We start from the raw sequence: 56,459 nt of genomic DNA, 5'->3' as shown, positions 1-56,459 counted from the left end.
CCGCGACTACTGGATCATCCAGTCCGGGGCGGAGACGATCGGCGGCCTGAGGGCCTGGACTTCCGCTGGGCCGGGAAGGCGGCGCTGCGTCAGTCGGCCTCGGTCAGTTTTGCGTAGGTCCATTGGAAGGTGGCCGGGCAGGGCTCGGCGTCCGTCCGCCGTGCCGTCAGGGTGATGACCTTCGCGCCGGGCGGCGGAGCTCCGGCGACCGGCTGGTCACGGTCTCCGGCCGGCAGCGTGTCCCCGGTCACCGGCCGGCCCTCTGCCTCGATCGACCAAGCGATGACCGCCGCGCAGTCGCGGGCCTGGTTGTCGACGAACGACGACGCGTGCAGCTCCATTGCGCCCGACAGTTCGGTGCGTTCGGGGTCGTCCAGGTTGAACCGTGTCGAGATCGCGCCGGCGGCGGGGATCTGCCACTTGAAGCCGGTTGGCGGGCAAGGACCGGTCTCCGCGGAGCACAGGGAGTAGCGCATCTCCTCCGGCCGGTCGCCGGAGCCGTAGCCCAGGCCCGCCGTCGGATCCTGGCTCACATGGCAATAGGCCAGGGTGCAGATGACCGAGACGAGCACCAGGACGGTTCCGAATCCGGGGCCCGCCGCCGATCGCGTGTAGTCGTCGTAGGCCGGCACAGCCTCAATGGTGACGGTCCGATCGAACGCGATCCATGGAAGGTAGATGGAAGTCCCGCCGGGGCGGATGCGGGCGCTACGGCCTCGAGGGGCGCCTGGCCGGCTGGGGTGGCGGGGCTTTGTGTTCGGCGTACCCGATCATGGGTTTGATTTGCGCCAGACCGAGACGTGCGACGGGCTGTCGGCGGTGAACTCCGCTCTGGTCCAGTCGGCCCAGCGTTCGGCGAGGGTCAGGCCGGCCAGCTCGGCCATCAGATCCAGCTCGGCGGGCCAGGCATAGCGGTGTTCGGAGTGGACGACGCTCGCCTTGCCCTCGGTGATGCGGTAGTGGTGGGAGGTCAGACGCTGGGTCAGCAGGTCGTAGGTGTCGAAACCGACCCGGTCGGCGGCGACCGTGAAGGGGACGGCGACCGCGCCGGGAGGGAGCAGGCGCAGGTCGGGGACCTGGAGCTCGATGACGAAATGACCGCCGGGGCGCAGGTGGCGGGCGGCGTTGCGGAAGCAGGCGACCTGGGCGCGCTGGGTTAGCAGGTTCGAGATGGTGTTGTAGACCAGGTAGACGAGGTCGAACTCGCCCTCGACGCGGTCGGTGGACATGTCGCCGGTGACGATCTCGAGTTGGTCGGCGCCGGGCTTTGCGCGCAGGACGTTGAGCATGGCCTCTGAGGTGTCGATGCCGGAGACGGCGACGCCGCGGGCGCTGAGCGGGAGTCCGATCCGGCCGGTGCCGATCGCGAACTCCAGGGCCCGCCCCTCGGTGGCCAGGGCGGCCAGGAAGTCGACGGCCGGGTCGACCGCGGCCGGGCTGAACATCTCGTCTTCGTCGTAACCGGCCGCGCGGTCCTCGCCCCAGAGCTGTGAAGTCACCGCGAGATCGTGGCACGGCGCGGCGACGGGCCGCGATGCATTAAGCGGCGACGGTGATGACGACCGGTTCGCTGACCTTGGTGCCGAGGCGGCCGCGCAGCTCGAACTGGCCGGGCGGCGGGGCCGGGCCGGCGGGCAGGGCGGCCTCGCACTTGCTGGTCTGGCGGCCGTTCCAGGTGACCGTGTATTCGTACTCGGCGCCGGGACGCATGGCGGTCGGGTTGCTGCTGCGGTCGGCGCTGCAGGTGTCCGACGACCAGTATTTGCGGGCGCCCTGGTCGAGATAGAGCTCCTGGGCGCCGGCGCCGAGGTCACGCGTGCAGGACCGGGTCGAGATGTTCTTTATCTTGAGCCGGATCACCACCGGCGCGCCGCGCTTGACCGTGGCCGAGGCCGGCAGCGGGGTCACCGAGACTTCCTGGTCGGCGCAGGTGCCGTCGGTCGGCGCGGTCACGTTCGCGTTGTTGCCGGTGCCGGTCCCGGTGCCGGTGCCGGTGCCGCCGGACGGGTTGGTGCCGGGGACCGGATTCGGATTCGTGTTCGCCGACGGGTCGACATCTTCCGGCGCCGGCAGGGACGGTCCGCCGGGCAGCGCGTCCGTGAAGGACGGCTCCTCCTCCGGCGTGGAACTCGACGGCGCGGGGGTCGCACCCTGGGACGCGCCGGTGCCCGTGGCGCCACGCTTGTTCTTGTCGTCGTCACCGCCGGTGCAGGAGACGAAGAACACGATGACGACGAGCAGCAGTGCTCCCAGCACCACGGCTCGGCGCCGCCAGTAAACGGCGGGAGGAAGGGGACCGACCGTCGATCGCATGATGGGGTCACCGTACGCCGACGCGAGAGGCGAACCAGCGCGACGCGCCGAGGTACGCGACAGCGCCTCGCTTATAGGTAGACCTTGCGCTGGTAGATGGCGTGCGCCCCGGCGACCCGATCGAGGAACAGCTTTCCGGCACAGTGATCGATCTCGTGTTGCAGCGCCCGCGCCTCGAAAGCGTCAGTCGTCAGGCGCACCTGTTCACCCGTGCCGGGGAGGACGGCCTCGACCACGATGCGGCCGGCGCGCTTCACGTCGCCGGTCAGATCCGGCACGGACATGCAGCCCTCCCGGCCCGGCCGCCAGCGGCTCGCCTCCACCACGCGGGCGTTGCAGAGCACGAACGTGCCGTGTGTGGTCGCGGTCTTCGGGTGCTGCGTGACGTCCACGACGAACACCTGCGCACCGACCCCGACCTGCGGCGCGGCCAGCCCCACGCAGCCCGGCGACACCTGCATGGTGGCCACCAGATCGGCCGCCAGCTGCACGATCGCGGGCTCGGCCGGGTCCACCTCGGCCCCGACGGCGCTGAGCACGGCGGCCGGCGCGGTCACCACCGGCAGCACCCGGCCCTCCACGCCGAGCATGTCGGGCTTCCAGTTGAGCGGATCGGTCACAGGATCTCCGACTCGGCGCGCCGCAGAGTGACGTCGACCCCCAGCTCGGAAGCGGCGACCCCGAGCTGCTGGGCCAGCTCGTCGGCGGCGTCCGGCGGCAGGTCCACCTCGGCGATGATCACATAGAGCGGCCCGGTCAGCCGGGTCGTCAGGTCGGTGATGTTGCCGCCGACCGCCGCGACCACCCGGGTCACCGCGGCCACGATGCCGAGCCGGTCGGCGCCGTGCACGCTGACCAGGTATGGCTCCCCGTTCGCGGCGGCGTCCGTCTCGGGCTGCACCGCGCGCACGGTGGACAGCAGCTTCCCGTCCGCGGTGAGCGGCTCGAGCGCCTTCTCCACGGCGTCGGCGGACGGACCGGTGCAGATCAGGGTCATCGCGAAGTGTCCGCGCAGCCGGGTCATGGTGGAGTCGGAGAGGTTGGCGCCGGCGCCGGCCAGCACTTCGGCGACGTCGGCCACGATCCCGGTGCGATCCGGGCCGATCACGGTGATGGCTAGCTCGTGCACACGCCTACAGTAGAGGGCCTGATGACCTTCGCCGACAACGCCATCGCCTGGTATGACGCTAATGCCCGAGATCTGCCGTGGCGGCAGCCGGAGACGACGCCGTGGGGCGTGCTGGTCAGCGAGGTGATGCTCCAGCAGACGCCGGTCGTACGCGTCGAGCCCGCCTGGCACGCCTGGATGAACCGCTGGCCCACGCCGTCCGCGCTGGCCCAGGACCCGCCGGCCGAGGCGATCCGGATGTGGGGCCGGCTGGGTTATCCGCGCCGGGCGATGCGCCTGCACGCGTGCGCGGTGGCGATGGTCGCGCGGCACGACGGCCAGGTCCCGTCCGACCTCGATGAGCTGCTCGCCCTGCCCGGCATCGGCACCTACACCGCGCGGGCGGTCGCCACCTTCGCCTTCGGGCAGCGTCACCCGGTCGTGGACACGAACGTCCGGCGGGTGGTGTCCCGGGTGATCGAGGGGTTGCCGGATGCCGGGCCGGCGACCACCGCCGCCGATCTCGTGGCAGTCGCGGATCTCCTGCCCGCGGAAACAAAGAGGGCCGCGCGGGCCAGCATCGCCTTCATGGAGCTCGGCGCCATCGTCTGCACGGCCCGCTCGCCCAAATGCCTGATCTGCCCGGTCGAGGAGAGCTGCCTGTGGCGCGCGAGCGGGGCGAAGCTCCCGGACGGCCCGAGCCGCAAACCGCAGCGCTACGCCGGCACCGACCGCCAGGTGCGCGGCCTGCTGCTCGAGGTGCTGCGGCACGCCACCGGCCCGGTCCCCCGCCAGCGCCTCGACGTGGTGTGGAGCGACGAGGTGCAGCGGGCCAGAGCACTGGCCGGGCTGGTCGAGGACGGCCTGGTCGAGCCGCGCGGCGAAGAGTTCGTGCTGGCCGGCGACAAGTAAAAGCGGCCCGGCGCGATAAACGCCGGGCCGCTCTGCAGAACTGCTTGCTTACTCCTCGGTCGTGGCGGCCGCGCCGAGGTCGGCGGGCACCGCGTCCGGGACGTTGGAGCCACGGTCGGCTCCGGTGAAGGTGAGCTTGGACTTCTCGATCAGCGCCGGGTCGCCCTCGCAGTCCACCACCACGATCTGGCCGGGGCGCAGCTCGTTGAAGAGGATCTGCTCGGACAGCGTGTCCTCCAGCTCGCGCTGGATCGTGCGGCGCAGCGGCCGGGCGCCCAGCACCGGGTCGAAGCCCTTGTTCGCCAAGTACTTCTTCGCGGTGTCGGTGAGCTCGAGACCCATGTCCTTGTTCTTGAGCTGGGTCTCGATGCGCGACACGAAGATGTCGACGATCTGCAGGATCTCGTCCTGGCGAAGCTGGTGGAAGACGATCGTGTCGTCGATGCGGTTGAGGAACTCGGGGCGGAAGTGGTTCTTCAGCTCGTCGTTGACCTTCTGCTTCATCCGCTCGTAGTTCGACTCCTCGGCCTCGGAGGCCTGGAAGCCCAGCGACACCGCCTTGGCCACGTCACGCGTGCCCAGGTTGGTGGTCAGGATGATCACCGTGTTCTTGAAGTCCACGATGCGACCCTGACCGTCGGTCAGCCGACCGTCCTCCAGGATCTGCAGCAGCGTGTTGAACACGTCCGGGTGGGCCTTCTCGATCTCGTCGAACAGCACCACCGAGAACGGCTTACGCCGCACCTTCTCGGTCAGCTGGCCACCCTCGTCGTAACCCACGTAACCGGGCGGGGCACCGACGAGCCGGGACACCGTGTAACGGTCGTGGAACTCGGACATGTCCAGCTGGATCAGCGCGTCCTCGGAGCCGAACAGGAACTCCGCGAGGGCCTTGGACAGCTCGGTCTTACCGACACCGGACGGGCCGGCGAAGATGAACGAGCCGGACGGCCGCTTCGGGTCCTTCAGGCCGGCCCGGGTGCGCCGGATCGCCTTGGACACCGCCTGGACCGCGTCCTCCTGGCCGATGACCCGCTTGTGCAGCTCATCCTCCATGCGGAGCAGCCGGGAGGTCTCCTCCTCGGTCAGCTTGTAGACCGGGATGCCGGTCCAGTTGCCCAGCACCTCGGCGATCTGCTCGTCGTCGACCTCGGACACCACGTCCAGGTCGCCGGCCTTCCACTCCTTTTCCCGCTGCGCCTTCTGGCCCAGCAGCTGCTTCTCCTTGTCGCGCAGCTGGGCAGCCCGCTCGAAGTCCTGCGCGTCGATCGCGGACTCCTTGTCGCGCCGCACCTGGGCGATGCGCTCGTCGAAGTCGCGGAGGTCCGGCGGCGCGGTCATCCGGCGGATGCGCATCCGGGCGCCGGCCTCGTCGATCAGGTCGATCGCCTTGTCCGGCAGGAAGCGGTCCGAGATGTATCGGTCGGCCAGCGTCGCCGCGGCCACCAGGGCGGCGTCGGTGATGCTGATCCGGTGGTGGGCCTCGTAACGGTCGCGCAGACCCTTGAGGATCTCGATGGTGTGGGCCAGCGACGGCTCACCCACCTGGATGGGCTGGAAGCGGCGCTCGAGCGCGGCGTCCTTCTCCAGGTGCTTGCGGTACTCGTCCAGGGTGGTCGCACCGATGGTCTGCAGCTCGCCTCGCGCCAGCATCGGCTTGAGGATCGAGGCGGCGTCGATCGCGCCCTCGGCGGCACCCGCACCCACCAGGGTGTGGATCTCGTCGATGAACAGGATGATGTCGCCGCGGGTGCGGATCTCCTTGAGCACCTTCTTGAGGCGCTCCTCGAAGTCACCGCGGTAACGCGAGCCGGCCACCAGCGCGCCCAGGTCGAGCGTGTAGAGCTGCTTGTCCTTGAGCGTCTCGGGCACCTCGCCCTTGACGATGGACTGCGACAGCCCCTCGACGACGGCGGTCTTGCCGACGCCGGGCTCGCCGATCAGCACCGGGTTGTTCTTGGTGCGGCGGGACAGCACCTGCATGACCCGCTCGATTTCCTTTTCCCGCCCGATGACCGGGTCGAGCTTGCCCTCGCGGGCGGCCTGGGTGAGGTTGCGCCCGAACTGGTCGAGGACCAGCGACGTGGACGGCGCGGCCTCGCCGGCAGCGGCGCCGGCCGCGGCCGGCTCCTTGCCCTGGTAGCCCGAGAGCAGCTGAATCACCTGCTGGCGGACCCGGTTGAGGTCGGCGCCGAGCTTGACCAGCACCTGGGCGGCGACGCCCTCGCCCTCACGGATCAGCCCGAGCAGGATGTGCTCCGTGCCGATGTAGTTGTGGCCCAGCTGAAGCGCCTCGCGCAGCGAAAGCTCCAGCACCTTCTTGGCGCGCGGCGTGAACGGGATGTGCCCGCTCGGCGCCTGCTGACCCTGGCCGATGATTTCCTCGACCTGCTGCCGGACCCCCTCGAGGGAGATGCCCAGGCTCTCCAGAGCCTTGGCGGCGACACCCTCGCCCTCGTGGATCAGGCCGAGCAGGATGTGCTCTGTCCCGATGTAGTTGTGGTTGAGCATCCGGGCCTCTTCTTGGGCCAGGACGACAACCCGTCGCGCTCGGTCGGTGAACCGCTCGAACATGCCCTCGTGCTCCTCACGTGCCGTGCGCCAATATGAACTGGCGGGGCCAGCGCACGGGCATCGGTGATGCCCGTGCTGTAACTCTATCGCCGCCGGACCGTCCTGCTGGGGCCTCACCGGCTCGTTCGGGACTCCTGGCGACGATGCTCTCCCCAACTTCGCACGCTCAACAGGTGTTCCCCCAGTCTGGGGAGTACGCGCACAGCGAAATCGGGACCCCCGTCCACAGCCTGTGGACAACGTTGTCCACTCCTGTGGATAACGGTACTCACCTGGACCGAAGGCCGCGCGAAAAGCACGAGGGTCCGGGACGCTCGCGCGCCACGGACCCTCATCGCTCGAGCCGGCCGGCTAGCGCCCCGGACCCTTCGCGTGGAACTCGTCGACGATCTCCTGCGGGATCCGGCCCCGGTCGGAGATGTCGTACCCGCTCTTCTTCGCCCACTCGCGAATCGCCTTGTTCTGCTCCCGGTCGGCAGTGGCGCCACCGCGGCCGCGAGCGGCCCGGCCGCCCACCACGACACCACCGCGCGCGACCTTTGCGCCGTGCGCGACATAAGGGGCGAACACGTCGCGCAATTTCGCGGCGTTCTTGTCGGACAGGTCGATCTCGTACTGAATGCCGTCGAGGGCGAACTTGACGGTCTCCTCGGCGTCACCACCGTCGAGGTCATCGACCAGCTTGTGAATGATCTGCTTGGCCACGCGCAGTTATCCTTCCGAGCACCAGGTTCGCACCGCGACTTTCTCGTGAACAATAACGCGCGGCGTGCGCCGGGCGTCAATGCAGGGTGGCGGATAACCTGATTTCTGCCCGGCCTTCCCTGCCCGGAGGCTTACCGGGAGTAGGCCGTTACTCCGGGCGGACCAACGGAAACAGGATCGTTTCCCGAATCCCCAGACCGGTGAGCGCCATCAACAGCCGGTCGATTCCCATTCCGATGCCGCCGGCCGGGGGCATTCCGTACTCCATGGCACGAAGGAAATCCTCGTCCATCGCCATCGCCTCGGCATCTCCGCCGGCCGCGAGCCGGGCCTGTGCCACCAGCCGGTCCCGCTGCACCACCGGGTCGACCAGTTCGGAATAGCCGGTGCCGAGCTCGAAGCCGAGCACGTACAGGTCCCACTTCTCGGCCAGGCCGGGCGTCTCGCGGTGCGCGCGGGTCAGCGGCGACGTCTGTTCCGGGTAGTCGCGGACGAACGTGGGCGCCCGCAGGGTGTGCTGAACGAGATGTTCGAACAGTTCCTCGGCGAGCTTCCCGGCGTTCCACTCGGGGTCCACCGAGAGGTCGACCTTTTCGGCATGCGCCTGCAGTTGCGCGAGATCCGTCTCGATGGTCACTTCCTCACCCAGCGCAGCGGACAGAGAACCGAACAACGTCACCGATGGCCACTCGCCACCGAGCTCCAGTTCCGTTCCGTCATAGTGCGTCACCACGGTCGATCCGGCGGTGGCGATCGCCGCTTCCTGCACCAACTCTCGGGTCAGCCGCTGCATCACGTTGTAGTCCGCATACGCTTCGTAGGCTTCGAGCATCGCGAACTCCGGGGAGTGGGAGCTGTCCATCCCTTCATTTCGGAAGTTTCGATTGATCTCGAAGACCCGGTCGATCCCGCCGACCACCGCGCGCTTCAAGAAAAGCTCCGGCGCGATCCGCAGATAGAGATCTATGTCGAGCGCGTTGCTGTGCGTCACAAATGGTCGGGCAGTGGCGCCGCCGTGCAGCAACTGCAACATCGGCGTCTCCACTTCGAGATAATTGCGCTGGAACAGCGACTCGCGGAGACTCCGCACCGTGGTGGCCCGGGTGCGAACCACGTCTCGCGCCTGCGGCCGGACGATCAGATCGACGTACCGCTGCCGCACCCGGGTCTCCTCGGAGAGCGGCTTGTGCGCGACCGGCAGCGGGCGCAGCGCCTTGGCGCTCATCACCCAGGAATCGGCCAGCACGGACAGCTCACCGCGCCGGCTGGTGATCACCTCGCCGCTGACCGACACCAGATCGCCCAGGTCGACGACCCGCTTCCACTCCTCCAGCGCCTCGGGGCCCACCCGGTCCAGCGAGAACATGGCCTGCAGCTCGGTGCCGTCGCCGTCGCGCAGGGTTGCGAAGCACAACTTGCCGCCGTTGCGGATGAAGATCACCCGGCCGGCCACCGCGACGTTGTCACCGCTGGCCGTGTCGATAGCCAGATCGGCATGCTTCGTGCGGACCTCGGCCAGCGTGGCGGTGCGCGGAACGGCCACCGGGTAGGGCGGAACGCCGTCGGCCAGCATCCGGTCGCGCTTGGCCCGGCGGATCCGCATCTGCTCGGGAAGATCCTCGGCCGGGTCGGGTGCGGGCACGCTCTGCTGAGTCACGTCACGACTTTCTGTGTGCGGAAGATGGTCCGAAAAGCCTAGACCGTGTCCTGTCGATCAAGCGGGTGCGAGGCGAGGTCCAGGTGTCGTCTGGGTGTGCGGCGCGGGCGCCCAGATACCGGGGTTGTATCTGGGTGTTCGTGACGTGCGGCCAGACGGCGGCTGGGCCACGCCGCAGCCCCTCTTGATCGACAGGACACGGTCTATAGGTTCCGCTCGTAGACCATCCGCAACCCGATCAGCGTGATCATCGGCTCGTAGGCCGTGATCGTGTGGCACTCCTCCTTGACCAGTCCGGCCAGGCCGCCGGTGGCGATCACCGCCCGCACCGGCCCGATCTCCTCGATCATCCGCTCGACGATCCGGTCCACCTGGCCGGCGAAGCCGAAGTACATGCCGGACTGCAGGCACTCCACGGTGTTCTTGCCGATCACCGACCGTGGCTGGGCCGGCTCGACCTTGCGCAGCTGGGCGGCCCGCGCGGCGAGCGCGTCGAAGGAGATCTCGATGCCCGGCGCGAACGCCCCGCCGAGGAACTCACCCTTGGCGCTGATCACGTCGAAGTTGGTGGTGGTGCCGAAGTCGACCACGATCGACGGTCCGCCATAGAGGGTGTGCGCGGCGAGCGTGTTGACCACCCGGTCGGCGCCGACCTCCTTGGGGTTGTCGATGGCGAGCTGCACGCCGGTCTTGACGCCCGGCTCGACCACCACGTTGGGCAGATCCCCGTAGTAACGCGCCAGCATGGTGCGCAGACTGCGCAGCGCGGCGGGCACGGTCGAGCAGGCCGCGACCCCGGTGATCTCCACCGCGTCCCCGGCGAGCAGTCCCCGGAACATCAGCCCCAGCTCGTCCGCCGTCGACCGCGCATCGGTCTTGACCCGCCAGTTGTGCACCAGCTTGTCCCCGTCGAAGGTGGCGAGGACGGTGTTCGTGTTCCCGATATCGATACAGAGCAGCACGGGACTTCCTTCAATCAAGGTCAAAACCGCTTGATGGTTACGCGCAATCCTCCGCCACAACCGCAGCAGCCCACCCCCGCCACCACACGCCGGCCAGGCGGTGGGTCACCCACCCCACCCACCTCCGGCCCGCAGGGTCATCGCGGTCGAAGGTCCATGGCGATGTCCAGGATCGGCGACGAGTGGGTCAGGCCACCCACCGAGAGGTAGTCGACGCCCGTCGCCGCATATGCCGCGACCGTCGCCAGCGTCAGGTTGCCGGTGGCCTCCAGCTCGGCTCGTCCGCCGACCGCTCGCACCACCTCGGTCAGCAGCTCGGGAGTCATGTTGTCGCAGAGCAGGAAGGTCGCGCCGGCCTTCACCGCCTCCTCCGCCTCGGCCAGCGTGGTGACCTCGACCTGCACCGGGACGTCCGGGAACGTCGCGCGCACCTTGTCGTGGGCCGCCGTGATGCTGCCCGCCGCCAGCTTGTGGTTGTCCTTGATCATCGCGACGTCGTAGAGGCCCATCCGCTTGTTCGTGCCACCGCCGGCCCGGACCGCGTATTTCTCCAGTGCGCGCAGGCCGGGGGTGGTCTTGCGGGTGTCCAGCACGGTCGCCTTGGTGCCGGCCAGCTCGTCCGCCCACCTGCGGGTGTGGGTGGCCACCCCGGACATCCGGCAGAGCAGGTTGAGGGCGGTGCGCTCGGCGGTCAGCAGGGCCCGGGTCGGGCCGGTCACCACCGCCAGCACGTCGCCGCGGACCACCCGGGCGCCCTCCTCGACCCGCTGGTCGAAGGTGGCCATGCCGCCCGAGGTGGCGGCGAACACCTCGGCCGCCACCGGCAGACCCGCCACCACACCGGGCGCGCGGGCCACCAGCTCGGCCGTGTCGACCTGGCCGCCCGCAATGGTGGCCTCGCTGGTCACGTCGCGCGGCGGATCGCCGAGATCCTCGGCCAGCGCGGTCCACACCACCCGCTCGACGTCACCCGGGTCGACACCCTCCAGCGCGGTCATGCCATCTCCTCGAAGGTCTGGGTCAGGTGGCCCTGGGGGTCGATCGCGTCGAGCAGGTGGCCGCGCCACTCGTCGGCTGCCGTCGGGTAGTCCTCGCGCCAATGGCAGCCCCGGGTCTCCAGGCGGGTGGCGGCGGAGAGGACCAGAGCCGAGGCCACGGTCAGCAGGTTCGTCGACTCCCAGGCCGCGTTGTGCGGGCGGGCGCGGTCCTCGCCCAGGCGGGACAGCTCCTTGGCGGTCGCGGCCAGCGAGTCGGCCGAGCGCAGCACCCCGGCGCCGCGGGTCATCGCGCGCTGCAGCTCGGGACGGATCTCCGGGGGCACCACCCAGGACGGCTCGGCCGCCGGGGGTCGAGGCTCGGACTGCTCGGGCAGGTCGCGGGCGATGTCGTCGGCGATCCGGCGGGCGAAGACCAGGCCCTCGAGCAGCGAGTTGCTGGCCAGCCGGTTGGCGCCGTGCACGCCGGTGCAGGCCACCTCGCCGCACGCGTAAAGCCCCGGGATCGAGGTGCGGCCGTGCAGGTCGGTGCGCACGCCGCCGGACGCGTAGTGCGCGGCCGGTGCGACCGGGATCAGCTCGGTGGCCGGGTCGATGCCGGCCGCCCGGGTGGACGCCACGATCGTCGGGAACCGGCCCTCGAGGAACTCCTTGCCCAGGTGGCGGGCGTCGAGATAGACGTGGTCGGCGCCGGTCTCGCGCAGCACCCGGTGGATGCCCTTGGCGACCACGTCACGCGGCGCGAGCTCGGCCAGCTCGTGCTGACCCACCATGAACCGCTTGCCGGTCTCGTCGACCAGATGGGCGCCCTCGCCGCGCAGCGCCTCGGAGATCAGCGGGCGCTGCACCGAGCTGAGGTCGGCGGTGACGAACGACGTGGGGTGGAACTGCACGAACTCGACGTCGGTGACCGTGGCGCCGGCCCGCAGCGCGAGCGCCACCCCGTCGCCGGTGGACACCGCCGGGTTGGTGGTGGACGCGAAGATCTGGCCCATGCCGCCGGTGGCCAGCACCACCGCGCGGGACAGGATGGCGCCGACGCCGTCCTCCGAGCCCTCGCCCAGCACGTGCAGGGTGAGCCCGCACGCCCGCCCGGTCGCGTCGCGCAGCAGGTCGAGGACCAGCGCGTGCTCGACCAGCTTGATCCACGGGTCGCGGTGCACCGCCTCGTGCAGGGCCCGCTGCACCTCGGCCCCGGTGGCGTCTCCGCCGGCGTGCACGATGCGGTCGGCTCGATGCCCGCCCTCACGGGTCAGCATCAGGGATCCGTCGGGATGCCGATCGAAGGCGGCGCCCAGGCGCATCAGTTCGCGTACCCGAGAAGGGCCCTCCTCGACCAGCACCCGGACCGCACGCGGGTCGCAGAGCCCGACCCCGGCGATCTCGGTGTCGAAGGCGTGCGCCTCGGGTGTGTCCAGCGGGTCGAGCACCGCCGCGATGCCGCCCTGCGCCCAGCGCGTGGAGCCGTCGTCGATGTTCACCTTGGTCACCACGGTGACGTGCAGGCCCTGCTCGCGCAGGTGGAGTGCGGCGGTCAGGCCGGCCACGCCGGAGCCGACCACCAGGACGTCGGTGGTCTCGGTCCAGCCGGGCGCCGGAGCGGCGAGACGGCGGGGCAGCACCGGGAGATCCGCGGGTTGCGACATGGCCTCAGTCAACCCCGCCGGTGCGACGGATTCGAGAGCAGGGCGGCGAAAGTGCGCACCGTTACTTGTACTGCACCGGTAGCGCCTTGGTCCCCTTACCCTTCAGCGAGCTGGTGAGCTCGGTGCCGTCCAGCCAGAGATAGCAGCGCACGCCGTGATCGCCGAGCGCCCACACGTCCTCGCCGCCGGGCAGCGACACCACGCCGGTGCGGAACTGCAGGTCGGCGTCGTCCGGCACGTCGACGTAGGTGGCGATCAACTTGCGGCAGCCGTCGTGGAAGGTGGCCCACTGCTTGTCGGTCTTCGGATAGGCCAGGTCACCGGCCGCCCACACCCCGACGAACTCGGCGTTGTGCTCGCCCGCGCAGCTCGCCGCGGGCATCGTGCTGATCGCGCCGGCGGTGTCCAGCTGGATCGCATAGCAGGAGAGCAGCAGCCCCTCGGCCGCGCTCTTCAGCCCGTCCCGGACCGACCCGAGCCGCATCACCAGCCCGCCGTCGTCCTCGATCGAGCTGATCTCCAGCACCTCGCACCGGAACCAGCGGGCGCCCCCGGTCCAGGCCTGCGGCGACGGGTGGGTGACCCCGATCCAGAACCGACCGGTACGCCAGGGAGCGCCCACGTATTCGGTGGTCCGCGCATCACACACCCGATAGGCGGCCCGAGCCGCGGCGGAGTCCTCGGACGGCGGCGTGGCGGCCTCGGCGGCGGGATCGGAGTATTTCCCGACGAACACCGTCTCGGTGCGGTGCTTGAGCTCGCAGTCCACTTCCTCATAGGCGTCGCGGGCGCCGACGGCGGAGAAGTTGGCGAGGTGGCAGGTGTCGGCGAGCGGCGTGAATCCGGTCGGCGCACCGATGGCGGCCCACTGGTCGGTGAGGTCGCCGTCGCCGCCGCCGGGATTGCCGCAGCCGGCCACCCCGAGCGCGAGACAGAGCGCGGCCGCCCCCACGACCCGACGCCACATAACCCGAAGGCCCCCAAACCGACCAAGTCCGACTAGTCGATCATAAGGGACCGGCCGCAGCGGCTACCTAGCTTTCCAAGACCAGCGGAACGTTGTCGATCAGGCGGGTCGCGCCGACCCGGGCGGCCACCAGCAGGCGGGCGGGACCGTTGACCGGCGGCGGCCCGAGGAGCGGGTCGGTCAGGGCCAGGTAGTCGAGCGCCACGCCCGTACCGCTGGAAAGGACCTGGTGGGCGGCCGAGAGTGCGCTCTCGGCAGTGGCCTGAGCCGCACCTGCATGGAGGGCTCGGGACAGCGTCAGCGCGGCCGTGCGCTCGTCGTCGGAGAGATAGCGATTGCGGCTCGATCGGGCCAGGCCGTCCGGCTCCCGGACCGTCGGCACGCCGCGCACCTCGACCGGGATGTCCAGGTCACGCACCATCCGCCGGACCAGCGCGAGCTGCTGGAAGTCCTTCTCGCCGAAGAACGTCACGTGCGCGCGGGTGAGCTGCAACAGCTTGCAGACGACGGTGAGCACGCCGGTGAAATGCCCGGGCCGGCTGGCGCCCTCATAGATCGCGCCCAGCTCACCCGCATCCACCCGGACCGCCGGCAGGCCATCGGGATACATCTCGTCGACGCTCGGCGCGAACACGACATCGACCTGCTCAGCGGCACAAATCTCAAGATCTTTTTCGAGGGTACGCGGGTACCGCCCGAAATCCTCCTGCGGGCCGAACTGCAGCGGGTTGACGAAGATCGTCACGATCAGCCGATCGGCGTGCGCCCGGGCGGCCCGCATCAGCTCCCGGTGCCCGTCGTGCAGGGCCCCCATGGTCATCACCACCGCCACGGTCCCGGGCATCGCCTTCCGAGCCGAGTCCAGCCCCGCCTTGGACGTCACCAGCTCACTCATCGCACCCTCCCGGGCCGTCATCGGATGGCGCTCTGGAGTTGAGCGAGGACGTCCAGGAGCTCGGTGGCGTCCTGGGGACGCAGCCGGCCCGACGCGATCGCACGGTCCGCCGTGCGGCGGGCCAGCGCCAGATAGGCCGGCGCCGACTCGGGTGGCAGCCGGTCCAGGTGCTTGCGGACCGTGCCGGCGTCCCCGCGGGAGACCGGGCCGGTCAGGGCCGCGTCGCCCAGGCGCAGCGCGTTGTCCAGGGCCGCCGTCAGCAGCGGCCGCAGCACCGCCTCCGGACGCGCCACCCCGGCCGCGCGCAGCAGCCCGGCCGCCTCGTTGACCAGGGTGACCAGGTGGTTTGCGCCGTGCGCGAGCGCCGCGTGATAGAGCGGGCGGGCGTCCTCGGCGATCCACTCCGGGATGCCCTGCAGGTCGGCCACCAGGCGGGTGGCGAACCGCTTGTCGTCCGCGGTGATTCCCCAGGCGATGCCCGGCAGCCGGTGCAGATCGTCGGGCTCGCCGGTGAAGGTCATCGCCGGGTGCAGCGCGATGCCCTTGACGTCGCCGAGGACGGCCAGGCCGTGTGCGCCGGAGGTGTGCGCGACGATCCTGGTCTCGGCGAGCGCGCCGGTGCCGGCCAGACCGGCGACCACGCCGCGCAGGGCGTCGTCCGGGACGGCCAGCAGCAGGAGGTCCGCGGCGGCCCGGGCCACCTCGTCGGCGGGCAGGATCGCGGCGTGTGGCAGCAGGCGTGCAGCCCGCGCCCGGGAAGCCGCGGAGACGGCGGCGGCCGCCACCACGCGATGGCCGGCGGCCGCCAGCGCGGCACCCAGCACCGCGCCCACGCGACCCGCGCCGACCACCCCGATGACCAGGGGTTTCGCATTCATCTGAACAGATCCAGTCCTCTTGCAGGGGTACCGGTCGCGCCCAGTATGCGCCCGTTTCACCGGCCCGAAACAAGGACTGTGAACAACTCCACGGCTAGCCTGGCGCGGTGGACGGATGGCGCACCGCGATGGAGAAGGCGCTCTACGGGCCGGGCGGCTTCTTCGTCCGCGACGAGCCCGGGCCGGCCGGGCACTTCCGCACCAGCGTGCACGCGTCACCGCTGTTCGTGGGGGCGCTGGCGCGGTTGCTGCTCGACCTGGACGAGACGCTGGGCCGGCCGGAGACCTTCGACGTGGTCGACGTCGGCGCCGGGCGGGGCGAGTTGCTCACCGCGCTGACCGGTCTGGGCGAGCGCTTTCGCCTGATCGGCGTCGAACGCGCGCCGCGGCCGGCCGGGCTCGACGCGCGGATCCACTGGCGGCGGGGCATTCCGGAGGGGATCGTCGGCGCCCTGCTGGCCACCGAATGGCTGGACAACGTGCCGCTGGACGTCGCCGACGCCGAGACGCTGCGCAAACTTCTGGTCGACCCGGTGACCGGCGAGGAGCGGCCTGGGCCGCCGCTGGACGCGGCCGATCGGATGTGGGCCGCGCGCTGGTGGCCGGCGACCGGCGGGCGGATCGAGATCGGGCGCAGCCGGGACGAAGCCTGGGCCGATGCGGTGAGCCGGGTCCGGCGCGGGGTGGCGCTCGCTATCGATTACGGGCACACCCGGGAGAACCGGCCGGCCTTCGGGACGCTCACCGGCTTCCGGGACGGGCGGCAGGTCGCGCCGATCCCGGACCGGTCCTGCGATGTCACGGCGCACGTCGCGATGGACTCGGTGGCGGTCGCGGGCGGTGGCTCGTACCGGATGAGCACCCAGCGGGAGGCGCTGAAAGCGCTGGGGATCGACGGCGCCCGGCCGTCGCTGGAAACGGCCCGGACCGATCCGGCCGGCTATCTGCGCGGGTTGAGCACCGCAGGCGCCGCCGCCGAGCTGCTCGACCCGGACGGCCTCGGCGGGCACTGGTGGCTGCTGCACACGATCGGGCTGGGCCCGCGTGGCACGATGCTCGGGTGAGCGATCTGCGGGAAGTGACCGTCGGCACCGGCGCGGGCCTCGACACGGCCGACATGGTGCTGAACATCGGGCCGCAGCATCCCTCGACGCACGGCGTGCTCCGCCTCAAGATCACGCTGGACGGTGAGCGGGTGATCGCGTGCGAGCCGATCGTCGGCTACATGCATCGCGGCGCGGAAAAGCTCTTCGAGGTGCGCGACTACCGGCAGATCATCGTGCTCGCCAACCGGCACGACTGGCTGTCCGCGTTCGCCAACGAACTGGGCGTGGCGCTGGCCGTCGAGCGGCTGATGGGCATCGAGGTGCCCGAGCGCGCGGTCTGGCTGCGGATGGCGCTGGCCGAGCTCAACCGGGTGCTCAACCACCTGATGTTCCTCGGCTCCTACCCGCTGGAGATCGGCGCGATCACGCCGATGTTCTATGCGTTCCGCGAGCGCGAGACGATCCAGGCCGTCATGGAGGAGGTCTCCGGCGGGCGCATCCACTACATGTTCAACCGCGTCGGCGGGCTCAAGGAGGAGGTCCCGGCCGGCTGGACACGTCGCGCCCGGGAAGCGATCGGCCAGGTCCGCCGCCGCATGCCCGACCTGGACAACCTGATTCGAAAGAACGACATCTTTCTTTCCCGTACGGTCGGAGTCGGCGTCCTGACCGCCGAGCAGGCGGCGGGCTACGGCGCCTCCGGACCGGTCGCGCGGGCCAGCGGCCTGGACATCGACCTGCGCCGCGACGAGCCCTATCTGGCATATGACCAGCTCGACGTGCCCGTGGTGACGAAGACGGCCGGCGACTGCCACGCCCGCTTCGAGGTGCTGCTGGACCAGGTGTACGTGTCCCTCGACCTGGCCGACAAGTGTCTGGACAAACTGGACACGATCGGCGGGCCGGTGAACGTGCGCCTGCCCAAGGTGGTCAAGGCGCCCGAGGGCCACACCTACGCGTGGACCGAGAGCCCGCTCGGCATCAACGGCTACTACCTGGTGTCGCGCGGCGAGAAGACCCCGTGGCGACTCAAGCTGCGCACCGCGTCCTATGCGAACGTGCAGGCCCTGGCCACGCTGATCCCGGGCTGCCTGGTGCCCGACCTGATCGCCGTCCTGGGCTCGATGTTCTTCGTGGTCGGAGACATCGACAAGTAACGGCCGCGCCTACCGGCCGCCGGTGTCCTCGCGGCCACGCCAGTCCCGGCCGTAGCGCTCGTCGGCCTCCGCCCAGCCGGGATATCCGGCCGCGGGCTCGCCCAGGCCGGCCTCCCAGTAGTGGCTGTTGCCCAGGTCCTCGTCCTGGCCGGCGGCTGCCTGGCCCGGGTTGTGCGGGTCGTGCGGTCCGGGGGCGTGCGGCTCGTTGGGGTCGGGCTTGGCACGTCGGCCGGTGTAGCCCAGGTCGATCGCGGTTACGTCGGCTCGTCGCCGCCCGCCCTGATCGCCATAGGCGCCGCCGTGCTCGCCGTAGACGCCGTCCGGCTCGCCGTAGACGCCGCCTTGCCCGCCGTATGCGACGCCCTGATCGCCGTAGCCGGCGCTGGCGTAGCCGCCGCCGGCCGCCAGGTCGCCGCTGTCCTCGAAGCTGTTCTCATAGCCCGGGGCGTGCGCGAAGCTGTCGCTGTCCTCGAGGTCACGGCGGCCGTGATGATCGGGGCGGCGGCCCGGCAGCGGCGGCCGCGGGCCGGGCCGCGGCGCGCCATAGGTCCCGCCCACCGCGGGCGTCTCGACCGCGGGCGGCGGACGGAACACCGGCGCCATCGGCGGCGGAACGGAGGCAGCGCCACGACCGCGCTGTCCCGGCACCTGCGCCGGGCCCTGCCGCCCCGGCATCTGCACCGGACCGTGCTGCCCACCGCCGCCATGCTGTCCTGGCACCTGGGGCGGGCCGTGCTGTCCGGGCACGTGCGCCGCGCCACCGGCGGGGCGCACCTGGCCGCCGGCCGGGTAGCTCCCCGGTGCCTGGCGAGGACCTCCGCCGGCCGCCATCCGCGGCGCGGGGTCGGCGTCCGGCCAACCCGGCGCGGACGCCACCCGGGCCGCTCTCGGCGGGCCGACCGGCGGAATGCTCTGTGGAATCGGCATGCCGCCGCCGACGACCGCCCGACCACCGGCACCACCCGCAAACCCCGCGGCAGCCGGGCTGCCGGACATCGCATTACCGGTCGGAGCCGGCACCGCCGCGCCCGCGACCGCACGCCCACCGGTGCGCGAACCGGGATCCGGAGAGCCCGAAACCGCGCCCGCGACCGCACGCCCACCAGTGCGTGATCCAGGATCCGGAGAGCCGGAAACTGCGGCCGCCACCGCCCGGCCGCCGGTGCGAACCCCCGGCTCGCGCGGCGCGACGGGCTGCGGCGGCGCCATCGGCGGCCGCGCTTGCGCAGGCCGCACCTGAGTCGGCTGGATCGGCGGCGCAGCCGCGGCGAATTCCGAACGCAACTCCTCGCGGAGCACGCTGACCTCGTCGGCCACCCGTTCCTCGACCTGCATCCGCAGCAGCACCGGATCGTGGCGCAGCAGCAGCGAGGCACCGAGCAGCACCACGCACACCGAGATCAGCAGCACCCCGAACCGGGCCGGCTGCCCCGCTCCACCGACCAGGACGATCAGCGCCGCGACCGGCGCGAGGCCGACGCCGGCCCAGACCAGGACACGCAGCAGCAGCGCGTTCTGCCCGTTATCGGCCATCCGGTCCGTCGACATGGTGGCCGATAGTAGCGACCCCCGAGCCGGGACGAAAAGGGCGGCACCGGGCATCGCCCCCACGATGTCCGGTGCCGCCCTTCGAGCCGCGAAGAACCCTAGCCCGCGGCCAATGCGCCGTCCGAGCTGAACACCAGACCCACGCTGATCGTGCCCTGCTTCAGGCCGGTCTTGGTGAGCGGTCCGCCGGCGTCCAGCGAACTGAACTTGCCGGCCTGGAAGTTGTATGTCGAGACGAGACCCGCCTGGCACTTCGGCCGCTGCGGGCACTCCGGCGGACCACCCAGCACGGTGGCCGCGCCCGAGCACTTGGCGGCGAGGTCGGACAGGGTCTTCAGACCATTTTTGTCGGCGAACGCGGTGGTCACCGCGAACGCGTTCTGGTCCTGCGCGCTGGACGCCTTGCCGAAGACCAGACCGGTCTTCTTGCCCAGCTCGGTGAGGTTGGTCATGGTTGTGTCGAGCTCCGGCGACGACGGGTCCTCCGCCTTTTCACCGTTTACCTTGCCGTTGAGGAAGGTGGCGAGCGTGGCCGCGTATTCCGGGACCACGTCGAGCTCGCCCTTTTCCAGAGCGGGCTCGTAAAGCTCGCGGTTGCCGATCTGCTGCACCTTGACCTTGAACCCGGCCGCGGTGAGGACGATGCCGTAGAGCTCGCCGAGCGTCGCGTTTTCGCTGAAGTTGGCCGCGCCGACGGTGATGTCGCCGCTGCCCTTGGCCAGGCCGGCCGTGACGCTGTTGGCGTCCGCGAACTCCTGCGCCGCCGCCTTGGACGACTTGCGGTCGATGTCGACCGCCTTGTTGAGCGCGATCAGCTTGGTGGTGTCCAGCGCGGCCGACACCTTGTCGAGCGCGGCGATCAGCTCGGGGCTGGACGCCTTCGCGTTGATCGCGGGGACGATGTTGTCCGTGTTCTGCAGCTTCTTGTCGTCCTCCAGGACGACCAGGGTGTCGCCGGCCGCGGGGGCACAGCCGGCGCCCGAGGCGGAGCTGGCCGGGGCCTCGGTGCCGGACGAGCCGGCCCCGCCGCAGCCGGAGAGGATGACGACGGCCGCCGTCAGGGCAGAGGCCGTCAGGAGGAGGTGTCGACGCATACTGCCGCCTTCTGTGTCCCGGCCCGGCCGCGATGGCCGAGCCGCGTGTCCGACGGGCAGTCGGTGGGGCCGATGCCCGTTTCTCTTAGTTGTCCCTGCCGTGTCTACCCGCAGGGTGTGACATCTTTTCCGTCGGCGACCCGACCGTTACCCAGCCGGTACCGCCGCGGCGCTGGCCCGGCGCCGTCGCCGGGTGCGCAACGGTTTGGGGGTGACCCACCGCTGCACGCCGGCCAGCAGCGCCTCCACCAGCAGCGCGAGCAATGCGACGACTATTCCGCCGGCGACGATCTGACCGCCGCCGCCGTTGCTCATGCCGATCCCGAAGCCGGCGCTGATGATCTCGCCGAGCCCACCCCCGTTGACGAACGCGGCCAGCGCGGCGGTCGCCACCACCTGCACCGCCGCGGTGCGCAGCCCGGCCGCCAGATAGGGAATGCTCAGCGGCAGCTCGACCTGGCGCAGCAGCTGCCCGCCGGACAGGCCCATGCCCTTCGCCGCGTCCCGGGTCTCCGGGTCGATCTGCCGCAGCCCGGTATATGCGTTCGCCAGCAGAGGCGGCACCGCGAACACGGCCAGCGCCACGATCACCGGCGGCTGGCCGAAGCCGAGCGGGGTGAGCGGCAGGATGGTGAGCAGCGCCAGCGTGGGGATGGCCAGGGTCAGGTTGGCCACGGTGATCACCGCGCCGCCGCCCCGGCCGCGGTGGCCCAGCCAGATGCCGATCGGCCAGCCGATCAGGCAGCCGAGCAGCACCGCCCACGCGCTGATCGTCAGGTGCTCGATCAGCCGGTCCAGCATGCCGCCGGGGTTGGTCCAGTTCAGCGGGTCGTTGAGCCAGACGAAGCCCTGCTCGAAATAGTTCATGACGTCCTGCCCCGGGCCCACGGCGTGAGCAGCCGGCCGAGCCCGGCCAGCAGCAGATCCAGCACCAGCGCGAGGGCCACGCAGAGGATCGCGCCGGTCATGATCTCGGCCTTGTAGAAGTTGTTCCGGAAACCGCCCAGGATCAGGTCGCCGAGGCTGCCCTGACCGATCAGCGAGCCGACCGTGACCAGCGCGACCGTGGACACCGTTGCCAGCCGCAGGCCGGTGATGACGCCGGGCAGGGCCAGCGGCAGCTCGATCCGGAGCAGGCGGCCGAACCGGCCGTACCCCATGCCCTTGGCGGCGTCTCGCACCTCGTCGGGGACCTGCGTCAGGCCGGCCAGCGAGTTGCGCACCAGAACCAGCAGCGCATAGAGCACGAGCGCGATCAGCACGGAGGTGACGCTGGTGGTGCCGACCAGGGGCGCGAGCAGCGACAGCAGGGCCAGCGACGGAATCGTGTAGAGAATGCCGGACAGTGCGAGAATCGGCCCGGTCAGCGGACGGACCCAATAGGCGATGACCGCTAGCGGCACGGCGACCACGAGAGCGATGATCACCGTCTGCGCGGTGAGCACCGCGTGGGAGCTCAGCTTGTCGAGAATGAGGTCGGCGTTGTCGTGGACGTAACGCCACGAGAACCAGGGATTTCCAGGCCCGTCATCGGCGGGCGCGGCCAGCGGGGAAGCCGACAGGCCCCACGACAGGAAGGACATACGTGGACGCTACCGCGATCAACGACTCCGGCGCTGGCCGGAGCGCGGCGTCGATCACGCTCGAAGATGTGGGGAAGGTCTATCCGGACGGGACCGTGGCGGTGGGCGACATCAGCCTCGACGTGCCGGCCGGCGAGCTGGTGGTCCTGATCGGGCCGTCCGGCTCCGGCAAGTCCACCGTGCTCCGGATGATCAATCGGCTGATCGAGCCGTCCAAGGGCCGCATCCTGATCGACGGCGAGGACGTCACGAAGCAGGACCCGGTGGTGCTGCGCCGGCAGATCGGCTATGTGATCCAGAACGTCGGCCTCTTCCCGCACCAGAACATCCGCACCAACGTCGGCACGGTGCCACGTCTGCTGGGCTGGGACCGGAAACGCACCACCGACCGTGCGAACGAGCTGCTGGAACTGGTCGGGCTCGACCCGAAACGCTTCGGCGGCCGTTACCCCAACGAGCTCTCCGGCGGTCAGCGCCAGCGCGTCGGGGTGGCCCGGGCGCTCGCCGCGGACCCGCTGGTGCTGCTCATGGACGAGCCGTTCTCCGCGGTGGACCCGATCGTGCGGGGCCGGCTGCAGGAGGAGTTCCTGCGGTTGCAGGCCGCGGTTCGCAAGACCATCGTGCTGGTCACCCACGACATCGATGAGGCGGTACGCCTCGGCGACCGGATCGCCGTGCTCGGCGAGGGTGGCCGGCTGCTGCAGTACGCGTCACCCCCCGAGCTCCTGGGCAACCCGGTCTCCGACACCGTCCGCGACTTCGTGGGCGCCGACCGGGGCATCCGCCGGTTGACCGTGACGCCGGTGCGCGACGCGGTGCGTCCGCTGGGCCAGATCGAGGACATCGAGCGGCTGCCGACCGTCGACGCCGAGGGCACGCTCTACGACGCGCTGGCCGCGATGCTCACCGCCGACTCGCTGAACGTGGTGGTGGTCGAGCACGGCAAGCCGATCGGCACGGTCTCCCGTTCGGCCATTTTCGAGGTCCCCAACCAGGAGGCTTCGGCGCTGGCGTGACGGCGGGTCCCGTCGCATTCAACTAGGGTGCTAGTTTCTTAGCACTTTAGTCAGTGGAGGCCGCCGTGATCGAGTTTCACCTGGACGCACGCTCCGGGGTAGCGCCGTACATGCAGCTCATCCATCAGGTCCGCCGCGCCCTGCGGCTGGGCCTGCTCTCGGAGGGTGATCAGCTGCCGACCGTGAAGGAGGTCGTCGGCAAGATCGCCATCAATCCGAACACCGTGCTGAAGGCCTACCGCGAGCTGGAGTTCGAAGGGCTGGTCAAGCTCCGCACCGGAGTCGGCACCTTCGTCACCCGCACGCTCAGCAACGACACCCTGGCCGCGCACGCCCCGCTGCGCGCCGACCTCGATCAATGGCTGGGCCGGGCGCATGCCGCCGGGCTCGACGACGAGAGCATCGAGGCTCTCTTCCACAGCGCGTTCCGGGCCCATGCGCAGGCGCGGTCATGACGGCCGCGATCACCAGCAACGGGCTGACCAAGCGTTACGGCCGCCGCCCCGCGCTCACCGACTGCACGCTGAGCGTGCCGACCGGTCGAGTGGTCGGCCTGGTCGGTCCCAACGGCGCCGGCAAGTCCACGCTGCTGCAGCTCGCCTGCGGTCTGCTGCGGCCGAGCGCGGGCACGATCGAGGTGCTCGGCGGCCGACCGGCGAGCGGGCCGGCGCAGGCCGCCAAGGTCGGCTTCGTCGCGCAGGACACCCCGACCTATCCCCACCTGACCATCGCCGAGCACCTGCGGCTGGGCGCCGCGCTCAACCCGAGCTGGGACGCCGATCTGGCGCGGGAGCGGATCGACCGGCTCGGGCTGGACCCGAAACAGAAGGCGGGCCGGCTGTCCGGCGGTCAGCGGGCGCAGCTCGCGCTCACCCTGGCCGTCGCCAAGCGCCCCGAGCTGCTGCTGCTCGACGAGCCGGTGGCCAGCCTCGACCCGCTGGCCCGGCGCGAGTTCCTGCAGGGGCTGATGGAGCACACCGCCGAGCACGGCACGTCCCTGGTGCTGTCCTCGCATCTCATCGCCGACCTCGAGCGCACCTGCGACCACCTGGTGGTGCTGGTCGACTCGCGGATCCGGGTGGCCGGCGACGTGGAGGATCTGCTGGCCCAGCACCATCGCCTGACCGGCGCCCGCCGCGAGCCCGGCGACCTGCCTGGCGGCCAGGAACTGCTGCACCTGAACCACACCGAGAGGCAGACCACGATGCTGGTGCGCAGCACCGCGCCGATCGACGATCCCTGGTGGACGGTGGAGCCACTCAGCCTGGAGGACCTGGTGCTGGTGTACATGACCGAGGCCCGGCGGCCGGCGCCGGCCCGCGTGCTGGAGGGGAAGCGATGACCTGGCTGGCCTGGCGGCAGTTCCGCGTCCAGATGTCCGTGCTGGCCGGCGCCCTGGCCCTGGTGGCGGTGGCTCTGCTGGTCACCCGGCCGGTGCTGGCCGACCTCTACCGATCCACCGGCCTCGCCGACTGCACCTCCGGCTGCACCCAGCAGGCCGAGGACTTCCTGCTTCGTGCCCGCCGCAGCGCGGCCGGCCCCTTCTACTGGGTCGGTTTCGCCGCGGTCTACCTCGTCCCGGCGATCATCGGCATCTTCTGGGGCGCGCCGACGGTGGCCCGCGAGCTGGAGTCCGGCACCTACCGTCTGGTGTGGAGTCAGAGCACCACCCGAACCCGCTGGCTGGGCGTCAAGCTGCTGGCCGGGGCGATCGCCGCGATGCTGGTGGCCGGGTTGCTCAGCCTTGCCGTCACCTGGTGGTCGGCGCCGTTCGACCGCGCCTACGACAACCGCCTGATCCCCGAGCTGTTCGGTGCCCGCGGCCTGGTGCCGGTGGCGTACGCGCTCTTCGCCTTCGTGCTCGGGGTGGTGATCGGCACCGTCCTGCGCCGCACCGTGGCGGCCATGGCGCTCACCCTGGTGCTGGTCGCGGCCGTGCAGGTGCTGATGCCGACGATGGTCCGGGAGCACCTGATCCCGCCCGTGCGGGTCGACCAGGCACTGGTGCCCGGCCAGGAGTTCGAGGGCTTCATGATGAGCGGGGACGGCTCGATGATCGTGATCGCCCAGCTCGACCAGCCGGGCGCCTGGGTGGTCGAGAACCGCACGGTCACCGCGTCCGGCGCGGAGTTCGACGGGCCCTACGACCCTCAAGTCTGCGGTCGCGATGCGAAGGGCGGGCCGCGGGCGTGCGAGGAGTGGGCGTTGAGTCAGAACCTCCGTCAGCAGGCCGCCTACCAGCCGGCGGACCGGTTCTGGCCGCTGCAGCTGATCGAGTCGGGCCTGATCCTGCTGGTCACCGGACTGCTGACGATGCTCTGTTTCTGGTGGGTGCGCCGCCGGCTGACCTGACGCACTCCGTCGGGCGGCTCCGGAGCGGGAGCCGCCCGACGACGGGGGCACGGCGGCGGGGGACGGACGCCGGGCACCCCGGGGTGAGGGCCTATCTGGTTCCTCTGCGGCCACCGAGCGTGGCCAGGCCGACGATCCAGCCGACGAAAATTCCGTAGGTGGCACCCGAACCCGCCGACTCGAACGCGCGCAGCAGCGTCGGGTTGGCCAGGAACAGCGTGGTGAGCAGGGCGGCGAAGCCGCAGGCGAAGATGTACGCACCCCAGCCGGCGAAGAACTGGCTGATGGTGCCGCGCGCCCGGGCCAGCTGGGAGCCGGGCAGCAGATAGAGGAAGATCAGGGTCAGCACGATGACGAGGATCGCGCGCAGGTCCTGGATCACGACCTCACGCAGCGAGTCCCCGGCGTCGATGAACCAGGCCGGCCAGCCGAGCAGGCGCAGCCACCAGCCGCCGGCGGTGTTGGGGTTGGTGTTGTCCGCGGCCCAGTCCCGATACCAGGGACTGCCGAAGACCAGGACGAGTATGAGCGCGGCGAGCGTGCCCGCACCGGGCGCGGTCTTGTATCTGTTACCGAGAGCCATGCCGCGCTAATTCCCAGCGGGCACTCAGGTTCAAACGAAGCTGATCGATTAGTCCTTTTGGAGGTAATCGATGAAGGCTGCGCGAAGCAGCGGCTCCTGGTCGCCGTAGCGGTGGCCGGTCAGCTCGCGCCACAGGGCGACCGCCTCGTCGACCGTCGGGCCGATCGAATTGGGCGCGCCGTCCAGGGCGGCGGCTTCGTCGGAGTCCGGCAGGTGCTTGAACACCGACCAGAAGAAGCCGAGGTCACGCTGCTCCCGCGCCTTCGCGAACGCGCGCTCGCGCAACTGCTCAGTGTCCAGCGCGTCCAGCTCGGCAAAGCTCGCAGAGGTCATTCCGCAAGCATAGGTGGCGCTATCGCTTCGCACCCCAGGGACCGTCGTCCCAGCGGTCGGTGCGGGCCTGGGTCGGCACGGCGGGTGACTGCCAGGTCTCCGGCTGATCCGGGTGCCACGTGGTGGTCCCGGTGCTCGCGGCGGCGTTCTGCCAGTCCTCGTCCTGGCCCAGCGGCTGCGGGCGGCCGTACGTCTCGATCAGGCGGGTGACCACCAGGCCGATGGCGAGCATCCCGGCCGCGATCGCATAGAGCGCGATGTCGAAGTCCCGCCGGTTCTCGTAGTCCAGGAAGAGGGTCAGCGCGGCCACCGCGAGCAGCGTGCCGAAGATCCCGCCGCGCCGGCCGAACGCGCTGGTGCCGGCCATCATCGCGGTGCCGATCGCGATGCCGGTCCACTCGAAGCCGGGGCCGGGCTGGACCGGGACGTCGGGCTGCACGGTGGCCAGCAGGATGCCGGCCACCACGGCGAACACCGAGGAGACCACGAGCGCGACGACCACCGGAAGCGCGGCGCCGGCGCCCCGGCGGCGAGCCGGATCGGCGACCGGGCGCATCTTGCCCAGGAAGCGCCGGATCGGCGCCACCGTGCCGATCGCGCCACCCAGCACGGCCAGCAGCGCGAACCCGCCGAACAGGAAGAACGCCTGGTCCGAGGGGTCGAGATCGCCCTGCACGGTGACTGGGCCGGAGCGCAGCTGGTTGTAGACCACCACGCCCAGGCCGGCCGCCAGCGTCGCGGCCCAGCCGGGCACGTGCAGGCTGATCAGCACCAGAGCCACCGCCAGCCCGCCGACCGCGGCCACGATCAGGGCCGGCACCGCGCCCTGGACCAGGCCCTGGTCGCCGTTCTCGGCCCAGTGCAGCGAGGCGGCCAGCGCGATCGGGCCGAGCGCCAGGTTGGGGACCCCGGCGCGCAGGCTCAGCCCGGCGCCCAGCGCGAGCAGGCCGATCGCGGTGCCCCAGATGAGCAGGGTGTCCAGCGCGGGCCGGCGCAGCGCGTCCGGTTCGAGCCGATAGAGCAGGAAGCCGATCGCGGCGACCACCAGGAGCAGCAGGATCTCCCAGCCGATGTGGATGCCGATCCGGTCGCGGCCGTCGTCCTCGGACGTCGGCTGGCGGCGCAGCGGCTCGGTCGTCGGGTCGCCGTCGGGGTCCAGCCCGCGGCGCCGGAAGTCCTGCGCGGCGAAGCTGTTGCGGTATGCCGACGGGTCGCTCTCCTGCTCGTCCTGCCGACGGTAGGTCTGCTCGTCGTACGCCATCTGCGCCTCCGCCCGCTTGCCCCAGGTCAGGATACGGAATTACCACCGAAGCGGTTCAAGGCCAAGTGCCCAGCCGAGAATGCCCAGCTAAGAATGCCCAGCTCAGACGCGGCCCTGACGGATGTCTGAGTCGTCCTCGTCGTCCCGATCGTTACGCTCCGGAACGCGGCAGGACCGCTCCAGCCAGAGCGCCGCGCCGACCAGGGCCAGCGAGGCGATCACCCCGCCAGCGACGGCCGGCACCGAGTCGCGGGCGAACTTGGTCGGCTCGAACCCGTAGAAGGCCAGCAACCCCGCGCAGTAACCGCCATAGAGAGCACCGGCCAGCGAGGACGCCTTGGCCAGCACCGCGAAACGCGCGACCGCGAGCGGTTCCACCCGCGGCGCACCGGGCTTGCGTTGCACCCGGGCCGCCGTGTTCTGCGCCAGGATGCCCTCGGCGACCGCGAGCGCCGCGATCACGATCACGGGCAGCCAGGGCGGCGGCGGCCACTCGTTGTAGAAGAAGCTGAGCAACAGCCAGCCGGCCGCCGCGGCCACCAGACCCGCGACGATCAGCACGGAGACGCTGGTCGGCCGCATCGACGGGTCGGTCCGCGGCCCGCCCGGATTGTTGCTCACGGCTCCGACTCTAGTGCCACCCCTCCAGGGCCAGGTCGGGCCGTGGGGTCATCGCTGCCGCGTCGGCGGCGAGGTCCGGCCGGTTGAGCAGGTCGGTCACCCAGCCGTGTCCGGTGAGTCGCGCATATGGCTGAATGTCCAGCCAGGGTTTCAGCACGAACGCACGCAGGTGCGCGCGGGGATGCGGCAGGGTCAGTTCCGGATCGTCGCTGGTCACCGGCGTGCCGTCGGTCTCGAACACCTCGATCACGTCGACGTCGAGGGTGCGCGGCCCGAAGCGCCGCTCCGGATCACGCACCCGGCCGGCGGCGCTCTCGCACGCCCGTGCCCGCTCCAGCCAGTCGCGCGCCCCGGCCTGCGGGTCCACGACGAGCAGGACCCCATTGAGGTACGCGGCCTGAGCGGTGTCGTCCCCCCACGGCGGCGTCTCGTACACGCCGGAGGCCAGCAGCACGTGCTCGCCCAGTTGCTCGACGGCCTGCCGCAGGTAGCCGTACCGGTCGCCCTGGTTGCTGCCGAGCGACAGGACGGCGCGGGTCACCGGCGACTCCGGCGCAGCACCACGGCCACGTCCGCGAACTCCAGCGGGATCGGGGCCTGCGGCTTGTGCACGGTGATCGTCGCCGCCGCCACCCGCGGATGCTCGGCCAGGCAGGCGGCGGCCAGCCGGTCGGCCAGCGTCTCGATCAGGTCGACCGGCTCGCCCGCGACGATCTCGGCCAGCCGGGTCGCCAGCTCGCCGTAGTGCACGGTGTCGGTCACGTCGTCGCTGGCCGCGGCGGGCGCGAGGTCGATCTCCAGCTCGGCGTCGATCACGAAGTCCTGCCCGTCGGCGCGCTCGAAGTCATAGACGCCGTGGCGCCCGCGCACGCGCAGGCCGGACAGGCGGATCCGATCGCTCATCGCGTACCGGGAAGGGGGTTGCCGGCCAGACGCGGAGCGCCGGTCGCCTGCCAGACCGCGACCGCGTCGCAGGTCGCGCGCACGTCGTGGACGCGCACTCCCCAGACGCCGGCGGCGACCGCGAGCAGGTTGGTGGCGAGCGTGGCCGCGGCGCGATCGCCCACCGGCCGGGGCGCACCGTCCGGACCGGACAGCAGATGCCCCAGATAGGACTTGCGGCTGGACGCGAAGAGCACCGGCTGACCCAGCTCGATCAGCTCGTCGAGATGCCTGCTCAGGGCCCAGTTGTGCGCCGCGTTCTTGGCGAAGCCGAGGCCCGGGTCCAGGATGATCCGCTCCGGCGCGATCCCGGCGGCCACCGCTTCGGCCACCCGTTCGCGCAGCTCGGTCTTCACCTCGGCGACCACATCCTCGTAGTGTGCGAGCTCGGCCATGTCGCGCGAGTGGCCACGCCAGTGCATCACCACATAGAGGCAGTCGGATTTCGCCACAACGCCCGCCATGTCGCGGTCGGCCAGCCCGCCGGACACGTCGTTGATCAGCGCCGCGCCGGCCTCGAGCGCGGCGGCCGCGACCTCGGCCCGGGTGGTGTCGACGCTGGTCGGCACGCCGGCGGCGACGAGGGCGGAGACCACCGGGACGACCCGAGAGGCTTCGGTACGCGCGTCCACGCGCTCGGCGCCCGGCCGGGTCGACTCGCCACCGATGTCCACGATGTCCGCGCCGTCGTGCCACAACTGGACCCCGTGCTGAACCGCCGCATCGATGTCGGTGTACAAACCACCGTCGGAGAAGGAATCCGGCGTCACATTGAGGACCCCCATCACCAGAGGGTGATCCAGGTGCAGCAGCCGGTCTCCTCGCACATCCACAACGTACCCACACTGGATCTTCGAACGTGTGTACCATCGCCCAGGTTGCCGGGCTGATCGGCCCTGATCACTCAGGTTCAGTCACGTCTTTACCTTGGGTAACGAATCAGGCAGCTTGTAGGTAAGAAGGACGGCCCGTACGCTTCGGACAGGCATCATTTGAAGGACCGAAGGAAGCAGATGGGCTAGCGCAGGACAGGTATGCCCTAATGGCTCACTGGACGTGGGAGAGCCGGAAGTAGCACCATATGGGGTTGCCGTCAGGCTTCACAACTGCAGTGTTCGATCTTTCCGATCGGGCACCCGGGAGGTTTACTGATGATCGCCACCGAACTCGCCACCCAGGCAGCGACGGTGCTGCAGCAGGCCGTTCTGGCCGCGCCCGAGCCCAAGGGGATCAACACCGAGGGCGTCGTCGGCTTCTTCGCCAGCAACGTCGCACCGATCCTGCTCGCCGTGCTCGGCGTCATCTTCATCGGCCGGGCCAGCCGCGGTGAGATCTCCAAGGTGCTGACCAGCTCCGCGATCGCCATCGTCGGCCTCGCGTTCATCGCCGGCGCCGCGACCCTGTTCTTCGTGGGCGACTACCTGATCGATCTGATCTTCAGCTAGTCATGCGCCTACGCACGGATGACGACATCTACCGGGCGCGGCTCGTCTATCTGGGCCCGCCGGGATACACGCTGCCCATGCACCTGCCGTACGCGCAGTATGGGATGTTCGTCCTTCTTGTTCCGCTTTTCATGTTCTTGCATTATTTGATTACCTTCGAATTCGATCCCTTCCCTGCCTGGGAGATCGCCCTCGCGATGGTCACCACGTCATATGTGTTCCGGCACGTGGACCCCGATCGGCCCGCCCGGATGGTCATCCGGACCGCGCTGACCGACTGGAAGCGCACCCGCGAGCCCGCGGTCGAGCAGCGCGACCCCCGCCTCGTCGCTTCGCGCATCCGGATCCGGGAGGAGCTGGTATGACCATCCACCGTCCCGCAGCGCGCCCGAGTGGGGCCGGTTCATGACCACATCCCCTCCGCCGGGACGTCCCCGTGCCGGAGCATCCAAGTCGGCCAGGCAAAGTAACGGTGTGCGTTCAGACGATTACGCAGACGATGCCTCTAATGAGTTCAACTCCCCCGACACCGAGTTGGTGACGACCCCCGGCCACGGGGCGGTCGGCGTCTTCCAGGCGCCACAACCGCTCCGGCCACGCACGAACGGCGGTCCGGCCCTGGACAGCTCGATGGACATCGACTCGCCGTTCCTCGATCTGTTCGGCGGCGCGCCGGCTCCGGCGCAGGCCCCGCCGGGCGAGCCGGCGCCGGCCGACCCGCACGACGACGAGTTCGATTTCGGGTTCGACTTCGCGGAACAGCCACCGGCCGGAGCGGCTCGCACCGCGCCGGCTCCCGGGGACGCGGACACCGATCCCGGTCCGGGCGCCTCGGCGCGGCCGGTCGAGATCTCGCCGCCCGTGGTGGAGCCCGAGCCGATCGCTCCGGCGGTGCAGCCGACGGCGATGAACGAGCCGCCAGTGGCTCCCGCGCCGGTCCCGCGGGCCGGCTACGAGGAGCCGGATGCTCCGGAGTCCGACTACGACGACTGGCCGGACGAGGTGCACCCCGCCGCGTCGCCGATCTCGGCTCAGCCGGTCTCCAGTCACCCGGTCTCCAGTCACCCGGTCTCCAGTCACCCGGTCTCCGGCCAGCCGGTCTCCAGCCAGCCCGTTTCCGGCTTCCCGGTCTCCAGCCGGCCCGTTTCCAGCCAGCCCGTCTCCAGCCAGCCGGTCTCCGCGCCGCCGGTCTCGACGCCGCCGCTGTGGCAGACGGTTGCCACGCCGGCTCCCGGTGTCACCCAGGTGCCCGCGCGGGCGCCGGCCGCGGAGTTCGACCTCGATTTCGCGCAGCCCCGCCAGCAGCCCTCGCAAGCCCTGGTCGAGGCCGCGCCGCCGGCCGAGCTGCCGGCCACGATGCCGGAGAAGTCCCCGGCCAAGCAGAAGACGAAGGCACCCGCCAAGCGGCGCCGGAAGCGCGACGAGCCGGAGAACCTGCCCGCGGTGCGGCAAAAGGACGTCAAGCCGGCGCCGCTGAAGCCCAACAAGATCAAGTTCAGCGACCGGGACCCGTCGATCGAGCTCGAGATCACCGAGATCGCCGGCCACCTGACCTTCACCCAGTCCACGGTGACCGCGTGGTACTCGCTGCCCGAGGTGCGCTGGGCCTTCCGGCCGGACGCCGAGCGCGAGGCGCTGCTCTCCGCGATCTCCGAGCAATACGCCGGCCTGGCCGGGTTCCGGCTGCACCTGCGGCGCACCAACCGGCCGTTCCCGGCCGACGAGTGGGCGCGCACAGTCGACTCGATGACGGCCAAGCCGCTGCCCGACGTGACCGGCGCGACGTCCTGGTCGGACCACCTGGTCGCGGCCCAGCGGCACCTGCTGTCGGTCAACCACGCCGAGGGTCAGACCTATCTGGGCGTGACGTTCGCCCGGCGGTCGCTCGGTGACACCTTCTCCGAGCGGATCCTGCGGGTCTTCGGCAAGGGCACGTCCGACGGCGAGCGGCGCAAGCTCGGCCGCACGGTCGAGCAGTTCGACGAGGTGCTGAACGCGTTCGGCATGCGCGGGCGCCGGGTCACCCCGCAGGAGCTCGAGTGGCTGCTCTTCCGGTCGGTGGCGCTGTGCATGGCGCCGCCCGGGCCACTGTCCCCGGTGACCAGCGGGCAGTGGGACTCCGGCGACCTGCTGGCGCTGACCGAGCAGGTGGAGCGTTACCGCACGCCGTACGGGTCGACGGTCAAGCTGGTGAATCGGATGACCGGCGAGGAGCGGCACGTCGCAGTGCTGTCGGTGGGCCGGATGGAGCCGCTGGAGATCCCCGAGAAGCACGAGCCGTGGATGCACTTCCACGAGCGGCTGCCGTGGCCGATGGAGCTGTCCTCGCGGATCGACATCCTCGGGTCGGGCAGCTCGTTCAAGAATCTCGAGCACCGCCTGCGGATGATCCGCTCACAGCAGCTGGATTATGCGGAGCACGGCATCGACGCCCCGCCGGAGCTGGAACGACTGGCCAAGCGGGCGCTGGTGATCGGCGACGAGATGACGACCGGGCTGCCGGTGGAGTCGGCCCGCGCACACGGCTGGCATCGGATCGCGGTCGGTGGGCGTACCCGGGAAGAATGTTTGGAAAGAGCCCGTCGCCTGATCCAGCTTTATTCGCGGGAGCTCCGGATCTCGCTGCAGCACCCCAAGAACCAGGATCAGCTGGCGCGCGAGTTCATCCCCGGCGAACCGATCGCCAATACCGGTTACGTGCGCCGGATGCCGGTGAAGCTGCTGGCCGCGGCGCTGCCACAGGCCGCCTCGACGGTCGGCGACCGGCGCGGTGACCTGATCGGCCGCACCTCCGGGACGTGCCGGCGGCCGGTCTTCCTCGACCTGCACTTCCCGATGGAGGTGCGCGAGCGGTCCGGGCTGGGCGTGTTCGTGGCCGAGCCCGGCGGTGGCAAGTCGACCCTGATGGGTGCGCTGGGTTATCTGAACGCCCGCCGCGGTGTGCAGGTGACGCTGCTCGACCCGTCCGGCCCGCTGGCCCGGCTGTGCTCGATGCCGGAGCTGCGGCCATATTCGCGGGTGCTCAACCTGACCGGCTCCGAGCAGGGCACGCTGGCGCCGTACGCGCTGATCCCGACGCCGATCCGCACCGAGTTCGCCGCCGGGCCGGGCGGTGACCGCGAGTTCGAGATCGCGGTGTCCAACGCGCGCGCCGAGCGGCGGATGCTGGTGCAGGACATCTGCTCGATGCTGGTGCCCCCGCAGGTGGCCAAAGAGGCGACCACCGCGACGCTGCTGCGGCACGCGGTGCGGCAGGTGCCGGCCGAGGAGACATCCACTCTGGATGACGTGGTGCGCACCCTGCAGGGCCTGGACGACGACGGCAAGGAGCTGGCCAACCTGCTCCTGGACACCGCCGAGATGCCGCTGGCGCTGCTGTTCTTCGGCTCGCCGCCGAAGCACCTGCTGGGCGCCGACGCCGCGCTGACCGTGATCACCATGGCCGGGCTGCGGCTGCCGGACCTCAAGATCGAGCGTGAGTACTGGTCGGCCGAGGAGTCCCTGGCGCTTCCGATGCTGCACACCGCGCATCGCTTGGCGGTCCGGCGCTGCTACGGCGGCTCGATGTCCTCGCGCAAGATGGTCGGCCTGGACGAGGCGCACTTCATGGAGGGCTGGCGGTCCGGCCGGTCGTTCCTGGTGCGGCTGGCCCGTGACTCCCGCAAGTGGAACCTGGCCGCGCTGGTCGCCTCGCAGAACCCGCGCGACATCCTCGGGCTCGACGTGCAAAACCTGGTGTCCACGGTGTTCGTCGGCCGGATCGCCGAGGACCAGGAGATCGCGTCCGAGGCGTTGCGGCTGCTGCGGGTGCCGGTGCACGACGGTTACGAAGCCACGCTCGCCTCGCTGTCCCAGGTGGACGCGTCATCGTCGCACCGGCTGGGCTTCCGCGAGTTCGTGATGCGTGACGTCGACGGGCGGGTGCAGAAAGTCCGAGTTGACGTGTCATACGTGGACGGGCTGCTCGACCACCTGGACACCACGCCGGCGGTGGCGCAGGCTGCTCCGACGGCGCTTCCGAGCATGTCCGACCTGGAGGGTTGAGATGGTGCGGCGGGCGATGGCGGCGGTGCTGACCGTGCTGGTGGCGGCGGTGGCGTCGATCGCGTGGGCGGTGGCAATGCCGTCCACGGCCAGCGCCGCGCCGCAGCGAGCGCCCGGCGGCGCCTGCAGCGTCGAGGAGTGGCGGAAGGACCTCAAGGGCTGTGTAGATCGACTGGCCGAGGTCGGAGAAGGGCGCGCCCAATGCCTCAACCCGCCGACGCCGAGTCGGCCGGATTCCGGGCTGGCCGGATGGTTCGCCGAGCGACCGAAGTCGTCGACCGCCAACAGTTTTCCGGGTCTCTACAGCGACTACGGCTATGCGGGCTACAGCTACACAACCTATGACTTGGAGAACGGCTGCGCGTCGACGCTGATCGACCCCGAATACAAGTTCGAAACAACAGTCGCAAACGGTGAGTTTATGCTGGCCACCGCGGTGATCGGCGCGTCCAACGCGATGCGCGAGCGGGCGTGGGACCCGCAGACGCTGTGGGGTTGGGCGGATCCACTGGTCGAACAAGCGACGAAGGCGGTCTACGAAAAGGTCTTCAGCGTCTTCGGTGTGATCACGCTTGCGGTCGTCGGTCTCTATTTGATCTGGCGATCGCAGCAGGCTGAGATGGGTGCCGCAACAACCACCGCCGGGTGGGCGATCTTGGTAATGGTGGCGGTGACCGCCATTGCGGCCTGGCCGGTGCGATCCGCGAACATCGCCGACCAAAGCCTGATCACCACGCTTGCCGTCGTGCACGATGCGGTGGGACCTCGGCCGGCGGCGCCTCCCGCCGGATGTTCGCTAGGCCCGCAGGCGTGCAAAGACAACCGTCCGCCAGCGGTCCGGGCCAGCGATACGGCCACCGAGACGATGCTCTATCGCAACTGGCTTCGGGGTCTGCTCGGATCTGCGGACAGTGACACGGCGAAGAAGTATGGCCCGGCTCTCTATGACGCTCGTTCTATCTCTTGGGAAGACGCGCAGAAGCTGCGCGACAACCCCGATACCCGCGATGCCACCTTGGAACGCAAGCGGATCCAGTGGCAGAAGGTCGCCGAGCAGATCAGCAAGGAAGACCCGGAAGCCTACGAATACCTCAAGGGCGTCAACGGGATGGACCGGATCGGCTCCGGCTTCATCGCGATGCTCGCCGCCGCGATGTTCGCCATGTTCGATCTGACGGCTTCCCTGTTGGTGCTGCTCGGCTTCCTGATCTTCCGGTGGGCGGTCATCGCCGCGCCGATTCTTGGCACTGTCGGGCTGTTGCGTCCGGCCAGCTCCGGCATCCGCCGGCTCGGCAACGCCGTGGTCGCGGCGATCTTCAACATCGCGATCTTCGGCACCGGCGCGGCCATCTACCTGTTCGCGGTCGATCTGATCATGAACACTGCCAGCCTGGCCGGCTGGCTGCAGGTCGTTCTGGTCTGGTTGGTCGGCGTGGTGGGTTGGCTGTTGCTGCGGCCGTATCGGCGCATCACTCAGCTCGGCGGGAAGGACAGCACCCGGGCGATCGCCTCGGCGGGCTCGTGGCACCGGCGGTTCTTCCGGGACATGCGCGAGGCCAGCAAGCTGGAGGTCGCCGAGGGCGGCGGCACCCGCGAGCCGGTGATCGGCAGCAAGGACCGGCGGACCGTCTTCGTGGAACAGACGAATCTGCGCCCGGAGGCCCGGCTCGAAGATCCGGCCCACGCTGCGGCGAACCGGGCCGCGCTCACCTCGAGCCCGGCCCAGGGAGGCTCGTCGCCCGCGGGACGCCCAGACGGCAAGGAGACCACTCGCGAGGAGGCGCAGCCCGCAACGGCTCAGCGCAGCGCCACCGGACCGGCTCGCCCGCGCCGACCCTCCACCTGGTCGGAGCCGGACGTCACCGAACGCCCGTCCTCCTTCGCGATCTACCGTCCGGAGACCCAGAGCACCACGAGCGAGCCGTCCTCGCCGCGCATTCGCACCGAAGCCAAGTGATCGCGGATGGCGTCTCGGTTTCTGGAGCGCGGGCTCACCGGACTGTTCCGGTCGCGGTGGGGTGTGGCCTTGGTGCTGGGCATTCTGGTCCTCGCGGTGGTGGGCATCGGCCGGATCTTCGCGGACCCGTCTGACAACGGGCGGACTCCGATTGGTGCCGCGTCACCGGCTCCCGCGTTAAGCGTCAACCCGGACGACGAGGACACCGTCATCTCGCCCGGTCCCCCACCGTCACCCAGCACCAGCCCCGGCACAGCGCTGCCCGAGGCTGTTGCTTATGCCTTTGCCGGTGCCTGGGTAGACCATCGCAATGTGTCGGCCAAGACATGGCGAGACAGGCTTGTGCCGAACGCCACCAAGGATCTCTCCGACGAACTCGCCGGCACCGACCCGGCGGACGTGCCAGCCGACCGCGTGAACGGACGGCCAAGCCTGGTGCCGGTAGGAGAGGGCTTGATCGACGCGGTGGTCGAAACCGACTCCGGCAAGCTCACCCTTCGCCTCGTCGCCCCGGAGGGTCGCTGGCTGGTGAACGGCATCGACTGGGCGGGTCCATGAACCTGCCCCGGCCGCGGAAGGCCGCGCTGCTCATCGCACTGGTCGGCACCCTCGCGCTGCTCTGCTGCGGCGGCTCGGTGAGCGCCATCCTGATCGGCGGGCTAGGCGACGAGGACCCGGCCAACACGTTCTCTACCCTCGGTTGCGGCCAGGGCGGCCCGGTCGACGTGTCGGTCGACATGCCGAGGATCTCCGACTACGGCCCGGAGCAGGTCAAGAACGCGGCGATCATCATCAACGTCGGCTCCGACCTCAAACTGCCGCCACGCGCGTGGGTCATCGCGGTCGCCACTGCCATGCAGGAATCCCGGCTGAGCAACCTCGGTTACCTTGGCTCGGCGAACGACCACGACTCGCTCGGGCTCTTCCAGCAGCGGCCCAGCGCTGGCTGGGGCACCCCGGCGCAAGTGCAGGATCCGGTCTATGCGAGCCGCAAGTTCTACGAGAAGCTCCAGACCGTAAACGGCTGGGAGAAGATGTCGCTCACCCGGGCCGCGCAGAAGGTGCAGCGCAGCGCTTACCCGAATGCGTATGCCAAGCACGAGACGTTGGCGACCCAGATCGTCAACATGCTCGCCGATGGCGCCGCCAACGCGGTGGGCAACTCGCTGGCCATGGTCTGCGCCGCCGGTGGGCAGATCGCCGCATCCGGCTGGACGATTCCACTCAAGTCCGTCGTCGGCTCGGGCTTCCGCACCCCGCAACGGCCCACCCACCAGGGTGTGGACCTGATTGTCGGTCGGTACACGCCGATCGCGGCGGTGGCCAGCGGCGTGGTGTCGGTGATGAAGTGCGACGAGGACCGCCGTGGCCGGAAGAGCTGTGATTCCGACGGCTATCCCGGCAAGGGTGGCTGCGGCTGGATGGTCGAGGTAGTGCACGCCGGCCAGGTGATGACCCGCTATTGCCACATGGTCCAGCGACCGTTCGTCAGGGTCGGTCAGGAGGTGACCGCGGGCGAGATCATCGGACGGGTGGGCACCAGCGGAAACTCGTCCGGACCTCACCTGCACTTCGAGGTGCACATGAACAATGACCGGACCAGCCGCGGCGCGACCGACCCGGTCGTCTACATGCGGCAGCAGGGCGCACCGCTCGGGGGTGAACAATGACGGGCAGTCCGATGCCGGACCCTTTCTCCGGCCGGGCCGGTGGGTGGGAACACGATGGCCCACGGCCGATCGTGCCGACGCCCGCGACCATGGCAGGTTCGCTGCGCGGGCGGCGGGTGCTGATCGGCATCCCTGGCCTGGGGTGGCGCGGCGACATGCGCGCCGATGAGAAGGTGGTGCAGGGCAGCCGCACCTACGTGCCAGTGATGCCGGAGGCCGAGTGGTACCGCGCCGAGGCCGAGCAGACCGAGGTTTTCGCTCCGCTGGTGCCGGTGGAACGCGTTTGGGCCGAGGAATACGGCCTGGCCGGCATGGCATCACCGGCGGGCGATGTCATGGCCCGACTGGTCTCGCTGGACGAGCCACCGCGACGCAATCCTGTCGCCGCCCTGGACGCCGACACCATTGCTGGACGCCGGGTGATTCAGATCCTGGACGACGGTGGCGAAAAGCGAGACCTGCGCGGCGTCACCGAGATGCACACCAGCGACGATGGTGACATCTGCGCCCGGGTCACCACTGAACTGGACTGGTATCGCTGGGCTTGGAGCGGGCGTGCACCAAGCACGCTGGAGGTTCCGGTCAGCAACCTCTGGGTGGAGTAGCGCGCAAGCAAACTGTCGGTGGCCGTCTGAGTCAGGCCGGTGATGACTGTGCGGCTGGTCCGGGTCAGAAACCTCTGGGCGGAGTAGTGCTCAGGCAACCGGTGTCGCGCCGCATACGCGCCAGCCATCGTCGTCGACAAGTCCGAATGACCAAGTGTCAGTGAGCCGTGCACCGTCGGTGGCCGTCTGAGTCAGACCAGTGGTGACAGTGCGACTGATCCCAGTCCCTGCCACGGTGAGGCTCGACCAACTGACGCGGATCCCGACGCTCTTTTCCTTCTCGATTCCAGTCATCGTTGCCCGGAAGGTCGCGAGCGCGTCCAGGTCGGCGCCCGCCTTACAGGTGTACAACCGGGCCTCCTCGTCGTTGCGATTTACCAGGTAGGCGGCAAGGAAGTTGTCGACGACCACATCGGGTTCCGAGCGCTCGATCTTGGTTGCGTCGTCGTAGACGGAGATGAAGACGCCGACGCCGCCCAAGCACAGCAACGCCATGATCCCGGCGCCCATTGCGAGCCACAGCCGCGCCCTTCGGTTCCGCCCGGCGCGCGGTGGCGGGCCGGCCGGAAGTGGCCCAGGGCCCGCTGCGGCGGGCACAGCCGGTGACGGCTGTGCCGCGGGTCCGATACCAGGCTCAGGCGGCTGCACACCGTCGACTTTAGTGTGTTCGGAGTACTCCGAACGGTATGCACCCCGCCCTCCACTCATCGATCGGCCTGCGCCACGCAAGCCGCACCGGCTACGCAACGCGAACCGCCGGCCCACCTGGGATACGGTTTGAGCGCACACAGGGAGGTGAGGCGGTGGCGGATTCAGGTTCCCGGATCGATCAGGCCGCTGCCCTGCACCGGCAGGCCGAGGCGACCGTCGCGGCGGCCGCTGCGGCGCTCGAGGCGCAGCCGGCCACTGCCACCGATCCGCGTGAGCAGCATCTGCTGGCCGAGGAGTTGCGGGCGGCCGCGAGTGAGCTCGCTCCGGGCTGGCTGGGCGCCCCGCTCGATGCCCGGTCGGCGACCACGCCGCTGGGCGGGTTGAGCGCGCCGCAGTTCGTGCGGCTGGGCGTCGCGCAGCCGCTGGACGATGCCACCTTTCCGGCCATCGTCCCGCTGATCGGCACCGGGCATCTGACCATCGACGCCGACGCCCGTGACGCTCGGGTGGCCGGGCTGATTCGCAGCGTGGTGCTGCGTCTGCTGGCCGCTGCTCCGGCCGGGTCGTTGCTGATCCGGGCGGTGGACGGCGCCGGTGGCGGCACGGTGTTCGCGCCGTTCGACATGCTCGCCGACGCCGGGTTGATGGCGCCGGTGGCCACCGATCGGGCCGGCCTCAAGGACATGCTCAACCAGGCAGAGCGCTGGCTGCGACCGGCGCGTGGTGAGGGCCCGCGCCGCAACCGTCGCGACAAGACCATGCTGCTGGTGATCGCGGGCCTGCCCGAGCTGACCGAGAACGGCGAGCTGGTCCGGATCGCCGCGCTGGCGCAGCAGGGCCCCGAGTCCGGTCTGCACCTGATCGTCGCGGGCTGGCCACCACCGCCACTAACCCCGGAGACCACCCAGCCGGCGTTGCCGAGGACCACCCAGATTTCGGTACGCAACCCGTACGCGGTGATCGGCGACCCGCCCGGCGGCACGTTCGGGTCCGTCCCGGGCGCCGAGTGGCTCAACGCCCCGGTCTTCCTCGACGAGGACCCGCCCGCGCATCTGGTCGACGCGGTCTGCCGCGAGCTGGTGTCCAGCTCGGCCGCCGCGTCCCAGGTGGCGCTGTCCGACCTGCTGCCCGGCCCGGGCGAGGAGATCTGGGCCGGCGACGCGGCCGACGGGCTGAGCACCCCGGTCGGGCAGGACGGCGACAACTCGGTGGTGCTGCAGTTCAACGACCTGACACCACACTGGATGGTGGGCGGCCGTTCGGGCGCCGGCAAGACCGCCTTCCTGATCAACGTGCTCTACGGCCTGTGCGCCCGGTTCAGCCCGAACGAGCTGGCGCTCTACCTCCTCGACTTCAAGGAGGGCGTGTCGTTCGCCGAGTTCGTGCCGACCCAGCGCGACCGCACCTGGCTGCCGCACGCCCGCGCGGTCGGTGTCGAGTCCGACCGGGAGTACGGCCTGGCCGTGCTGCGCGAGCTCGATGCCGAGATGACCCGTCGCTCGGTGGCATACAAGAGGGCCGGCGTGACCAAGTTCGCCGAGCTGCGGGCGGTGGCCGCCGAGGAGGGCCGCGGCAGGCCGATGCCGCGGGTGCTGTGCGTGATCGACGAGTTCCAGGTGCTGCTGGCCGGCAACGATCCGATGGCCGCCGAGGCGGTCGGTCTGCTCGAGTCGCTGGCGCGCAAAGGCCGGTCGTACGGGATTCATTTGATCCTGGCCAGTCAGACCGTGCTCGGGGTGGAGGCGCTCTACACCAAGCGGGACTCGATCTTCGGCCAGTTCCCGGTGCGGGTGGCGCTGCCCGGCGGCGGCGACGTGCTCGAGCCGACCAACGACTCGGCGGCCGGCCTGCCGCTGGGCACCGCGGTGATCAACACGGCCGGTGGGCTGGGCGGCCCGCGCGGCGCCACCCGCGGACACGAGCGTGTGGTGCGCTTCCCCGACCCGCACGCCGACAAGGAGGCGCTCAGCGACCTGCGGCACAAGCTGTGGGGCGCCCGCGATCCCGAGTCGGTCGCGCCGCGCATCTTCGCCGGGTACGCGCACCAGCACCTGGCCGACGACCCCACCTACCGGGCCGCGATGGCCGGGCGCGCCGGGCGACCCGCGGCCCTGGTCGGCCGGGTCATCGACGTCGGCCTGTCCAGCGCCGCGTTCCCGCTGGACGCGTCGCCGGGGCGGCACCTGGCGATCTTCGGTTCCCAGGCGGTCGGCGCGGAGGTGTTGCAGGCGGCGGCCCTGAGCGTGGCGGCTTTTCACGCGCCGCGTACCGCACGGTTTGTGATCTCGTCGCTGGTCGCCGAGGGTGACGAGATCGCCAAGGATCTCGCCGTCGAGATCGGCCACCGGCAGGAGGTCGTCTCGGTCGGGGCGACCGGCTTGGCCGCCCAGTTGACCTTGGAGAAGCCGGGTTATCTGGTGGTTTTCGGGATGGACGCGGCCAGTCCGGGGACGTTGCCGGGCCTGCGGCAGGTGCTGCGCGAGGGTCCGAGCCGCGGCGTGCACCTGCTGTCCTGGTGGCGTGGGCTGCGGCGGTTCACCGAGGAGACCGGCGGCAGCGCCGGGCGCGAGGACGTGGCCGGACTGGTGTTCCTCAACGTGCCGCAACAGGACGTCATGCTGATGCTGGGCCGGCAGACCGACTGGCAGCCCCGGCAGAACCGTGCCCTGCTGCACGACCGCCAGGCCGACAAATCCACCGTCCTGGTGCCGTTCGTGCTGCCGGAAGGCGAAGAGCCGTGACCGAGCCGACGACCGATGCGCTGAACATTCCGTCGCAGGGGACGCCGGTGGGCGGGCCCTGGGCCGACTATCTCGCCGCGGCGCAGCGCCTCGACGCCGTCCGCCGGGCGGCCAGCACGGCGTCCACCGAGCACGCCGCCGCGGTCCAGGCCGCGCAACAAGAGCTTCTCGGGGTACGCGCGCGGCTCGCACCGCAGCGGGCACGGTTGGTGCGCGATTACGGCGTACCGGAAAATGATCTTGTGCCGTTGGCGGCCGAGGAGCAGCTTGCCGCGCAGACGGCGGCCGGCGGACCGGCCGGGGTGCTCGCGGCGTTGCAGCAGGCGCGGGGCACGGCGGACGCGGCCGACGCGGCGATGCTCGGGCCGAGCGGCGGGCGCGCGACCTGGCGGCCGTGGGCGCGCAACCTGCTGGTCTATGGACCCTTCGCCGCGGCCGTGCTGATCGTGCAGATCGTGCTGTTCCTGGTGGCGCCGACCGACTCGGTGCCGACCTATGCGCTGCTCTGCGGGCTGAGCATGCCGGTGCTGTCGTTCGGGCTGGGCTGGGTGACGATCGGATTCGTCTATGGCGGCGGGCCGGAAAAGGTGGACCGCACGCCGATCGTCGGGGTGGTCACCTGCCTGACGCCGGTGTTGCTGACCTGCATGGGTGTCGGCCTGCTGAATCTCATCGGCTGAAGGGGCTCATCGATGGCGAGCGTGGAAGAGGTCAAGGCGAACGTCGCCGCGTCGGTGGACGGCACCCAGCGGGCGGTGGCCGGCATGCAGCAGGTGACCGATCAGCTGGACGACGCGATGGCGCTGCTGCGGATCACCGCGATCGGGTCGTTTCATCCGTCGGTGGCGGCCGCGATCGCCCAGCTGGAGCAGGCCCGGATGCGCCTGGACGAGGCGGCGACGCTGGCCCGCGGTGCGATGGACAGCGCCGATGCGTACCGGATGATCGTTTAGCCTTTTCAGCCCGCAGCGGTCAGGTCGACCTCGACCAGCTGGCCGTGATAGCCGAGGGCGGTGACGCCGAGCAGCGTGCTCGCGGTGGTGAAGGCCGGTGCCAGCGGCGAGGTCAGCAGCCGGTCCCAGACGGCGGACAGCTCGGACGGATCGACGCTGACCACGTAAACGATCGAGCGGACCACGGCGGACGCCTCGACCCCGGCAGCCGCGAGGACCGCCAGGCAGTTGGCGATCACCTGATCGGTCTGCGCGAGGACGTCGCCCGGCACGACCTTGTCGTCGAGGTCCAGGGGGCACTGCCCGGCGAAATGGATCAGGCGGCCGGCCGGCGAGATCGTGATGTGCGAATAGCGGTCCGGCTCGTGCACGGTCGGCGGGTTGAATCTCTGCAGCAAAGCCGTCACCTCGCGTTTATCAGCGCCATCGCTTCCGCGCGGACCTTGCCGTCGCGCTGGAACGCGCCGCGGACCGCGGACGTGACGGTACGGGCGCCGGCCTTGCGGATGCCACGCATTTCCATGCACAGGTGCCGGCACTCCAGCACCACGATCACGCCGCGCGCGCCCAGCTTCTCCACCAGCAGGTCGGCGATCTCCGAGGTGAGCCGCTCCTGCACCTGCGGCCGGCGGGCATAGACCTCGACCAGCCGGGCGAGCTTCGACAACCCGGTGATGCGGCCGTCGGTGCCCGGGATGTAGCCGACGTGCGCGGAGCCGATGAACGGCAGCAGGTGATGCTCGCACATGCTCATCACCTCGATGTCGCGGACGAGCACGAGTTCCTCGTGGTTTGCCTCGAACGTCGTGGTGAGCACCTTGGCCGGGTCGACCCGCAGGCCGGCGAACAGCTCCGCATATGCCCGCGCCACCCGGGACGGGGTGCGCTGGAGACCGTCGCGGTCCGGGTCCTCACCGACCGCGATGAGAATCTCCCGGACCGCCTTCTCGATCCGCCCGAGATCGACGGCATGCTCAACGGGCGTGCCGTTGAGCTTGCCGTCGATCAGCCGGGCAGCGAGATAGTCGAGCTCCTCGGCGTCGCCGCCGCTCAGTGGCCGCTCTCCCCGTTGTTGCTGGGGTTGCCGGCCGCCGGGCTGCCGCTGACCGCCACCTGACCGTCCGCCTCCGCCTGAGCCTTGAGCTTGGCCTGCTCGGAGGGGGTCAGAACGGGCGGCGCCGACGAGGGCAGGCGCTTGCCGAAGCCGTTGAACGGAGCCATCGGCGGGCGCTTCTGCACCCGCGCGCAGATCCGGTTCATGTCGTCCTGGGTGATGGTTTCCTTCTCCATCAGCTCGAGCACCATGTCGTCCAGGACGTCACGGTATTCGACCAGGATCTCCCAGGCCTCGTCGTGCGCGAGCTCGATCAGCGCGCGCACCTCGCTGTCGATGTCGGCCGCGACCGAGTCCGAGTAGTCCTTCTCGTGGCCCATGTTGCGACCCATGAAGGGCTCGTCGCCGCTCGTGCCGTACTTGACCGCACCCAGCTTGGAGCTCATGCCGTACTGCGTGACCATGGCGCGGGCCAGGCCGGACGCCTTCTCGATGTCGTTGCCGGCGCCGGTGGTGGGCTCGTGGAAGACGAGCTCCTCGGCGGCCCGGCCACCCAGCGCGTATGCCAGCGTGTCGATCATCTCGGCTCGCGTCTGCGTGTATTTGTCCTCGGTCGGCAGCACCAGCGTGTGACCGAGCGAGCGGCCACGCGGAAGGATCGTCACCTTGTGCACCGGGGCGGAGTGCGGCAGCGCATAGGCCACCAGCGCATGCCCGCCCTCGTGGTACGCGGTGATCTTCTTTTCCTTGTCGCTCATCGCCCGCGACCGGCGTTCCGGACCGGCGATGACCCGGTCGATCGCTTCCTCAAGGAAGAAGTTGCTGATCGCCCGCTTCTCGTTACGCGCGGTGAGCAGTGCGGACTCGTTGATCACGTTGGCCAGGTCGGCGCCGGAGAAGCCCGGCGTGCGGCGGGCCACCGAGTCGAGGTCGACGTCGGGCGTGAACGGCTTGCCCTTGGCGTGCACCCGCAGGATCGCCTTGCGGCCCTCCATGTCCGGGTTGTCCACCGGGATCTGCCGGTCGAAGCGGCCCGGACGCAGCAGCGCCGGGTCGAGGATGTCCGGCCGGTTGGTCGCCGCGATCAGGATCACGCCGCCCTTGGTGTCGAAGCCGTCCATCTCGACGAGGAGCTGGTTCAGCGTCTGCTCGCGCTCGTCGTGACCGCCGCCCATGCCGGCGCCGCGGTGCCGGCCGACGGCGTCGATCTCGTCCACGAAGACGATCGCCGGAGCGTTCGACTTGGCCTGCTCGAAGAGGTCGCGGACCCGGCTCGCGCCGACACCGACGAACATCTCGACGAAGTCCGAGCCGGAGATCGAGTAGAACGGCACCCCGGCCTCGCCGGCGACGGCCCGGGCGAGCAGCGTCTTACCCGTGCCGGGCTGGCCGAACAGCAGCACACCCTTGGGGATCTTGGCGCCGAGAGCCTGGTATTTCGCCGGGTTCTGCAGGAAGTCCTTGATCTCGTGCAGCTCTTCGACGGCCTCGTCGGCACCCGCCACGTCGGCGAACGTCGTCTTCGGCGTGTCCTTGGTGATCATCTTCGCCTTGGACTTGCCGAAGTTGAGCACCCGCGAGCCGCCACCCTGCATCTGCGACATGAACAGCAGCAGCAGGATCACCAGGATCGCGATCGGCAGCAGATTGACCAGCAGGCTGAGCAGGATGCTGTCGCCGGACACCGTGGCGTTGTACGTCTCGGTGATCCGCCCGGCCGACTTCGCCTGCTGGACGGCGGACAAGATCTGGTTGCTCGCCTCGTACGGGTATTGCGTCTCGATCTGCTTCGTGGTCTTGCCGGCGAAGCGCTCGTCGTTCACAAGGTCGAGCTGTAGCGTCTGCTCCTTGTCCTTGATCAGGACTTTCTGGATGCCGGGCTGGTTCAGTCGCTCGAGCACGGTCGAGGTATCTACGCGCTGGTAGCTCGGACCACTGGTGAAGATCGAGCTCAGCGCGATCGCACCGATGATCACCAGAATGATCCAGACCACCGGGCGGCGGAAGAAACGCGTACGTTCCATACTGTTGTCGAGCGCCTGCGCGCCCGGACCCTCCTGATCGGCGTCCTGGTCACCTGAATTACACGTCCGCCGGCCCAGACCTGCTGGGCCGTTGGTCACTCGACGGTACACCGTGGGTGCCGGTTACGAACCCGTGAGCCCACTTGGCCGACACCACCCGTTTACGGTCCAGCCAGGTGAAAACCGGCCGAAACGCCCCATTCCTGAGAAGACGCTGAGGAACGCGTTCAGCTACGGGCGTAGACGTCCGGCTTGAGCACACCCACATAGGGCAGCTCGCGGTAACGCTCCGCGAAGTCCAGGCCGTAACCCACCACGAACTCGTTCGGGATGTCGAAGCCCACGTATTTCACCGGCACGGACACCTTCACCGCGTCGGGCTTGCGCACCAGCGCGACCACCTCGACGCTGGCCGGCGACCGGCTCTGCAGGTATTTCATCAGCCAGGAGAGGGTCAGCCCGGTGTCGACGATGTCCTCGACGACGATCACGTGCCGGCCGGCGATGTCGCGGTCCAGGTCCTTGAGAATGCGCACCACGCCCGAGGAAGCGGTGCCGGAGCCGTAGGACGAGACCGCCATGAACTCCATCTCGGCGGACGGACCGTGCCGGCCCAGCGCCCGGGCGAAGTCGGCCATGAACATGACCGCACCCTTCAGCACGCACACCAGGAGCAGCCCGCCGTCAGCGCCGGCGTGGTCGGCCGCGATCTGCTTGGCGAGTTCGTCGGTCTTCTCCCGGATCTGTTCCTCGGAGATGATCACGCGGTCGATGTCGGCGTCGTACCAGGAGCCGTCTGCCATGCGCCTAGCCTGCCGTACCCGGGTTACGCGAAAGCGCGCGGGTGCGCCATCTTTGCCAGGACAAATGCGAACGAAACGCCGAGCCGGACACCGAGCATGGCGACCGTCACAGGGCGATCCGGCACAATCGGCCGTCCTTACGGGCAACCAGAATCCCGCCCGGTAACGCGGTCGGACCCTGGCCGTGCCAGTCCGTGACGAGAGCGTCGAGCGCGGAGACGTGGCGGTGCGACAGTGCGCTGCCCGAGGCGCCCAGCCGCCGAGCCCACATGTGCAGCACCCGGGTCCGCACCGCGGGCGCCATCGTCGCCAGGTCGGCCACCGCCGGCTCCTCGGTCACCGCGGCCGCGGCCAGGTCGTCCAGGGCGGCGTTGTCGGCGCCCAGCTGTGCCGCGGTCCGGGCCAGGTTGTCCACCACCGCCGGGCCGAGCGCGGCGACCAGCGCGGGCAGCAGGTCGGCACGCACCCGCGCGCGGGCGAACGCCGGGTCACTGTTGTGCGGGTCCTCCCAGGTCGCGAGGCCCAGCGCGGCGCAGGCCTTGCGGGTGTCCGACCGGGTGACGTCGAGGAACGGCCGCAACAGCAGTCCGCGCCGCACCGGCATGCCGGACATGCCGCGCGGCCCGGCGCCGCGGGCGAGAGCCAGCAGCACCGTCTCGGCTTGATCGTCGCGGGTGTGGCCGAGGAGGACGGTGCTCGATTCCAGCTCGCCCGCGATCGACGAGAGAGCCTCATATCGCGCATTTCGAGCAGCAGCCTCTGGGCCACCGGTTCCGGTGACGTCGACAAGCACGGACCTGACCGGGTCGAAGTGCACGGCGCCCCAGGCGACCACGGCGGCCGCCCGGCCGGCCGAACCGGGCTGGAGTCCGTGATCGACAGTGACCAGCCCGGCGCGCAGACCCAGGCGCGGCGCGACGAAGGCGGTGGCCGCGGCCAGGGCCATCGAATCAGCCCCACCCGAGCACGCCACCAGCACCAACGCGTCGCGAGGCAGATCGGAGAGCGCCCGGCGGACCGCCGTGCGGACGGTCGCCACCGGCGCCGGGATGCGCGCCACCGCGAGGTCAGCCGACGGTCGGGACCGGGCCCACCGCGCCGTGCACCCGGGCCACCCAGGCGTCCGGGTCACCGAGCTCGTCGAGCCGGGGCAGGGTCAGCGGAGAGTCGAAGATCTTGTTGAAGCCGGGCATGCCGACCCGCTCGACGACGCCGTGCACGAACTTGCGGCCCTCCGCGTACTGCCGCATCTTGACCTCGATGCCGAGCACCCGGCGGATCGCCTTCTCCAGCGGGTTGCCGCTCTCGCGGCGGCGGTTGAACTTGGACCGGATCGACTCGACGCTCGGGATCACCTCGGGGCCGACGCCGTCCATCACGAACTCGGCGTGGCCCTCGAGCAGGGTCATCAGCGCGGTCAGGCGGTCGAGCACGGCCTTCTGCGCCGGGGTCTGCACGATGTCCAGCACCGACGAGCGGCTGTCCGGGTCGCGAATCGCGTCGGAGAGCGTGGCGACGCCCCGCCGGAGCCGCTCGAGGATGTGCTCGCCGCCGCTCTGCGAGGCGTCGACGAAGGCCTGCACCTCGCCCAGGAAGTAGCCGCGCATCCAGGGCACCGAGGTGAACTGGGTGCGGTGGGTGACCTCGTGCAGGCACACCCAGAGCCGGAAGTCGCGCGGGTCGGCGCCCAGCTTGCGCTCGACCTCGACGATGTTCGGCGCGTTCAGCAGCAGCTGGCCGGGGTTGCCGGAGAAGACCTCGTATTGCCCGAGGACGCGACCGGACAGATAGGCCAGCACCGTGCCGGCCTGCACGCCGGTCACCCGCGAGCCGATCGCGTCGGCGAAGCCGCTCGGCTGCCGGTCGCCGGAGAGCCGGTTGACCAGCGGGGTGATCACCTGCTTGAGACCGGCGATGTTGACCGCCGCCCAGTCCTTGCGGTCCACCACCCGCACCGGCGGCACGTCGGTCTGCGCGGCCAGACCGGTGTAAACGGCCACGTGCCCGGCCGCCTCATCGGTCAGCGTGCGCAGCTCGGTCACGACCTGCATCGCTTCCTCGTAGGACACCGCGGGTCCGGATTTCGACAGCGCGCCCGCGGTGGCGGCGGCCAGATCCCAGTCAACGAACTGCGCCATGCGACCGACAGTACTCGCGCCGTACCAGCGACCGGCCCCTGAAGAAACCCCGAGATCAGCAGCCGCAGCCGACGAGCTTGGCCGCGATCCTGTCCAGTGCGGCCCGCGCCGCCGCCGAGTCACCGGTCTGATCGGCCATGATCGCGAAGACCAGCAGCCGCCCGTCCTTGGTGACCAGTTGCCCGGAGATCGCGTTCACTCCGGTCAGCGAACCGGTCTTGGCCCGGACCAGTCCCTGACCGGCCTGGTTGGGCGCCGGCGTCACGAACCGGGTGCGCAGGGTGCCCGACCAGCCGGCCACCGGCAGGCCGCCGAACATCGCGGCCAAAGCCGGCTGCTGCCCGCCCGCGGCCAGCGTCAGCAGGTCGGTGAGCAGCGACGGGCTGATCTGGTTGAGCCGCGACAACCCGCTCGCGTCGGACAGCTTGATCTCGCCGGTCGGCAACCCGAGCTCGCCCAGCTTGGTGATCATCGCTCTGGTCGCGCCGTCGAACGAGGCGGGTTGCCCGGCGGCCAGCGCGACCTGCCGGCTGAGCACCTCGGCCAGCGTGTTGTCGGACTGCTCGAGCATCCAGTCGACCAGATGCACCATCGGCGGCGAGTCGACCTTGCCCAGCTCGGCGCCCGCGGCCGGCGTACCGGACGGCGCCGCGCTCGCGTCGGCAGCAGCCGGCGCCTTCCCCTTGGCCACCCCGTTCCGGAGGCCGAGCAGTTTGGCGAACGACTGCCCCGCGGCCAGCGCCGGATCGCCGAAGCGCGGATCGCCACCGACCTCGTTGTGCACCGGCTGCTTGCGCCCGGCATTGGTCATCAGCGCGTGAATCGCCGAAACCTGCCCCTCGGGCGCGATGATCGTCGAATTCCAGCCCTTGCCGGTGGCCGGCCCGGTGAACAGAGACGTGTCGATGATGACCTTGGTGATCGGCTGCCCCGCCATCGCGGCCCGCACCTGCTCGGCCAGCTTGTCCAGCCGCGCGGCCCCCGGGAACTGCCCCTTGGCGTTCACCGAGAGTGTCGGGTCGCCGCCGCCGATCAGCACCACTTCGCCCGGGTTGGCGCCCGCGACGGCCCGCGTGGTCAGGCGATAGGCCGGCCCGCGCGAGGCGAGCACGGTCGCGGCGGTGACCAGCTTGGTCGTCGAGGCCGGGATGGTAGGCGTGTCCGCATTGCGCGCGAACAGCGCTTCCCCGGTCGCGGCGTCGACCACGGAGACGCGCACGCGGGACCCCAGGGCGGGTGCGGTGACCAGGCTGCCGATCGCTTTCTGCACCCCCGCCGGGGTGGGCGCGGCGGCATTCTGATCGGCGGCGGCAAGCACCGGAGTCGGCGTCGGCTCCGGCGCAACGCTCACCGTCGGTGACGGCGTGGCCTCCGCGCCGAGCAGCCGATCGAGAGCCGCCGGCCGCACGATGAAGAGCGCCGCGCCAACCCCCAAGATCAAAACCAGACCCAGAACCCCGGAGATCAGAAGGGTACGGCGAGCCCGAGACCCTCCCGCCTCAACAGAACGGCCTGGCTGCCCACTCACTCCCCCTGCGCCCGTTCCGGGCTGTCCCGAAACTCCGGCTGCCACCCCCGAGGCAGCCGGGCGAGGCACGCTGACCCGCCCCATCGCCGCCGGCTCTGCCCCGTCACCGGGCGAGACCGGCCAATCCCCGCCGGCGGGAAGACCTTGATGGCCGGGAGGATCGCCACCGGGCCCATCGCTGCCGGTCGACGCGGCCGCGGACCCACCGGCAAGGGAGACCGGACGCCCGCCGTGCGCCGCCCCACCGGGCGAGACGGGCCGATCTCCGGCCGCTCCACCAGGCGAAACCGGCCGGCTTCCAACCACGGGCGCAGCTCCACCAGCAAGCGAGACGGGCCGATCCGCATGGCTCGGCCGAGCGTCACCATCCGGCCAATCCCCGGGGCCAGCCCCACCACCAGGCGAAACAGGCCGATCCCCCGGCCGACCGCCACCAGCCGAGCCGGACCAATCCCCACCACCAGGCGAAACAGGCCGATCCCCTGGCCGACCGCCACCAGCCGAGCCGGACCAATCCCCACCACCAGGCGAAACAGGTCGATCCCCTTGGCTCGGCCGGGCTCCACCACCGGGCGAGACCGGACGATTCTCACCGGTCGGACCGGCTCTGCCAGCGGGCGAGGCAGACCGATCCCCTTGGCTCGGCCGGGCGCGGCCATCAGGCCAATCCCCAGCCTCACCCCCTGGAGAAACAGGCCGATCCCCTGGGCTCGGCCGAGCGCCACCACCGGGCGAGACCGGACGATTCTCACCGGTCGGACCTGCTCTGCCAGCAGACGAATCAGGCGAATTCTCAGTCGGCCCGGCGCCTCCACCAGGCGGAACCTGCCGGTCGCCGGCCGCAGGCCCGGCGCCGGGCATCGGCACCGAGGCCCGGCCTGAACTCGCTCCTCGACCAGGCTGTGGCGGGTTGCTCAGGTCACCGCCGCCGACGGCACGAACGTGCTCTCCCTGCTGCGCCGCACCAGGCCGCACCGAGGGTGCCCCGGACCAGACCCCGGGCGAAGGAGCTTGCCCGCGCCCAGACTCCGGCGGCCGCACGGCAGCGTCGTCACCCGGTCGCCCATCCCACTGACCGCCGCCGGCGGGCCGCACGGCCGCACGGCCGCCTTGGGACTCATGCTCACCGCGGCCAACCCCGCTCGCCTGCTGGCCTGCCGGACCACCGCCACTCACCGTCTGATTTCCCCGCGTGACACCCGGACCCCCGACCGAGCCCTGCTCAGGCCCACCCGACCGTGCCACACCCGAAGCTCGCCCAGCCCCCGAGTCACCCGCGGGGACGACCCCACGCCCGGCATCCGGCACACTCGCCCGGCCCACCCCGCCGCCGGGCCGAGTCGCACCGCTTCGCCCATCTACAGGCGCGCTTCCGGCCCCGCCCGCTTGCCCGCCGCCCCAGCCCTGCGGGTCTCGGCCCTGGCCCTGTGCGCCGCCTCGACCCTGCACGCCGCTGCCTTGAGCTGGTGCGCCGCCGCCTTGGTCCAGGGTGCGACCGCTATGGGCAGTGCCTTGAGCGTTGCCGCCGTGGGTTTCGCGGTTGTGAGCACCGCCATCCCAGACACCACCAGCCTGGGCAGCGCCTTCGTCATTGCCGCCCGGAGCGCCACGCTGAGGGCCGCCACCTTGGCTCCTGCCATGCGGACCGCCGTGCTGAGGAGCCTCGCCTTGGGGACTTCCGCCCTGAGGATTGCCGCCCAGCGAGTTGCCGCGTTGGGGGTGACCGCCCTGTGGATTGCCGCGCTGGGGGTGACCGTCCTGGGGATTGCCGCCCTGCTGAGCGCCGCCCTGGGCGTTGCCGCCGAGCGGACCGCTCGACGAACCGATCCGAGGATTGCCGCGCTGGGGGTTGCCGTCCTGGGGGACACCGCTCTGAACGCCGCCCTGAGAAGCCGGATTCTGAGCATTACCGCGCTGGTGATCGCCGCCCAGTGCGGCGCCACCTTGAACTCCGCCTTGCGGAACCCCACCCTGAGCGCTGCCGCTCACCGGGCCACGCGGCGAACCGACCTGAGGACTGCCGCCGTGGTTGCCGCCTTGAGGACTGCCGCCTGCCTGCGCGGGCTGACCGCCGCCGGTTGGCGGCGCAGCCGCTCTGCCGGGGATCGAGCCCTGCTCGGCAGTTACCTCTTCTTCGTCATCGCGTCCGGCCGCACGACCGGCTCCCGGCGTCGCGCCGGATCCACCGACCGGTCCGGCAGTGCTGCCGCCACCGTCACCGTGGGGTGCGCCACCGGCGGCGTCCGGCTTTGGTCCGGGCGGGACGGAGGCGCGGCCGGCCACAGCTTTCCAGGCACCGGAGGGAGTGGAGACAGACCGGTGGGTCTGGTCCGCGCCGGGCGCCTGGTCCGCAGCTGCCGGGGACGAATGGGGTGCCGAGGGCGCATCGGACTCCTCGGGAGAACTGGCAGGCACCGAGGCGCGGCCCTGCTGTGAATCTTCCCTCCCCACGGGCCCCTCCTCGTTCGCGGCGGCAGACTTAGGGGAGACTACTGACATCCCGCACATCGCTGCGCGCGGATCCTGACGAGCCCCCACGCTCGCGACCCGCGCCCACCATGATCGGGTTGGCATTCGGCGGGCGGACGAGGGAGCGAATCATGGATTTCGACGTTCTGGTTGAGATCCCCAAGGGCCAGCGCAACAAATACGAGGTCGACCACAAGACCGGCCGGATCCGGCTGGACCGGACCCTCTTCACAGCGACGCAATACCCGGCGGACTACGGCTTCATCGAGGGCACCCTCGGCCAGGACGGCGACCCCCTCGACGCCCTGGTGCTGATCCAGGAGCCCACGTTCCCCGGTTGCCTGGTCCGTGCGCGGGCCATCGGCATGTACCGCATGACCGACGAAAAGGGCCGCGACGACAAGGTCCTCTGCGTCCCCTACGAGGACCCGCGCCAGGAGCACCTGCGCGACATCCACCACCTGGGCGAGTTCGACCGCATGGAGATCCAGCACTTCTTCACGGTCTACAAGGACCTGGAGCCCGGAAAGTCAGTCGAGGGCGCCACCTGGGTCGGCCGCGTGGAGGCCGAAGAGGAGATCCGCGCCTCGTTCAAGCGCCAGGAAGCCCACGAACACCACGACGACGACGCCTGACCAACACCCACCGACCGCGCGCACAGGGCGCGCGATCAACTATCGGCTCAGCCGCACGCAAGGCGGCCGCGCGCCCGACGCGGCCGATCATGCAAACGGCGAACGCAGCGCCCGGCGCCTGCAGGCCCGCGGCGCAGACCAACCACGTGAACCTCCAGCCGACCGACCACGTGAACATCCCAGCCGGTCCGTGCGGCTGAGTGCCCCAGCGCGGCCAATCACGCCAAAGCCCGAGCCCTGCACGCACCTCACGTCCGCGTGCCCACAACCGGGCCAAACACGTGAAACAGCCCAAACCCGAAGGCGATCTCCATGCCTGCTGAGCTTCCACCCCGGGGATGTGGACTTCGGACCACGCCGCGACCGGCCGGTTCGCGGCAATGGTGTGCAGGATTCGTTTGTGCTCGGCGGGGCTGTGGTGTCCGAGGGCGGAGTGCGAACTTCGGCGGACACCCAACGGACACCCCGTCTTCTGGACATCAACGCTCGGTCTCAAGATGTCCACACCCTGGGAACACTCAACCCGACGGCCGCCCTGCGCCCACCACACAAGCCGATCCTGTGAGACAGCCAGGCCGCGAGCGGCTGCATGCCCGACGCGATCGCACGCCAAGGCGGCTGCGAACTCAGCGAGCCCGACCCAAACCGCGCCCTGAAGGCTCGGTAAACGCCGCTAACGCGCACGGGTGGCCGCGCGTCCAGGCGCCTACCCATCACATCAACGGCACCAAGCCGCGCAGTCGAGTCGCCTCGAACGGCCGACTCGGAACAATCCCGAACTGTGCACCTGGCCAAGTTGCTGAAAGTCGCGCCCTGGGCCGCACAACAGTTGCTGCACGCTTCAACGCCCCAGATCCGGCGGAACCGGCCGCGCCGAGCCCGCGCTCACAAGCGAGGCGATCACACACGCCACCGGCGCGTTGTCGTTGCCGATCACCTGATTACGGCCTTGAGCCGCCCCGGCGTTCAACCTCGACCGAGTCGCATTTCGCCCCCAGGGGCGAAATGCCCGGAGGAGCGAAGCGACGACCAGCAAGCTCAGCAACTCAGAAGCTGATGTTGCCGACCGCGCTGTAAATGCCGACCACCGCGCAAGCCACCGGGATCACCGACACCACCACCAGCGTGTCGAACATGTCAGCCGCCCGCCCCAGATAAGGCGACGGCGGTTTGCGTGAATAGGTCGCACCGGCCGCCACCGTCGCCAAGGCCAACAGGACCGCCGCCGCGGACACCCCGAGCCGCACCGGTGTGGAGGCCCCGGAGAGCAGGTCGACGCCGAGCGCGGCCACCCCGAAGAGCCCGCCGCACAGCAGCGGCACCCGCTGGCGCAAGGTCACGAACAACCGCGACCGCAGCAGCAGCGCCGCCGCGGACACCGAGATCAGGATGCGCGCCGACAGCGTGCCGGCCGTGCCCAGCACCCAGAACGCCGCAGCGGACAGGACCGCGTGGCCGAGGAGCATGCCGGCCAGGAGTTCCTCGGTGCGGGTCACCGCCGCGAAGACCGTTACCCGGTCGGGCAGCTCGCGCGCCAGGTCGGCGGCGCCGGCGGACGGTGCGCCGGTGAAGCCCTCGGCTCCGCTTCCGGTCGGCAGTGCGACCGGCGGTGTCGGGGTCTTGCCCATGCGGATGGCGAGCAGCGGCAACATGCCGATGCCGCAGACCAGGATCGAGATCAGCACCGCGGCCGCGCCGGCCGCGCTGGTCAGTCCGCTGACCAGGGCCGTGACCGCGCCCATCAGGCCGACCGTGGCGCCGGCCGCGAAGATCCGCAGCCCGGCCGCCACGCCCATCGCGCACAGGGCCGCCACCAGCAACAACGCGACCGAGCCGGAGAGCAGCTCGGATCCGCCGAGCCAGGGCAGCGGCGAGAACACCCCGACCCGGTCGCCGGGGCCCGACGCGACCAGCACGGCGCCACCGGCGAACGCGAACGGCATCGCGCAGGCGCCCAGGGCGGTGCCGGCGCGCGCGTCGCCGTACGCCCGGGAAGCCGTCACCCCGGCGAGCGCGAGCAGCAGTGCCACCCCGAGCCCCACATAGGCCGCGCCGGTCCAGGCCGGTCCCGCGGCCAGGATCGCGAGCAGGCCCAGCCCGAGCAGCATCGCCCCGGCCAGCAGCGTCGCGGTGCGGGTCGACGCCGGCGTCCACACCGTGCCCCGCCGCCGCGCGCCCTCGGCGATCGCCTCGACGACGTCGTCGTATTCGAGCTCGGGCCAGTCGTCGCGGGCCGGCACCAGGTGCAGCACCTCCCCGTCGCGCACCCCTTGCGGAAACAGACCTTGTGCCGTCGCGAGGGGCACGCCGTCGGTGCGTCGCAGCAGCCAGCCGCCGTGCCGCTCGCCGTCGTCGGCGAGGCCCTCGCCCGCGTGGCGCAACACTTCCGGCAGAAGCTCGGCCAGCGGAACGTGCTCGGGCAGCGCGACATCGACCCGGCGTTGCGGAGCGCTGATCGTGACGCGCGCCAACCCGACACTCATGACAAAACCCATCGACGGAGACGAGGCTGCGGAATGGAGGGGACTTTACCTACCATGAGCGCGGCGCGATGCCCGCCTGTGGACACTCGAGGTCAGGCGCAACGGGGATGA

54 protein-coding genes are annotated in these 56,459 nt (G+C 70.5%); 19 read left to right on the top strand and 35 right to left on the bottom strand.

Annotation, left to right across the window (positions count from 1 at the left end; all coding sequences use genetic code 11):
- Positions 1–89 precede the first annotated feature (89 nt).
- The 5 genes from ACZ6TI_RS07250 to ACZ6TI_RS07230 form a co-directional block, all read right to left on the bottom strand.
- Positions 90–632 carry a hypothetical protein gene (locus tag ACZ6TI_RS07250; RefSeq protein ID WP_465344088.1) on the bottom strand — a complete coding sequence of 181 codons (543 nt, stop codon included), beginning with the start codon at positions 630–632 and terminating at the stop codon, positions 90–92.
- A 138-nt stretch (positions 633–770) separates the two neighbouring features.
- The gene (locus ACZ6TI_RS07245; protein ID WP_465344087.1) at positions 771–1,499 is read right to left on the bottom strand and encodes a class I SAM-dependent DNA methyltransferase; all 729 of its coding nucleotides are present in this window, start codon (positions 1,497–1,499) and stop codon (positions 771–773) included.
- Between the two features lie 40 nt (positions 1,500–1,539).
- On the bottom strand, positions 1,540–2,313 hold the full coding sequence (locus ACZ6TI_RS07240) for an adhesin (protein WP_465344086.1): 774 nt from the start codon (positions 2,311–2,313) through the stop codon (positions 1,540–1,542).
- 71 nt (positions 2,314–2,384) lie between these two features.
- On the bottom strand, positions 2,385–2,903 hold the full coding sequence (locus ACZ6TI_RS07235; protein ID WP_465344309.1) for a peptide deformylase: 519 nt from the start codon (positions 2,901–2,903) through the stop codon (positions 2,385–2,387).
- Positions 2,904–2,929: 26 nt separating this feature from the next.
- Positions 2,930–3,442 carry a glycine cleavage system transcriptional repressor gene (locus ACZ6TI_RS07230; protein ID WP_465344085.1) on the bottom strand — a complete coding sequence of 171 codons (513 nt, stop codon included), beginning with the start codon at positions 3,440–3,442 and terminating at the stop codon, positions 2,930–2,932.
- A 21-nt stretch (positions 3,443–3,463) separates the two neighbouring features.
- Between ACZ6TI_RS07230 and ACZ6TI_RS07225 the strand changes: the two genes are divergently transcribed.
- The gene (locus ACZ6TI_RS07225) at positions 3,464–4,333 is read left to right on the top strand and encodes an HhH-GPD family protein (RefSeq protein WP_465344084.1); all 870 of its coding nucleotides are present in this window, start codon (positions 3,464–3,466) and stop codon (positions 4,331–4,333) included.
- A gap of 48 nt (positions 4,334–4,381) precedes the next feature.
- On the opposite strand, the gene ACZ6TI_RS07220 is transcribed toward ACZ6TI_RS07225, so the two are convergent.
- From ACZ6TI_RS07220 to ACZ6TI_RS07180, 9 genes are all read right to left on the bottom strand, one after another.
- Entirely contained in the window at positions 4,382–6,907 is a 2,526-nt protein-coding gene (locus ACZ6TI_RS07220) for an ATP-dependent Clp protease ATP-binding subunit (RefSeq protein ID WP_465344083.1), read from the bottom strand.
- A 351-nt stretch (positions 6,908–7,258) separates the two neighbouring features.
- Positions 7,259–7,612, bottom strand: coding sequence for a histone-like nucleoid-structuring protein Lsr2 (locus ACZ6TI_RS07215; protein WP_465344082.1), 354 nt, complete (start codon positions 7,610–7,612; stop codon positions 7,259–7,261).
- A gap of 148 nt (positions 7,613–7,760) precedes the next feature.
- The gene (lysS, locus tag ACZ6TI_RS07210) at positions 7,761–9,215 is read right to left on the bottom strand and encodes a lysine--tRNA ligase (protein ID WP_465344308.1); all 1,455 of its coding nucleotides are present in this window, start codon (positions 9,213–9,215) and stop codon (positions 7,761–7,763) included.
- Between the two features lie 257 nt (positions 9,216–9,472).
- Positions 9,473–10,231, bottom strand: a complete 759-nt coding sequence (locus ACZ6TI_RS07205) for a type III pantothenate kinase (RefSeq protein ID WP_465344081.1) — start codon at positions 10,229–10,231, stop codon at positions 9,473–9,475.
- A 137-nt stretch (positions 10,232–10,368) separates the two neighbouring features.
- Complete coding sequence (gene nadC / locus ACZ6TI_RS07200) at positions 10,369–11,229, bottom strand: carboxylating nicotinate-nucleotide diphosphorylase (protein WP_465344080.1); 861 nt, start codon at positions 11,227–11,229, stop codon at positions 10,369–10,371.
- Positions 11,226–12,872, bottom strand: coding sequence for an L-aspartate oxidase (locus ACZ6TI_RS07195; RefSeq protein WP_465344079.1), 1,647 nt, complete (start codon positions 12,870–12,872; stop codon positions 11,226–11,228). The genes nadC and ACZ6TI_RS07195 overlap by 4 nt, the downstream gene beginning before the upstream one ends.
- A gap of 61 nt (positions 12,873–12,933) precedes the next feature.
- A complete protein-coding gene (locus ACZ6TI_RS07190) occupies positions 12,934–13,839 on the bottom strand; it encodes a septum formation family protein (protein ID WP_465344078.1) in 906 nt (301 codons plus the stop codon).
- Positions 13,840–13,906: 67 nt separating this feature from the next.
- Positions 13,907–14,734 carry a pantoate--beta-alanine ligase gene (panC, locus tag ACZ6TI_RS07185; protein WP_465344077.1) on the bottom strand — a complete coding sequence of 276 codons (828 nt, stop codon included), beginning with the start codon at positions 14,732–14,734 and terminating at the stop codon, positions 13,907–13,909.
- A gap of 17 nt (positions 14,735–14,751) precedes the next feature.
- The gene (locus ACZ6TI_RS07180; RefSeq protein WP_465344076.1) at positions 14,752–15,612 is read right to left on the bottom strand and encodes a DUF2520 domain-containing protein; all 861 of its coding nucleotides are present in this window, start codon (positions 15,610–15,612) and stop codon (positions 14,752–14,754) included.
- Positions 15,613–15,740: 128 nt separating this feature from the next.
- Between ACZ6TI_RS07180 and ACZ6TI_RS07175 the strand changes: the two genes are divergently transcribed.
- Together ACZ6TI_RS07175 and ACZ6TI_RS07170 are read left to right on the top strand one after the other, a co-directional pair.
- On the top strand, positions 15,741–16,676 hold the full coding sequence (locus tag ACZ6TI_RS07175; RefSeq protein WP_465344307.1) for an SAM-dependent methyltransferase: 936 nt from the start codon (positions 15,741–15,743) through the stop codon (positions 16,674–16,676).
- Between the two features lie 53 nt (positions 16,677–16,729).
- Complete coding sequence (locus ACZ6TI_RS07170) at positions 16,730–17,815, top strand: NADH-quinone oxidoreductase subunit D (RefSeq protein ID WP_465344306.1); 1,086 nt, start codon at positions 16,730–16,732, stop codon at positions 17,813–17,815.
- Positions 17,816–17,824: 9 nt separating this feature from the next.
- Here ACZ6TI_RS07170 and ACZ6TI_RS07165 read toward each other — a convergent pair whose 3' ends face one another.
- The 4 genes from ACZ6TI_RS07165 to ACZ6TI_RS07150 all read right to left on the bottom strand — a co-directional run bounded on the left by ACZ6TI_RS07165 (position 17,825) and on the right by ACZ6TI_RS07150 (position 22,040).
- Positions 17,825–19,363 carry a hypothetical protein gene (locus ACZ6TI_RS07165; protein ID WP_465344075.1) on the bottom strand — a complete coding sequence of 513 codons (1,539 nt, stop codon included), beginning with the start codon at positions 19,361–19,363 and terminating at the stop codon, positions 17,825–17,827.
- 98 nt (positions 19,364–19,461) lie between these two features.
- On the bottom strand, positions 19,462–20,457 hold the full coding sequence (locus ACZ6TI_RS07160; RefSeq protein WP_465344074.1) for a glycine betaine ABC transporter substrate-binding protein: 996 nt from the start codon (positions 20,455–20,457) through the stop codon (positions 19,462–19,464).
- A gap of 147 nt (positions 20,458–20,604) precedes the next feature.
- Positions 20,605–21,324: an ABC transporter permease gene (locus tag ACZ6TI_RS07155; protein ID WP_465344073.1), complete on the bottom strand. Its 720-nt coding sequence runs from the start codon at positions 21,322–21,324 to the stop codon at positions 20,605–20,607.
- Entirely contained in the window at positions 21,321–22,040 is a 720-nt protein-coding gene (locus ACZ6TI_RS07150; RefSeq protein WP_465344072.1) for an ABC transporter permease, read from the bottom strand. The genes ACZ6TI_RS07155 and ACZ6TI_RS07150 overlap by 4 nt, the downstream gene beginning before the upstream one ends.
- Before the next feature lie 2 nt (positions 22,041–22,042).
- On the opposite strand from ACZ6TI_RS07150, the gene ACZ6TI_RS07145 reads away from it, so the two are divergent.
- The 4 genes from ACZ6TI_RS07145 to ACZ6TI_RS07130 all read left to right on the top strand — a co-directional run bounded on the left by ACZ6TI_RS07145 (position 22,043) and on the right by ACZ6TI_RS07130 (position 25,408).
- Complete coding sequence (locus tag ACZ6TI_RS07145) at positions 22,043–23,056, top strand: ABC transporter ATP-binding protein (RefSeq protein WP_465344071.1); 1,014 nt, start codon at positions 22,043–22,045, stop codon at positions 23,054–23,056.
- A gap of 65 nt (positions 23,057–23,121) precedes the next feature.
- On the top strand, positions 23,122–23,511 hold the full coding sequence (locus ACZ6TI_RS07140) for a GntR family transcriptional regulator (RefSeq protein WP_465344070.1): 390 nt from the start codon (positions 23,122–23,124) through the stop codon (positions 23,509–23,511).
- Complete coding sequence (locus ACZ6TI_RS07135) at positions 23,508–24,398, top strand: ABC transporter ATP-binding protein (RefSeq protein ID WP_465344069.1); 891 nt, start codon at positions 23,508–23,510, stop codon at positions 24,396–24,398. Before ACZ6TI_RS07140 ends, ACZ6TI_RS07135 begins: the two co-directional genes overlap by 4 nt.
- On the top strand, positions 24,395–25,408 hold the full coding sequence (locus tag ACZ6TI_RS07130; RefSeq protein ID WP_465344068.1) for an ABC transporter permease subunit: 1,014 nt from the start codon (positions 24,395–24,397) through the stop codon (positions 25,406–25,408). Before ACZ6TI_RS07135 ends, ACZ6TI_RS07130 begins: the two co-directional genes overlap by 4 nt.
- A gap of 91 nt (positions 25,409–25,499) precedes the next feature.
- Here ACZ6TI_RS07130 and ACZ6TI_RS07125 read toward each other — a convergent pair whose 3' ends face one another.
- The 7 genes from ACZ6TI_RS07125 to folP form a co-directional block, all read right to left on the bottom strand.
- Positions 25,500–25,991, bottom strand: a complete 492-nt coding sequence (locus ACZ6TI_RS07125) for a hypothetical protein (RefSeq protein WP_465344067.1) — start codon at positions 25,989–25,991, stop codon at positions 25,500–25,502.
- A 48-nt stretch (positions 25,992–26,039) separates the two neighbouring features.
- Positions 26,040–26,324: a hypothetical protein gene (locus ACZ6TI_RS07120; protein WP_465344066.1), complete on the bottom strand. Its 285-nt coding sequence runs from the start codon at positions 26,322–26,324 to the stop codon at positions 26,040–26,042.
- A 19-nt stretch (positions 26,325–26,343) separates the two neighbouring features.
- Positions 26,344–27,585 carry an ABC transporter permease gene (locus ACZ6TI_RS07115; protein ID WP_465344065.1) on the bottom strand — a complete coding sequence of 414 codons (1,242 nt, stop codon included), beginning with the start codon at positions 27,583–27,585 and terminating at the stop codon, positions 26,344–26,346.
- A 102-nt stretch (positions 27,586–27,687) separates the two neighbouring features.
- Positions 27,688–28,167 (bottom strand): DUF3180 domain-containing protein, encoded by a 480-nt coding sequence (locus ACZ6TI_RS07110; protein WP_465344305.1) that lies wholly within the window; start codon positions 28,165–28,167, stop codon positions 27,688–27,690.
- 49 nt (positions 28,168–28,216) lie between these two features.
- Positions 28,217–28,747, bottom strand: coding sequence for a 2-amino-4-hydroxy-6-hydroxymethyldihydropteridine diphosphokinase (folK, locus tag ACZ6TI_RS07105; RefSeq protein ID WP_465344064.1), 531 nt, complete (start codon positions 28,745–28,747; stop codon positions 28,217–28,219).
- Positions 28,744–29,109: a dihydroneopterin aldolase gene (gene folB, locus ACZ6TI_RS07100; protein ID WP_465344063.1), complete on the bottom strand. Its 366-nt coding sequence runs from the start codon at positions 29,107–29,109 to the stop codon at positions 28,744–28,746. The genes folK and folB overlap by 4 nt, the downstream gene beginning before the upstream one ends.
- Positions 29,106–29,933, bottom strand: coding sequence for a dihydropteroate synthase (folP, locus tag ACZ6TI_RS07095; protein WP_465344062.1), 828 nt, complete (start codon positions 29,931–29,933; stop codon positions 29,106–29,108). The genes folB and folP overlap by 4 nt, the downstream gene beginning before the upstream one ends.
- A 366-nt stretch (positions 29,934–30,299) precedes the next feature.
- Here folP and ACZ6TI_RS07090 point away from each other — a divergent pair, with 366 nt between their 5' ends.
- The 7 genes from ACZ6TI_RS07090 (at position 30,300) to ACZ6TI_RS07060 (ending at position 38,869) form a co-directional block, all read left to right on the top strand.
- The gene (locus ACZ6TI_RS07090; RefSeq protein WP_465344061.1) at positions 30,300–30,593 is read left to right on the top strand and encodes a hypothetical protein; all 294 of its coding nucleotides are present in this window, start codon (positions 30,300–30,302) and stop codon (positions 30,591–30,593) included.
- Between the two features lie 2 nt (positions 30,594–30,595).
- Entirely contained in the window at positions 30,596–30,958 is a 363-nt protein-coding gene (locus tag ACZ6TI_RS07085) for a hypothetical protein (protein ID WP_465344060.1), read from the top strand.
- 169 nt (positions 30,959–31,127) lie between these two features.
- A complete protein-coding gene (locus ACZ6TI_RS07080) occupies positions 31,128–34,637 on the top strand; it encodes an ATP-binding protein (protein ID WP_465344304.1) in 3,510 nt (1,169 codons plus the stop codon).
- 1 nt (position 34,638) lies between these two features.
- Positions 34,639–36,594: an MFS transporter gene (locus ACZ6TI_RS07075; protein ID WP_465344059.1), complete on the top strand. Its 1,956-nt coding sequence runs from the start codon at positions 34,639–34,641 to the stop codon at positions 36,592–36,594.
- Positions 36,595–36,666: 72 nt separating this feature from the next.
- On the top strand, positions 36,667–37,152 hold the full coding sequence (locus ACZ6TI_RS07070) for a hypothetical protein (RefSeq protein WP_465344058.1): 486 nt from the start codon (positions 36,667–36,669) through the stop codon (positions 37,150–37,152).
- Positions 37,149–38,264, top strand: a complete 1,116-nt coding sequence (locus ACZ6TI_RS07065) for a M23 family metallopeptidase (protein ID WP_465344057.1) — start codon at positions 37,149–37,151, stop codon at positions 38,262–38,264. The genes ACZ6TI_RS07070 and ACZ6TI_RS07065 overlap by 4 nt, the downstream gene beginning before the upstream one ends.
- Positions 38,261–38,869 (top strand): hypothetical protein, encoded by a 609-nt coding sequence (locus tag ACZ6TI_RS07060; protein ID WP_465344056.1) that lies wholly within the window; start codon positions 38,261–38,263, stop codon positions 38,867–38,869. The genes ACZ6TI_RS07065 and ACZ6TI_RS07060 overlap by 4 nt, the downstream gene beginning before the upstream one ends.
- A gap of 90 nt (positions 38,870–38,959) precedes the next feature.
- Here ACZ6TI_RS07060 and ACZ6TI_RS07055 read toward each other — a convergent pair whose 3' ends face one another.
- Positions 38,960–39,379 (bottom strand): hypothetical protein, encoded by a 420-nt coding sequence (locus ACZ6TI_RS07055; protein WP_465344055.1) that lies wholly within the window; start codon positions 39,377–39,379, stop codon positions 38,960–38,962.
- A gap of 293 nt (positions 39,380–39,672) precedes the next feature.
- Between ACZ6TI_RS07055 and ACZ6TI_RS07050 the strand changes: the two genes are divergently transcribed.
- Genes ACZ6TI_RS07050 through ACZ6TI_RS07040 form a run of 3 tightly spaced genes read left to right on the top strand, consistent with a single transcriptional unit; the run spans position 39,673 to position 43,214 of the window.
- Positions 39,673–42,261, top strand: coding sequence for an FtsK/SpoIIIE domain-containing protein (locus tag ACZ6TI_RS07050; protein WP_465344054.1), 2,589 nt, complete (start codon positions 39,673–39,675; stop codon positions 42,259–42,261).
- Positions 42,258–42,941: a hypothetical protein gene (locus ACZ6TI_RS07045; protein WP_465344053.1), complete on the top strand. Its 684-nt coding sequence runs from the start codon at positions 42,258–42,260 to the stop codon at positions 42,939–42,941. The genes ACZ6TI_RS07050 and ACZ6TI_RS07045 overlap by 4 nt, the downstream gene beginning before the upstream one ends.
- Positions 42,942–42,953: 12 nt before the next feature.
- Entirely contained in the window at positions 42,954–43,214 is a 261-nt protein-coding gene (locus ACZ6TI_RS07040; RefSeq protein WP_465344052.1) for a hypothetical protein, read from the top strand.
- A gap of 5 nt (positions 43,215–43,219) precedes the next feature.
- Here the strand turns inward: ACZ6TI_RS07040 and ACZ6TI_RS07035 are convergent, their stop codons facing one another.
- From ACZ6TI_RS07035 to ACZ6TI_RS07000, 8 genes are all read right to left on the bottom strand, one after another.
- A complete protein-coding gene (locus tag ACZ6TI_RS07035) occupies positions 43,220–43,612 on the bottom strand; it encodes a RidA family protein (RefSeq protein ID WP_465344051.1) in 393 nt (130 codons plus the stop codon).
- A 5-nt stretch (positions 43,613–43,617) separates the two neighbouring features.
- On the bottom strand, positions 43,618–44,268 hold the full coding sequence (folE, locus tag ACZ6TI_RS07030) for a GTP cyclohydrolase I FolE (RefSeq protein WP_465344303.1): 651 nt from the start codon (positions 44,266–44,268) through the stop codon (positions 43,618–43,620).
- Positions 44,265–46,292 carry an ATP-dependent zinc metalloprotease FtsH gene (ftsH, locus tag ACZ6TI_RS07025; RefSeq protein WP_465344050.1) on the bottom strand — a complete coding sequence of 676 codons (2,028 nt, stop codon included), beginning with the start codon at positions 46,290–46,292 and terminating at the stop codon, positions 44,265–44,267. Before ftsH ends, folE begins: the two co-directional genes overlap by 4 nt.
- Before the next feature lie 227 nt (positions 46,293–46,519).
- Positions 46,520–47,095 carry a hypoxanthine phosphoribosyltransferase gene (hpt, locus tag ACZ6TI_RS07020; protein ID WP_465344049.1) on the bottom strand — a complete coding sequence of 192 codons (576 nt, stop codon included), beginning with the start codon at positions 47,093–47,095 and terminating at the stop codon, positions 46,520–46,522.
- A 106-nt stretch (positions 47,096–47,201) separates the two neighbouring features.
- On the bottom strand, positions 47,202–48,155 hold the full coding sequence (gene tilS, locus ACZ6TI_RS07015) for a tRNA lysidine(34) synthetase TilS (RefSeq protein ID WP_465344048.1): 954 nt from the start codon (positions 48,153–48,155) through the stop codon (positions 47,202–47,204).
- A 7-nt stretch (positions 48,156–48,162) separates the two neighbouring features.
- Complete coding sequence (locus tag ACZ6TI_RS07010) at positions 48,163–49,233, bottom strand: zinc-dependent metalloprotease (RefSeq protein ID WP_465344047.1); 1,071 nt, start codon at positions 49,231–49,233, stop codon at positions 48,163–48,165.
- 55 nt (positions 49,234–49,288) lie between these two features.
- Positions 49,289–50,674 (bottom strand): D-alanyl-D-alanine carboxypeptidase/D-alanyl-D-alanine endopeptidase, encoded by a 1,386-nt coding sequence (dacB, locus tag ACZ6TI_RS07005; protein ID WP_465344046.1) that lies wholly within the window; start codon positions 50,672–50,674, stop codon positions 49,289–49,291.
- A gap of 83 nt (positions 50,675–50,757) precedes the next feature.
- A complete protein-coding gene (locus tag ACZ6TI_RS07000; protein WP_465344045.1) occupies positions 50,758–51,576 on the bottom strand; it encodes a hypothetical protein in 819 nt (272 codons plus the stop codon).
- A gap of 685 nt (positions 51,577–52,261) precedes the next feature.
- Between ACZ6TI_RS07000 and ACZ6TI_RS06995 the strand changes: the two genes are divergently transcribed.
- Together ACZ6TI_RS06995 and ACZ6TI_RS06990 are read left to right on the top strand one after the other, a co-directional pair.
- The gene (locus ACZ6TI_RS06995) at positions 52,262–53,197 is read left to right on the top strand and encodes a hypothetical protein (protein ID WP_465344044.1); all 936 of its coding nucleotides are present in this window, start codon (positions 52,262–52,264) and stop codon (positions 53,195–53,197) included.
- Between the two features lie 164 nt (positions 53,198–53,361).
- Positions 53,362–53,865: an inorganic diphosphatase gene (locus ACZ6TI_RS06990; RefSeq protein WP_465344043.1), complete on the top strand. Its 504-nt coding sequence runs from the start codon at positions 53,362–53,364 to the stop codon at positions 53,863–53,865.
- Positions 53,866–54,911: 1,046 nt separating this feature from the next.
- Here ACZ6TI_RS06990 and eccD read toward each other — a convergent pair.
- Positions 54,912–56,348 (bottom strand): type VII secretion integral membrane protein EccD, encoded by a 1,437-nt coding sequence (gene eccD, locus ACZ6TI_RS06985; protein WP_465344042.1) that lies wholly within the window; start codon positions 56,346–56,348, stop codon positions 54,912–54,914.
- Positions 56,349–56,459: the final 111 nt, after the last annotated feature.

The sequence above is a fragment of the Actinoplanes sp. NPDC051388 genome (assembly GCF_055586225.1).
This window is presented reverse-complemented; position numbering and strand designations above follow the sequence as displayed.

Bases quoted from the DNA above. Each gene is read 5' to 3' on its own strand.
- ACZ6TI_RS07240 (WP_465344086.1), bottom strand. From the start codon at position 2,313: ATGCGATCGACGGTCGGTCCCCTTCCTCCCGCCGTTTACTGGCGGCGC.
- ACZ6TI_RS07235 (WP_465344309.1), bottom strand. From the start codon at position 2,903: ATGCTCGGCGTGGAGGGCCGGGTGCTGCCGGTGGTGACCGCGCCGGCC.
- ACZ6TI_RS07225 (WP_465344084.1), top strand. From the start codon at position 3,464: ATGACCTTCGCCGACAACGCCATCGCCTGGTATGACGCTAATGCCCGA.
- ACZ6TI_RS07220 (WP_465344083.1), bottom strand. From the start codon at position 6,907: ATGTTCGAGCGGTTCACCGACCGAGCGCGACGGGTTGTCGTCCTGGCC.
- lysS (WP_465344308.1), bottom strand. From the start codon at position 9,215: ATGCGGATCCGCCGGGCCAAGCGCGACCGGATGCTGGCCGACGGCGTT.
- nadC (WP_465344080.1), bottom strand. From the start codon at position 11,229: ATGACCGCGCTGGAGGGTGTCGACCCGGGTGACGTCGAGCGGGTGGTG.
- ACZ6TI_RS07195 (WP_465344079.1), bottom strand. From the start codon at position 12,872: ATGTCGCAACCCGCGGATCTCCCGGTGCTGCCCCGCCGTCTCGCCGCT.
- ACZ6TI_RS07190 (WP_465344078.1), bottom strand. From the start codon at position 13,839: ATGTGGCGTCGGGTCGTGGGGGCGGCCGCGCTCTGTCTCGCGCTCGGG.
- panC (WP_465344077.1), bottom strand. From the start codon at position 14,734: ATGAGTGAGCTGGTGACGTCCAAGGCGGGGCTGGACTCGGCTCGGAAG.
- ACZ6TI_RS07180 (WP_465344076.1), bottom strand. From the start codon at position 15,612: ATGAATGCGAAACCCCTGGTCATCGGGGTGGTCGGCGCGGGTCGCGTG.
- ACZ6TI_RS07175 (WP_465344307.1), top strand. From the start codon at position 15,741: ATGGAGAAGGCGCTCTACGGGCCGGGCGGCTTCTTCGTCCGCGACGAG.
- ACZ6TI_RS07170 (WP_465344306.1), top strand. From the start codon at position 16,730: ATGGTGCTGAACATCGGGCCGCAGCATCCCTCGACGCACGGCGTGCTC.
- ACZ6TI_RS07165 (WP_465344075.1), bottom strand. From the start codon at position 19,363: ATGTCGACGGACCGGATGGCCGATAACGGGCAGAACGCGCTGCTGCTG.
- ACZ6TI_RS07160 (WP_465344074.1), bottom strand. From the start codon at position 20,457: ATGCGTCGACACCTCCTCCTGACGGCCTCTGCCCTGACGGCGGCCGTC.
- ACZ6TI_RS07155 (WP_465344073.1), bottom strand. From the start codon at position 21,324: ATGAACTATTTCGAGCAGGGCTTCGTCTGGCTCAACGACCCGCTGAAC.
- ACZ6TI_RS07150 (WP_465344072.1), bottom strand. From the start codon at position 22,040: ATGTCCTTCCTGTCGTGGGGCCTGTCGGCTTCCCCGCTGGCCGCGCCC.
- ACZ6TI_RS07135 (WP_465344069.1), top strand. From the start codon at position 23,508: ATGACGGCCGCGATCACCAGCAACGGGCTGACCAAGCGTTACGGCCGC.
- ACZ6TI_RS07130 (WP_465344068.1), top strand. From the start codon at position 24,395: ATGACCTGGCTGGCCTGGCGGCAGTTCCGCGTCCAGATGTCCGTGCTG.
- ACZ6TI_RS07125 (WP_465344067.1), bottom strand. From the start codon at position 25,991: ATGGCTCTCGGTAACAGATACAAGACCGCGCCCGGTGCGGGCACGCTC.
- ACZ6TI_RS07120 (WP_465344066.1), bottom strand. From the start codon at position 26,324: ATGACCTCTGCGAGCTTTGCCGAGCTGGACGCGCTGGACACTGAGCAG.
- ACZ6TI_RS07115 (WP_465344065.1), bottom strand. From the start codon at position 27,585: ATGGCGTACGACGAGCAGACCTACCGTCGGCAGGACGAGCAGGAGAGC.
- ACZ6TI_RS07110 (WP_465344305.1), bottom strand. From the start codon at position 28,167: ATGCGGCCGACCAGCGTCTCCGTGCTGATCGTCGCGGGTCTGGTGGCC.
- folB (WP_465344063.1), bottom strand. From the start codon at position 29,109: ATGAGCGATCGGATCCGCCTGTCCGGCCTGCGCGTGCGCGGGCGCCAC.
- folP (WP_465344062.1), bottom strand. From the start codon at position 29,933: ATGGGGGTCCTCAATGTGACGCCGGATTCCTTCTCCGACGGTGGTTTG.
- ACZ6TI_RS07090 (WP_465344061.1), top strand. From the start codon at position 30,300: ATGATCGCCACCGAACTCGCCACCCAGGCAGCGACGGTGCTGCAGCAG.
- ACZ6TI_RS07085 (WP_465344060.1), top strand. From the start codon at position 30,596: ATGCGCCTACGCACGGATGACGACATCTACCGGGCGCGGCTCGTCTAT.
- ACZ6TI_RS07075 (WP_465344059.1), top strand. From the start codon at position 34,639: ATGGTGCGGCGGGCGATGGCGGCGGTGCTGACCGTGCTGGTGGCGGCG.
- ACZ6TI_RS07065 (WP_465344057.1), top strand. From the start codon at position 37,149: ATGAACCTGCCCCGGCCGCGGAAGGCCGCGCTGCTCATCGCACTGGTC.
- ACZ6TI_RS07060 (WP_465344056.1), top strand. From the start codon at position 38,261: ATGACGGGCAGTCCGATGCCGGACCCTTTCTCCGGCCGGGCCGGTGGG.
- ACZ6TI_RS07055 (WP_465344055.1), bottom strand. From the start codon at position 39,379: ATGGGCGCCGGGATCATGGCGTTGCTGTGCTTGGGCGGCGTCGGCGTC.
- ACZ6TI_RS07040 (WP_465344052.1), top strand. From the start codon at position 42,954: ATGGCGAGCGTGGAAGAGGTCAAGGCGAACGTCGCCGCGTCGGTGGAC.
- ftsH (WP_465344050.1), bottom strand. From the start codon at position 46,292: ATGGAACGTACGCGTTTCTTCCGCCGCCCGGTGGTCTGGATCATTCTG.
- hpt (WP_465344049.1), bottom strand. From the start codon at position 47,095: ATGGCAGACGGCTCCTGGTACGACGCCGACATCGACCGCGTGATCATC.
- ACZ6TI_RS07010 (WP_465344047.1), bottom strand. From the start codon at position 49,233: ATGGCGCAGTTCGTTGACTGGGATCTGGCCGCCGCCACCGCGGGCGCG.
- ACZ6TI_RS06995 (WP_465344044.1), top strand. From the start codon at position 52,262: ATGGGCAGTGCCTTGAGCGTTGCCGCCGTGGGTTTCGCGGTTGTGAGC.
- ACZ6TI_RS06990 (WP_465344043.1), top strand. From the start codon at position 53,362: ATGGATTTCGACGTTCTGGTTGAGATCCCCAAGGGCCAGCGCAACAAA.
- eccD (WP_465344042.1), bottom strand. From the start codon at position 56,348: ATGAGTGTCGGGTTGGCGCGCGTCACGATCAGCGCTCCGCAACGCCGG.